General features: G+C 44.3%; 62 protein-coding genes and 1 tRNA gene (1 of these 63 running past the window's edge). 52 read left to right on the forward strand and 11 right to left on the reverse strand.

Features of this window, described 5'->3' with window-relative positions; all coding sequences use genetic code 11:
• Positions 1-216: 216 nt before the first annotated feature.
• Positions 217-4536 carry a hypothetical protein gene (locus OH456_RS12515; protein WP_270033565.1) on the forward strand — a complete coding sequence of 1440 codons (4320 nt, stop codon included), beginning with the start codon at positions 217-219 and terminating at the stop codon, positions 4534-4536.
• Between the two features lie 204 nt (positions 4537-4740).
• Here OH456_RS12515 and OH456_RS12520 read toward each other — a convergent pair whose 3' ends face one another.
• Together OH456_RS12520 and OH456_RS12525 are read right to left on the reverse strand one after the other, a co-directional pair.
• Positions 4741-5559: a hypothetical protein gene (locus tag OH456_RS12520; RefSeq protein WP_270033566.1), complete on the reverse strand. Its 819-nt coding sequence runs from the start codon at positions 5557-5559 to the stop codon at positions 4741-4743.
• Between the two features lie 177 nt (positions 5560-5736).
• Entirely contained in the window at positions 5737-6264 is a 528-nt protein-coding gene (locus OH456_RS12525) for a hypothetical protein (RefSeq protein WP_270033567.1), read from the reverse strand.
• Between the two features lie 356 nt (positions 6265-6620).
• Between OH456_RS12525 and OH456_RS12530 the strand changes: the two genes are divergently transcribed.
• Positions 6621-7085: a low molecular weight protein-tyrosine-phosphatase gene (locus OH456_RS12530; protein WP_270033568.1), complete on the forward strand. Its 465-nt coding sequence runs from the start codon at positions 6621-6623 to the stop codon at positions 7083-7085.
• 51 nt (positions 7086-7136) lie between these two features.
• Here the strand turns inward: OH456_RS12530 and ansA are convergent, their stop codons facing one another.
• Positions 7137-8150: an asparaginase gene (gene ansA, locus OH456_RS12535; protein WP_031493949.1), complete on the reverse strand. Its 1014-nt coding sequence runs from the start codon at positions 8148-8150 to the stop codon at positions 7137-7139.
• Between the two features lie 113 nt (positions 8151-8263).
• Positions 8264-10117 (reverse strand): signal peptide peptidase SppA, encoded by a 1854-nt coding sequence (gene sppA, locus OH456_RS12540; protein ID WP_006070051.1) that lies wholly within the window; start codon positions 10115-10117, stop codon positions 8264-8266.
• A gap of 297 nt (positions 10118-10414) precedes the next feature.
• Here sppA and OH456_RS12545 point away from each other — a divergent pair, with 297 nt between their 5' ends.
• From OH456_RS12545 to OH456_RS12555, 3 genes are all read left to right on the forward strand, one after another.
• Positions 10415-12418, forward strand: a complete 2004-nt coding sequence (locus tag OH456_RS12545; RefSeq protein ID WP_236111321.1) for an NADPH-dependent 2,4-dienoyl-CoA reductase — start codon at positions 10415-10417, stop codon at positions 12416-12418.
• A gap of 91 nt (positions 12419-12509) precedes the next feature.
• Entirely contained in the window at positions 12510-13058 is a 549-nt protein-coding gene (locus OH456_RS12550; protein ID WP_006070053.1) for an NAD(P)H nitroreductase, read from the forward strand.
• A gap of 100 nt (positions 13059-13158) precedes the next feature.
• The gene (locus OH456_RS12555; protein WP_270033569.1) at positions 13159-15111 is read left to right on the forward strand and encodes a DNA topoisomerase III; all 1953 of its coding nucleotides are present in this window, start codon (positions 13159-13161) and stop codon (positions 15109-15111) included.
• A gap of 18 nt (positions 15112-15129) precedes the next feature.
• Here OH456_RS12555 and OH456_RS12560 read toward each other — a convergent pair whose 3' ends face one another.
• Positions 15130-15816 carry an SDR family oxidoreductase gene (locus OH456_RS12560; protein ID WP_124940061.1) on the reverse strand — a complete coding sequence of 229 codons (687 nt, stop codon included), beginning with the start codon at positions 15814-15816 and terminating at the stop codon, positions 15130-15132.
• 54 nt (positions 15817-15870) lie between these two features.
• Between OH456_RS12560 and OH456_RS12565 the strand changes: the two genes are divergently transcribed.
• From OH456_RS12565 to OH456_RS12575, 3 genes are read left to right on the forward strand one after another with little or no spacing between them, the layout of a single operon-like run.
• Positions 15871-16800, forward strand: a complete 930-nt coding sequence (locus OH456_RS12565) for a histone deacetylase family protein (RefSeq protein WP_270033570.1) — start codon at positions 15871-15873, stop codon at positions 16798-16800.
• Positions 16797-17285 (forward strand): NUDIX domain-containing protein, encoded by a 489-nt coding sequence (locus tag OH456_RS12570; protein WP_270033571.1) that lies wholly within the window; start codon positions 16797-16799, stop codon positions 17283-17285. The genes OH456_RS12565 and OH456_RS12570 overlap by 4 nt, the downstream gene beginning before the upstream one ends.
• Positions 17286-17339: 54 nt before the next feature.
• A complete protein-coding gene (locus OH456_RS12575; protein ID WP_006070058.1) occupies positions 17340-17528 on the forward strand; it encodes a DUF2986 domain-containing protein in 189 nt (62 codons plus the stop codon).
• 375 nt (positions 17529-17903) lie between these two features.
• On the opposite strand, the gene OH456_RS12580 is transcribed toward OH456_RS12575, so the two are convergent.
• Positions 17904-17994: transfer RNA gene (locus OH456_RS12580), tRNA-Ser, on the reverse strand.
• A 338-nt stretch (positions 17995-18332) separates the two neighbouring features.
• Positions 18333-18899, reverse strand: coding sequence for a glycoside hydrolase family 108 protein (locus tag OH456_RS12585; protein WP_270033572.1), 567 nt, complete (start codon positions 18897-18899; stop codon positions 18333-18335).
• Between the two features lie 617 nt (positions 18900-19516).
• On the opposite strand from OH456_RS12585, the gene OH456_RS12590 reads away from it, so the two are divergent.
• The gene (locus OH456_RS12590; protein WP_270033573.1) at positions 19517-20563 is read left to right on the forward strand and encodes a tyrosine-type recombinase/integrase; all 1047 of its coding nucleotides are present in this window, start codon (positions 19517-19519) and stop codon (positions 20561-20563) included.
• Positions 20560-20805 (forward strand): co-chaperone GroES, encoded by a 246-nt coding sequence (locus OH456_RS12595; protein ID WP_270033575.1) that lies wholly within the window; start codon positions 20560-20562, stop codon positions 20803-20805. The genes OH456_RS12590 and OH456_RS12595 overlap by 4 nt, the downstream gene beginning before the upstream one ends.
• Here the strand turns inward: OH456_RS12595 and OH456_RS12600 are convergent.
• A complete protein-coding gene (locus tag OH456_RS12600; protein WP_270033577.1) occupies positions 20785-21684 on the reverse strand; it encodes a hypothetical protein in 900 nt (299 codons plus the stop codon). The genes OH456_RS12595 and OH456_RS12600 overlap by 21 nt on opposite strands.
• Before the next feature lie 350 nt (positions 21685-22034).
• Between OH456_RS12600 and OH456_RS12605 the strand changes: the two genes are divergently transcribed.
• From OH456_RS12605 to OH456_RS12630, 6 genes are all read left to right on the forward strand, one after another.
• The gene (locus tag OH456_RS12605) at positions 22035-22730 is read left to right on the forward strand and encodes a hypothetical protein (RefSeq protein WP_270033578.1); all 696 of its coding nucleotides are present in this window, start codon (positions 22035-22037) and stop codon (positions 22728-22730) included.
• The gene (locus OH456_RS12610; RefSeq protein ID WP_270033579.1) at positions 22727-23686 is read left to right on the forward strand and encodes a hypothetical protein; all 960 of its coding nucleotides are present in this window, start codon (positions 22727-22729) and stop codon (positions 23684-23686) included. The genes OH456_RS12605 and OH456_RS12610 overlap by 4 nt, the downstream gene beginning before the upstream one ends.
• Entirely contained in the window at positions 23686-25284 is a 1599-nt protein-coding gene (locus OH456_RS12615; RefSeq protein ID WP_270033580.1) for a hypothetical protein, read from the forward strand. Before OH456_RS12610 ends, OH456_RS12615 begins: the two co-directional genes overlap by 1 nt.
• Positions 25281-26663 (forward strand): hypothetical protein, encoded by a 1383-nt coding sequence (locus OH456_RS12620; protein ID WP_270033581.1) that lies wholly within the window; start codon positions 25281-25283, stop codon positions 26661-26663. Before OH456_RS12615 ends, OH456_RS12620 begins: the two co-directional genes overlap by 4 nt.
• A 5-nt stretch (positions 26664-26668) precedes the next feature.
• Complete coding sequence (locus OH456_RS12625) at positions 26669-27757, forward strand: hypothetical protein (protein ID WP_270033582.1); 1089 nt, start codon at positions 26669-26671, stop codon at positions 27755-27757.
• A 94-nt stretch (positions 27758-27851) separates the two neighbouring features.
• Positions 27852-28046 (forward strand): hypothetical protein, encoded by a 195-nt coding sequence (locus OH456_RS12630; RefSeq protein ID WP_270033583.1) that lies wholly within the window; start codon positions 27852-27854, stop codon positions 28044-28046.
• A 29-nt stretch (positions 28047-28075) separates the two neighbouring features.
• Here the strand turns inward: OH456_RS12630 and OH456_RS12635 are convergent, their stop codons facing one another.
• A complete protein-coding gene (locus OH456_RS12635; protein WP_270033584.1) occupies positions 28076-29422 on the reverse strand; it encodes a DUF4041 domain-containing protein in 1347 nt (448 codons plus the stop codon).
• Between the two features lie 212 nt (positions 29423-29634).
• Here OH456_RS12635 and OH456_RS12640 point away from each other — a divergent pair, with 212 nt between their 5' ends.
• From OH456_RS12640 to OH456_RS12750, 23 genes are all read left to right on the forward strand, one after another.
• On the forward strand, positions 29635-32205 hold the full coding sequence (locus tag OH456_RS12640; RefSeq protein WP_270033585.1) for a hypothetical protein: 2571 nt from the start codon (positions 29635-29637) through the stop codon (positions 32203-32205).
• A 72-nt stretch (positions 32206-32277) separates the two neighbouring features.
• Positions 32278-32868 carry an ABC transporter ATPase gene (locus OH456_RS12645; protein WP_270033586.1) on the forward strand — a complete coding sequence of 197 codons (591 nt, stop codon included), beginning with the start codon at positions 32278-32280 and terminating at the stop codon, positions 32866-32868.
• Positions 32869-32912: 44 nt separating this feature from the next.
• Positions 32913-33515, forward strand: coding sequence for a 3TM-type holin (locus OH456_RS12650; protein ID WP_270033587.1), 603 nt, complete (start codon positions 32913-32915; stop codon positions 33513-33515).
• Entirely contained in the window at positions 33505-33807 is a 303-nt protein-coding gene (locus tag OH456_RS12655) for a chromosome partitioning protein ParA (protein ID WP_270033588.1), read from the forward strand. Before OH456_RS12650 ends, OH456_RS12655 begins: the two co-directional genes overlap by 11 nt.
• A complete protein-coding gene (locus OH456_RS12660) occupies positions 33804-34409 on the forward strand; it encodes a hypothetical protein (protein ID WP_270033589.1) in 606 nt (201 codons plus the stop codon). The genes OH456_RS12655 and OH456_RS12660 overlap by 4 nt, the downstream gene beginning before the upstream one ends.
• A complete protein-coding gene (locus tag OH456_RS12665) occupies positions 34402-34899 on the forward strand; it encodes a hypothetical protein (protein WP_270033590.1) in 498 nt (165 codons plus the stop codon). The genes OH456_RS12660 and OH456_RS12665 overlap by 8 nt, the downstream gene beginning before the upstream one ends.
• A 9-nt stretch (positions 34900-34908) precedes the next feature.
• A complete protein-coding gene (locus OH456_RS12670; protein WP_270033591.1) occupies positions 34909-35454 on the forward strand; it encodes a hypothetical protein in 546 nt (181 codons plus the stop codon).
• Complete coding sequence (locus OH456_RS12675) at positions 35447-35953, forward strand: phage baseplate assembly protein V (RefSeq protein ID WP_270033592.1); 507 nt, start codon at positions 35447-35449, stop codon at positions 35951-35953. Before OH456_RS12670 ends, OH456_RS12675 begins: the two co-directional genes overlap by 8 nt.
• A gap of 8 nt (positions 35954-35961) precedes the next feature.
• A complete protein-coding gene (locus OH456_RS12680; RefSeq protein ID WP_270033593.1) occupies positions 35962-36255 on the forward strand; it encodes a PAAR domain-containing protein in 294 nt (97 codons plus the stop codon).
• 1 nt (position 36256) lies between these two features.
• Positions 36257-36604 (forward strand): dTDP-glucose pyrophosphorylase, encoded by a 348-nt coding sequence (locus OH456_RS12685; protein ID WP_270033594.1) that lies wholly within the window; start codon positions 36257-36259, stop codon positions 36602-36604.
• A complete protein-coding gene (locus tag OH456_RS12690) occupies positions 36601-37482 on the forward strand; it encodes a baseplate assembly protein (RefSeq protein WP_270033595.1) in 882 nt (293 codons plus the stop codon). The genes OH456_RS12685 and OH456_RS12690 overlap by 4 nt, the downstream gene beginning before the upstream one ends.
• Positions 37469-38119: a phage tail protein I gene (locus tag OH456_RS12695; RefSeq protein ID WP_270033596.1), complete on the forward strand. Its 651-nt coding sequence runs from the start codon at positions 37469-37471 to the stop codon at positions 38117-38119. Before OH456_RS12690 ends, OH456_RS12695 begins: the two co-directional genes overlap by 14 nt.
• Entirely contained in the window at positions 38116-39318 is a 1203-nt protein-coding gene (locus OH456_RS12700; RefSeq protein WP_270033597.1) for a phage tail-collar fiber domain-containing protein, read from the forward strand. Before OH456_RS12695 ends, OH456_RS12700 begins: the two co-directional genes overlap by 4 nt.
• 8 nt (positions 39319-39326) lie before the next feature.
• Complete coding sequence (locus OH456_RS12705; protein WP_270033598.1) at positions 39327-39881, forward strand: hypothetical protein; 555 nt, start codon at positions 39327-39329, stop codon at positions 39879-39881.
• A gap of 82 nt (positions 39882-39963) precedes the next feature.
• Entirely contained in the window at positions 39964-41130 is a 1167-nt protein-coding gene (locus OH456_RS12710; RefSeq protein ID WP_124940036.1) for a phage tail sheath C-terminal domain-containing protein, read from the forward strand.
• A gap of 9 nt (positions 41131-41139) precedes the next feature.
• Positions 41140-41652 carry a phage major tail tube protein gene (locus tag OH456_RS12715; protein ID WP_124940035.1) on the forward strand — a complete coding sequence of 171 codons (513 nt, stop codon included), beginning with the start codon at positions 41140-41142 and terminating at the stop codon, positions 41650-41652.
• Positions 41653-41661: 9 nt separating this feature from the next.
• Positions 41662-42024, forward strand: a complete 363-nt coding sequence (locus OH456_RS12720; RefSeq protein WP_270033599.1) for a phage tail assembly protein — start codon at positions 41662-41664, stop codon at positions 42022-42024.
• An 85-nt stretch (positions 42025-42109) separates the two neighbouring features.
• Complete coding sequence (locus tag OH456_RS12725) at positions 42110-44248, forward strand: phage tail tape measure protein (RefSeq protein WP_270033600.1); 2139 nt, start codon at positions 42110-42112, stop codon at positions 44246-44248.
• 9 nt (positions 44249-44257) lie between these two features.
• Positions 44258-44650 carry a phage tail protein gene (locus OH456_RS12730; RefSeq protein WP_270033601.1) on the forward strand — a complete coding sequence of 131 codons (393 nt, stop codon included), beginning with the start codon at positions 44258-44260 and terminating at the stop codon, positions 44648-44650.
• Between the two features lie 2 nt (positions 44651-44652).
• The gene (locus tag OH456_RS12735) at positions 44653-44859 is read left to right on the forward strand and encodes a tail protein X (protein WP_270033602.1); all 207 of its coding nucleotides are present in this window, start codon (positions 44653-44655) and stop codon (positions 44857-44859) included.
• Positions 44850-45860, forward strand: coding sequence for a contractile injection system protein, VgrG/Pvc8 family (locus tag OH456_RS12740; RefSeq protein WP_270033603.1), 1011 nt, complete (start codon positions 44850-44852; stop codon positions 45858-45860). Before OH456_RS12735 ends, OH456_RS12740 begins: the two co-directional genes overlap by 10 nt.
• Before the next feature lie 52 nt (positions 45861-45912).
• Positions 45913-47262: a hypothetical protein gene (locus OH456_RS12745; RefSeq protein WP_270033604.1), complete on the forward strand. Its 1350-nt coding sequence runs from the start codon at positions 45913-45915 to the stop codon at positions 47260-47262.
• 6 nt (positions 47263-47268) lie between these two features.
• Positions 47269-48258, forward strand: a complete 990-nt coding sequence (locus OH456_RS12750; RefSeq protein ID WP_270033605.1) for a hypothetical protein — start codon at positions 47269-47271, stop codon at positions 48256-48258.
• Here the strand turns inward: OH456_RS12750 and OH456_RS12755 are convergent.
• Positions 48239-48550 carry a helix-turn-helix domain-containing protein gene (locus OH456_RS12755; protein WP_270033606.1) on the reverse strand — a complete coding sequence of 104 codons (312 nt, stop codon included), beginning with the start codon at positions 48548-48550 and terminating at the stop codon, positions 48239-48241. The genes OH456_RS12750 and OH456_RS12755 overlap by 20 nt on opposite strands.
• Before the next feature lie 251 nt (positions 48551-48801).
• Complete coding sequence (locus OH456_RS12760) at positions 48802-49620, reverse strand: helix-turn-helix domain-containing protein (protein WP_270033607.1); 819 nt, start codon at positions 49618-49620, stop codon at positions 48802-48804.
• 135 nt (positions 49621-49755) lie between these two features.
• On the opposite strand from OH456_RS12760, the gene OH456_RS12765 reads away from it, so the two are divergent.
• From OH456_RS12765 to OH456_RS12825, 13 genes are all read left to right on the forward strand, one after another.
• Positions 49756-49947: a hypothetical protein gene (locus tag OH456_RS12765; RefSeq protein WP_270033609.1), complete on the forward strand. Its 192-nt coding sequence runs from the start codon at positions 49756-49758 to the stop codon at positions 49945-49947.
• Positions 49948-50001: 54 nt separating this feature from the next.
• Positions 50002-50517, forward strand: a complete 516-nt coding sequence (locus OH456_RS12770) for a BRO-N domain-containing protein (protein ID WP_270033610.1) — start codon at positions 50002-50004, stop codon at positions 50515-50517.
• 185 nt (positions 50518-50702) lie between these two features.
• Entirely contained in the window at positions 50703-51176 is a 474-nt protein-coding gene (locus tag OH456_RS12775; RefSeq protein ID WP_270033611.1) for a phage regulatory CII family protein, read from the forward strand.
• A 28-nt stretch (positions 51177-51204) separates the two neighbouring features.
• On the forward strand, positions 51205-51906 hold the full coding sequence (locus tag OH456_RS12780) for a tyrosine-type recombinase/integrase (RefSeq protein ID WP_270033612.1): 702 nt from the start codon (positions 51205-51207) through the stop codon (positions 51904-51906).
• Complete coding sequence (locus OH456_RS12785; protein ID WP_270033613.1) at positions 51894-52109, forward strand: hypothetical protein; 216 nt, start codon at positions 51894-51896, stop codon at positions 52107-52109. Before OH456_RS12780 ends, OH456_RS12785 begins: the two co-directional genes overlap by 13 nt.
• Positions 52110-52121: 12 nt before the next feature.
• Positions 52122-52433 (forward strand): hypothetical protein, encoded by a 312-nt coding sequence (locus OH456_RS12790; RefSeq protein ID WP_270033614.1) that lies wholly within the window; start codon positions 52122-52124, stop codon positions 52431-52433.
• Positions 52426-52725 (forward strand): hypothetical protein, encoded by a 300-nt coding sequence (locus OH456_RS12795; RefSeq protein ID WP_270033615.1) that lies wholly within the window; start codon positions 52426-52428, stop codon positions 52723-52725. The genes OH456_RS12790 and OH456_RS12795 overlap by 8 nt, the downstream gene beginning before the upstream one ends.
• Positions 52709-53014: a hypothetical protein gene (locus OH456_RS12800; protein WP_270033616.1), complete on the forward strand. Its 306-nt coding sequence runs from the start codon at positions 52709-52711 to the stop codon at positions 53012-53014. Before OH456_RS12795 ends, OH456_RS12800 begins: the two co-directional genes overlap by 17 nt.
• Entirely contained in the window at positions 52980-55742 is a 2763-nt protein-coding gene (locus OH456_RS12805; RefSeq protein WP_270033617.1) for a toprim domain-containing protein, read from the forward strand. Before OH456_RS12800 ends, OH456_RS12805 begins: the two co-directional genes overlap by 35 nt.
• Before the next feature lie 19 nt (positions 55743-55761).
• Positions 55762-56007, forward strand: a complete 246-nt coding sequence (locus tag OH456_RS12810) for a hypothetical protein (protein WP_270033618.1) — start codon at positions 55762-55764, stop codon at positions 56005-56007.
• Positions 56008-56019: 12 nt separating this feature from the next.
• Positions 56020-56523, forward strand: coding sequence for a PadR family transcriptional regulator (locus OH456_RS12815; protein ID WP_270033619.1), 504 nt, complete (start codon positions 56020-56022; stop codon positions 56521-56523).
• 177 nt (positions 56524-56700) lie between these two features.
• Positions 56701-56895: a hypothetical protein gene (locus OH456_RS12820; protein WP_124940013.1), complete on the forward strand. Its 195-nt coding sequence runs from the start codon at positions 56701-56703 to the stop codon at positions 56893-56895.
• Between the two features lie 17 nt (positions 56896-56912).
• On the forward strand, positions 56913-57255 hold the start of the coding sequence (locus tag OH456_RS12825) for a tyrosine-type recombinase/integrase (protein ID WP_270033620.1). It continues 824 nt past the right edge of the window; only the first 343 of its 1167 coding nucleotides appear in the window; the start codon lies at positions 56913-56915; its stop codon lies off the right edge, out of view.

The raw sequence follows: 57255 nt of genomic DNA on the forward strand, positions 1-57255 counted from the left end.
GCCTGTGACGCTCGTCCTCACAAATTACACTAGGTGGTTTGACCTACTTTTTCTTATGTCTGTAATGTCTAGTAAGTTGAGGACTTACCAGTCTATGAACTAGCTGCTATATCCGTACATATACCCCATTGAATCAAGAGGGTAATGCTAGAAAATTACCGCGGATATGAGAATATAAAATCAGTGACACCTTCTTCATCAGGAACATTACATAGTATGACCATCCATCATGTACCGATAGAACGCCGATTCGCAAAACCCTCTGAAAAGCACCTTGTCGATCCCGACTTTTTATCCTTATGGGGCGAACATGCATCAGGTTGTCTGAGTTGGGATGATTTTAAGGACAACCGCTGCGTCGTTGTACTCGCTGATGGTAAATGTGGAAAAACTCATGAGTTTAAAAGACGAAATGAAATACTCCGGGCTAATGGGCAGGTATCGTTTTTCATACCGCTTGAGCAGCTCCAAGACAGTGAAATTCTAGATATATTGTCAGATGAAGAAGAATATGCATGGGAAGATTGGCTTGCAGCCCCTGATCAGACGGCGGTGTTCTTTTTGGATGCTGTAGATGAGCTTAAGCTTCGCCAAGGAACGCTTCGTAAGGCTTTGAGGAAAGTTAGAGATACTCTCGGCGAAGCCCTCTCGAGATCAAGATTTTTTATATCTTGTCGTCCAAGTGATTGGAATGAGGAGTTTGATGTTAAAGCTCTATCAACAATACTGCCGCCGGAAAAAATAGCCCAGACGCAGTTACAACCTAAAGACGGAGAGCAGGTTTTCTTACAGGTCATTTCACGTAAGGAATGGGCTAATAATAAATCTGAGCGGGAGATTGGTGATCAGGACTCCTCTGAAAGGATCAGAGTGGTAAGCCTTCTACCTTTTAGTCGGAGCGAAGCTCTGGAATTTGCGAAACTATACTCTCCAAGTGTCTCAGAACAGTTTGAACGCCAGTTATCAGAGAAAGAGCTTTGGCATTTATATCGTTTCCCCTACGAAATCATGTCGGCCCTCGATCAATTAGCAGACCAAGGACAATTAGGTAATTTAGAGGAGCAACTTGTTTATGGCATTAATCAAAAGCTTCGCGAAATATCAGATAAAAAGCGGAACTGTCTTAGTCAAGACAAAGCTCTCGATGGCGCAGAACGAGTAGCATTAGCTTTTTTTATGACTAAAACGAGATCAATAAAGTCGACTTCTGCTGCAAGTAAAGAAAGTGCCCTAAAGATTCAAGATGTACTGACTGATTGGACATTTGATGAATGTGCGGAGCTACTTGGTAAGCCGATCTTTGACCCAACAGGAGTTGGTTCATTCAGGTTCCACCATCGTTCTACCCAAGAGTATCTGGCTGCGTTGCGCTTGAGAAAGTTAAGGGAGTTAGGCCTCAATACAAATGACTTATTTAGCCAGTTATTTGCGCGCGTAAAAAATGAAGAAGTAGTAATTCCAAGTATGGAACCAGTGACGGCGTGGTTAGCTCTGTGGTATCCCGATATATACAACGAGGTTAAAGCACGCAGCCCTTCTTTGATGTTTCGTCAAGGAATCCCAGCTTTGCTTACCGTTGAGTGCCGTGAAGAGCTTATTCGCAAATACGTTGATATGTACTCGCAAGACAAAACGTGGCGAGGTATACGAGTTGATTTTTCCGATCTGAAGCGGTTGTCGACACCAGAGCTATCACCTGTTATTCGCGAGTTATGGGAAATAGCTTATTCAGGCCTTGATACACGGGAGTTACTTTTAGAGCTAATCTATCTCGCTCCAATGCCAACGTGTGCAGATTTGGCATTAAATGCATTATTTGATGAAGATTTGCCTATACACCAGAGAACTTACGCTGGATGGAGCGTGCTTGAATTTGGGGGACAAGAACAGAAAGAAAAAGTCGGAAAAGCTGTTCTTAAGGGGGAGTGGCCACACAAGCTAGTTCGAGGCATATTAAGCAATCTTATTCCAGATGCTATGTGTGTATTTGATTTTTTTGCAGTCGCAAAATGCCTGCCAGAGACCCCTAACAATGTACATGGATTAGGTTTCTCAATAATGAACTCAATCAAGTCTGAATCGTTGTCGGACGACCAAAAGTATTGGCTTAGAGATGAGCTTGCTCAAGCAGTATGGGATGCTCGGTGCGCTAAGAGTCGTATCTACAACGGTAACTCAAAATACAACCATTTTGTGGACGCTGTAATCCAAGCTTGCTTTTTAACTGTGCCTGCTGAGCAAGAGAGTGTTGAAAAGTGGGCTTGGTGTCTTGCAATCGCTTTTCACTTCGGCGAGCGCAGAACTAGTATTATTGCGAGACGCGAAACTGAAGCGCTCGTCAAGTTGTTGTCACAGAATGTAGAGCTTAGGGAAGCATATTATTGGGCTTGTTTATGCTTAGTAGAAGAGCTTGAGAGTCATTATAATTTCGTGTTTAGCGATTATCTTATTGACTATGAAAACATATTATCGCCATTCACTACTAACGATCTTCCGTGGTTAGAACGGGCTTTTATTGAGGGCGAATCAAAAAATAAAAAGGACGCAGCCTTTAATCAAATAATTCAGCTTGTTAAATATGAGTCTTCTTCAAGAGCAATTGAGTTCTTGTCTTCATCACTTTCTGCAGGTACTGAATATGCAGATATGTTAGAGCGAACCCTAACTCCTCCTGAACGAGAACCTGATGAATACGAACTTGAACATCGCCAAGAAATGGAAAAATTCGCTGAAGAGGAAGCTAAAAGGGTCAAAGATTGGAAGGGGTGGAGGGACGAGGTTCTTGCTAGTAAGGATTTTTGTTTAGGTGAGGATGAATATGAGAACACGACTTACAACCTGTTCAAATTTCTAGAACAGAGTAGTGAGAGTTCAACGTGGGGGGGGTGGGACTCTAATTTGATTGAAAGAGCCTTCTCCAAAAACTTTGTCGATGCCCTGAGGCCAAGGCTATCAGATTATTGGAAAGCAGCGGATGTACAACTGTTCAGTGAACGAAATAACGAAGCTAAGAACTCTTTTTCTTATCAGACCTTGATGGCTCTTACCGCTGTTAAGTGCGAGTCTGAAAGTAAGTGTTGGCCGATAGGTTTGACTGATGAGCAGGTTCGTCAGGCTGTAAGAATCTCGACTATCGAGCTCAATGAGTTTGCTAACTATCTTCATACGCTAACAGACACGTACCCCGTCATTGTTGAAGAAGTATTTACATTAGAGGCTCAGAGACAACTGGACGATTTCGCTGAGTTAGGCAAAGCTCCTCTACTTCATGATGCTCTGTATTCAGATTACTTAGTGGTAAAAATTAGCGTTATCAAAGCGATACTGACGAAACTTGATATTATCGAAGCTGGTATGAACAAAGGTTCCAATACCGACTTAAAGTATGCTTTTGAATTAGTAGCTAAGTTTGGTGCGGACACTCCTAAAGCCTTATTAGCTGAAGTAGTGAATAGCTTCCTCGATAACTCTATTGATTCCGCTGATGATCGTAATGCTTGGGTTGCAAGGTTGGCAAATCTCGACGTGGTGAAAGGCTGCGATAGGATCATCGAGTTTACAGAAAATAGATACGCTGATGGCAATTTAGACCTATTTGCTAATGTCTTTGGCGACCGCCATAGCATGCAGCAACCGACGTTTGAGCATATAGAGCCGACTCAAAGGCTAGCCGTATTGAAACCACTGGTTATTCGCACTTATGAAGTTGTTCAGCCTTCTTCTGATATAAGGAGAGAAGGCTCCTTTAGACCGGGAAGTAGGGACTACGCTGAGCACGCTCGCAGCTTCCTACTTGAAAGCTTATTTAAAGTAGAATCACTCCATACAATTGACACTTTATACGAGTTATCAGCGATGCCTTTGTTTAATGACGTGTCTTGTAGGCTAAAGCAAGCCGCTGTTGAGCTCGCGGCTAGAATTTCAGAGCCGAAGCCAATGCCTGTAGAGAGATTTAATCAATTTAATAGAGAGCGAAATTATCAACCCTATGATGACCGTTCTCTATTTATGGTTATGAATAACAGGCTAGATGATTTTGAGCATAGCCTACTCAATGATGAGGCAAGCATAGTCGATACATTGAGAAAAGTGGATAGCGAAACCGAGCTTCGTAGGTTTATTTCTAATTGCCTATATCAAGATAGCCGTGGTGCTTACTCGGTAACTCAAGAAGCGGTAGTTGCTGGCGAAAAAAGAACAGATATTCGACTTAATGTAGATCGCATCGATAGGTATGCCTCTATAGAACTCAAGCTCGATGATAATCGAAATAACTGGTCGGGTTCTGCGCTGAAAGTTGCATTAATTGATCAGTTAGTTGGACGATATCTAAATCACAAGAAATGTCATACCGGTTGCCTTCTTATATGTATGAGGGAGTCCCGCAATTGGGTAAACCCAGATACAGGTGAAAAAATGAACCTAGAGGAGACCGTATGCTGGCTTCAAAGTATCGCTGATGACATCACATTACAGCGCCCCGACCTACTAGTTTCTGTGAAGGGGATTGACTACTCCAAAATAGCGAATGAATGAGGTAGTAGTATTTCGAGCTAGCTGCGTCTGGCTAGCTCAGTTCTGCCCCAAAGCTAGTTAGATCGAATACTTATCCATACCCTGTAATTGCCTATTTTTTAATAAAAACAATCCAACCGATAGATATTTCATTGGTAACCACTTTGTATATCACGGGAGTAAATTCGATAGAAGTTTGTGTATAGCTACTATGCGAATAAGTAATCAACAATACTCTTTGTATTTTTTATCATAAACCAATTGCAAGAGGCTCATTTTATCAAAATAATATGCAAAACTATCATCTATATGGTGAAAAATTTCAGATCTCATTTTATTTGGAGAATATTTAACATTTGCTATAACTTTTGAATCTAAAATAGCACCCTCACCGTAGGTATCAATATCTTTATACAGTTCCAACATCTGATTCCATGTTCCAATGCTAGGAGTTGAATAACTTTCGTAAAGAGATATGTACAACGAGTTCTGTAAATCAAATAAAATTGCAAGGACGTCTTTGTCTAAACAATGTGCGTATTTCTCTAGCTCTATAATTAGTTCTTTGATCTTTACATTAGTGATATATAAGAAAGTATCTAAATGTGGGTGTTCCTCTAAACCAGAAAGACACCCTACTTGTTCATGTTTTGAGTCGAAACTAAGGATATGATGCAAGCTAGTGTAACGACTTCTTTCATAAAGCTGTCTAAAGCTAATATCGTTCTTATTTGGTAAGTATTCAAATGCATCCTCACAGTATCCTTTGAAGCCTACAATATCGGGCTTTATATGTGGGGTAAGCATGTATTCGGTGTAATAAATACGGAAAACTGTTAAAAGTCTATTGAGTTTTGGTGCCGCTATTTTTGCTTTATTTCTTTCTTCTTTGTAAATAAAGAACAGTGACACTATGACAGAGCTAATAACACCTGTAACTATGGAAGGCAACAAGCTAGCAGTAAAGCCCGATAACAACTCATTGGCACCCAAAATATAGCCAATAGCTACTAGACTAAGACAAGCGAGAGCGTAAACGAACAAGGGTAAGCCTCCACATTAAATAATAGTTCATAATACTAGAAACTCGCTCACTACCAAAGCCGCTAACTCAGAAATGTCCACTTTCGAGCTAGCCCCAAAACCACAGCTAAAACCACAGCTAACTCGAAAACTCCCATCTCCCGCACTCAACGCTTAAACCGCCTCAACAACGAACCCCTACGAAAACATGTCATCATCCAATCCCGTGCTGAAGCCATCGTCAAAACTGCTATCACAACTATTATCACAGTCTGTAGTAGTGAATTCGTCAGAGCTGTAATCAGTACATGAGCTAGAATCAGTTTCAAAAGCGCTATTAGCAGTACTTGAGGAGGTATCGTCTGGGTACGTGCCTTGAGACAGACTGTCGTAGCCGTACGGATTTCCCATAGTATCCATCCCGCCAATACCTCCAACCATTGGAAGGCCTGTTGCTGGGTTAATGACGGTGTTTTCATCATCAACATAAGATTGGTTGGTAAAGTCCATCGATGCAAAATCGGTGTCGTTAGTTGGCTCATACGAATTGCTATCGACCGAGCTTTGAGTTTGGTCTTGGTAAAATACCCAGTTTGGTTCATAGTTTGACTCCTTGGTGTTAACGCCAGGCTCGATGGTGCTCCCGATAGCTTCGTAACTGCGCATTTTGGTTACCAAAAACAAACCAAAGATGACTAAAGCCAGTAAAGTAAAAATGCCGCTCATACTTCCTCCCCTTGCTTGGATTGAGATAAGTTGGAGAACACTCTGTTCCTTTCATTGCTGATGCTAACACCCGGCCAAACGCCAAGAGTCCGTTTGGTGATTACTTTTTGCTCTTAAAGATAATTAAGACTGACAATCAGTCTCGCGAACGCGTCGAAATCTATAATGTATTTACTTTTCAATTGGTTATGTGAAGTTGAGAATGTTGGGATGATTTTCACTTTCATACAGAGTGGTCGTTTTGAGGCTAAATTCGCTCCAATATCCCTCCAAAACTATTCACAAGTACCTGATTTATCGACTAAAATTTTTTGTATCTTTGACGTGAAAATTGAGCGAAATTAGGTGTTAACTCTATGAATAATAAAAAGAAACCATCGATTCTCGTTGTATGCATGGGCAATATTTGTCGCTCGCCAACGGGCGAAGCGGTATTACGCTCTAGAGCAGCGAATCAAGGGGTTGAGGTCCTTATCGATTCAGCAGGGACGATTGGCTACCATCACGGTGACGCCCCTGATAGGCGAGCGCAAGCCGCTGGTGAAGCTCGTGGTTACTCGTTTTCTGGAATAAAAGCGCGACAAGTGACAGATGAAGACTTTGAGATCTTTGACATGATTCTAGCCGCAGATAAGGATAACTTGGTCGACCTTAAACAACGTTGTCCTCAACATCTCAAGTACAAACTTTCGTTGTTTCTTAGCCATGGTTCTTCATCCTATAGTGAGATCCCAGACCCTTACTATGGAGGAGAGCAGGGCTTTGAGTTGGTGTTGGATCTCATTGAAGAAGCGGCCGATGCAGTGTTAGGCAAAGTCTAATGGCAAAAAACGCAGCTTAGCTGCGTTTTTAAAACGATCAATAGTAAGGACTTATTTACTCATTTCACCACGTAGCACTTCTAACATTTGGGCTTTAACTTCTTCGTAGCCCAAGTTTTGGCTAAGTAGGTAATGTAGCTTGGCTAGAGCCGCTTCTGGGGTCATGTCAAAACCACTGATAACTCCGGCATCGGCTAGGGCACAGCCAGTGGCATAACCGCCCATATTAACTTTACCTGCTAGACATTGGGTAAGGTTGACCACAATCACGCCACGTTCAGAGGCTTCTTTTAGGTGTGCGAGAAGCTCAGGGTTTTGTGGTGCATTACCTACACCGAAAGTAAGCAATATCATAGCGTTAACAGGTTGAAGTAGCGTGTTACGAATCACTTCATGTGAGATGCCTGGGTACATAGTAATGACCCCAATAGGCTGTGGTGTGATGTCGTGTACTTTAAACTTGCCCTCAGGCATTTTGTTCAGTTCTACACCACTACCTAACTGAATATTGATACCCGCCTCTAAAATCGGCGGCATGTTTGGAGACGTAAACGCGTTGAAGCCATCGGCGTGAGATTTGGTACTGCGGTTACCGCGCATTAGTTGATTATTGAAGAACAGTGTGACTTCGTTAATCGGATAGTTAGCCGCAATGTGCAGTGCATTCAAAAGGTTAGCTTGTCCATCAGAACGTAGCTCCGCTAAAGGAATCTGTGATCCGGTGACAATGACTGGCTTACCTAGATTTTCTAGCATAAACGATAGTGCTGATGCGGTATACGCCATCGTATCGGTGCCATGCAGAATAACGAAGCCGTCATAGTTGTCATAGTTATCACGAATATCGTCAGCAATCTGTTGCCAATCTGCAGGTGTCATGTCTGAAGAGTCAATCAACGGTTCGTATTCGTGAATAGTAAACTCTGGCATTTCAGGGCGATGGAATTCCGGCATACTAGCCAGTTGCTTTTCCATAAAACCGGCGACGGGAATATAGCCGTGATCGGACTTTTGCATGCCGATGGTGCCGCCAGTGTACGCAATATAGATGTGTTTTCTTGTCATGCCAGGGACCGCTTTATTATCAAGGGGAACAGATGCAGGCGATTATAACCAAAACAAATAAAAGAGCCACCGATTGGTGGCTCTAGATAAATGAATTTGTTAGCTCTGCATGCCTACTGGATATTACAGGTCAAGCACAGTACGTACTGGCCTTTTGGGTCGTTAAAGCTTTCCAGCAAACTGGCTTGTTGTTGCAACTGAGTCGCGACAGGCAGTAAGCTTTGTGGGACCCAAGCGGATATGTCGAGTCCAAGACTCACTTTTACCTGCTGCATAATATCTTGGACGAACTGTTGCGCTGGGCTTAGCGGTTCTTCGACCCAATAGATATCGTACTTCTCCATACCTCCGAGCTCAGCAGCGAGAGCGACAGCATCATCAAAATCGCCAATCTGGTCAACCAAGCCTCGCTCTAATGCGTCTTTACCGGTCCATACTCGACCTTGCGCGACGGAGTCGACATCCGTGACAGACATGTTGCGGTTATTCGCGACTAACGTAATGAAGCGCTTATATCCATTTTCGATGCCCATTTGGAATGCTTTTGACGCGCCTTCACTGATGCCTGTGGTTACACCAACGCCTGAGAAGGGTGATGTACCAACGCCATCGGTATTAATCCCAATATTGTTTAACCCTTTCTCGAAGGTTGTTACCACACTAAAGATACCGATTGAACCAGTGATGGTCGTTGGCTGTGCCATGATCTTATTAGCGTTCATAGAAATCCAATAACCACCGGAGGCAGCAACACTCGACATGGACACTACGACAGGCTTACCAGCATCGCGCAGCGCTTGAACCTCGTTGCGAATCACTTCTGAAGCAAATGCACTTCCACCTGGGCTGTCAACACGTAATACCACGGACTTAACGGAGTCGTTTTCACGAGCCTGTTTGAGAAGGGCTGCTGTTGTATCACCGCCGACAGTACCACGTGGTTGCTCACCATCCATGATGGTGCCGCTCGCTACGATGACGGCAACTTGGTTGTCGGGTTGCTTAGGTAGGTCGTATGGCATGGATGCCAAGTACTCGTAATAACCCACAGCGTTAAAGCCACCATCGCCGTCGCTACCAAATGCCTCGACCATAGCCTGATTGACTTGCTGTTTGGTAACAAGTTCGTCGACCAATCCTAGTTGCTTAGATAATGCGGCTAAATCGCCGTCAGCAGCTTCTAGTTCTTTAAGAAATTCATCCATGGTTGGCGTTAAAACGCTAGTTTCGATTTGACGGTTAGAGGCAACATCATCTACGTAAGCGCCCCATAGCTGTGAAACCCAGCGAGTGGCAGATTCTTTCGCTGCATCAGACATGTCATCACGAAGGAATGGCTCGACCGCGGATTTGTAAGTACCGACTCTGAATACATGAGTTGTCACATCGAGTTTTTCGAGTAACGTCTTGTAGTACATTGAGTACGCGCTGTAGCCTTTGATAAGTACCGCACCATCAGGAGCAAGGTAGACTTTGTCGGCATAGCTGGCTAGATAGTATTGACTTTGATTGTAGAAAGCACCGTAGGCATAGATAGGCTTGCCTGTCGCCTTAAACTCATTCAATGCTTTAGCAATGTAGCGAAGTTTGGTTAAACTAGTTTCCGGCATGTCTCTCAACGATAGCACTAATCCTTTTACAGAATCATCAGTCGATGCGTGGCGGATTGAATCTACTATATCAAACAGAACGTTTTCTTTTGGAAGGTCGCGCCCGAACAGTGATCCAGTGACAGAATCCATAGGATTCACATAACTGCTTTGCTCGACGATAGGCCCAGAAATGTTCAGGACTAACGCTGACTCTTTTTTGACGGTAGCTGGCGCAGGTTCGACTTGAGTGAAAGCAAAATAGATCATTGCAATCACAGCAAAGAAGAGCAGGTTAATAATAGCAAGTCTGGTAAAGTTAATGACTTTCCAGAACCCTTTGAAGATCAAACCGATAAATCGAAATACTTTTTTCATCATCTCTCCACATCACCAATTGGTGAGTGTTTTTGTCCCTAAACATCAATTACTAGTGTAGCGTTGGCGTGGCAGATTCGCTGTATGAATAATGTAATTGTACGTGCTTGTTGCCACTATCACTCAATCAAGGTTTTAAGTGAATAAAAATTAAAGACTTAACATACTAGATTAAGTTCAAATATTCAGGAAAAATTTTTAATAATGTTGAGAAAATGTAAACGCTAGTTTGATTTTTTAACCTTTACATAATATTCTGGTCAGACCACAACTATAACAACGGAAGTGAAGTCTGCTATGTACCCGAACTTACTTAAGCCTCTGGATTTAGGATTTACCCAACTACGTAATCGTGTGCTGATGGGATCGATGCACACAGGTCTTGAAGAACACAAGGAAGGACTGCATAAGCTTGCTGCATTTTATGAAGAGCGAGCCAAAGGTGGAGTGGGACTGATTGTCACTGGCGGATTTGCGCCAAACCTTCGCGGACGTCTTGCACCTTTTGCTGCTGAATTTAGTAAACCAAAACATGCTAAAGCGCATAAGGTTGTTACTGAAGCTGTTCATAAGCATGGCGGTAAAATCGCATTACAAATTCTTCACGCCGGTCGTTATGGTTACCACCCGTTTTCACAAAGTGCATCGAAAATAAAATCACCTATTTCTCCCTTTGCGCCTAGTGAAATGAGCAGCCGTCAAATCTGGAAGACTATCGACGCTTATGCAAACAGCGCATCACTGGCGCAAGAAGCAGGGTATGACGGTGTTGAAATCATGGGTTCAGAAGGTTATTTCATCAACCAGTTCATCTGCAAGCGCACCAATGTCCGCTACGATGAATGGGGTGGCAGCTATGAAAACCGTATCCGCTTGCCGTTAGAAATTGTTAAAGCAGTAAGAGCGGCTGTGGGTAAAGAATTTATTATTATTTTCCGACTCTCGATGCTGGATCTGGTCGAGCAAGGCAGTACTTTTGAAGAAGTAGTGCAGCTTGGACAGGCGCTAGAGCAGGCTGGCGTAACGATAATCAATACTGGTATCGGTTGGCACGAAGCGAAAGTACCGACGATTGCCACTCAAGTTCCTCGTGGTGCTTTCACCTGGGTAACCGAAAAAATCCGTCCTTATCTCAATGTGCCTGTTATCACGACTAACCGAATAAATACACCGGAAGAAGCCGAGCGGATACTTTCATCAGGGCACGCTGATATGGTCTCGATGGCGAGACCTTTCTTGGCCGACCCGAACTTTATCGCGAAGGCAGAGCAAGGCAAGTCACAACTAATCAATACGTGTATAGGTTGTAACCAAGCGTGCTTGGATAATGCATTCAAAGGCAAGCGCGCCACTTGTTTGGTCAACCCTCAAGCGTGTTATGAAACGGACTTAATCGTCAAGAAGGCAGTAAATAGTAAGACCATTGCCGTTGTAGGTGCTGGACCTGCCGGATTAGCGTGTGCGACCATGTTGGCGGAAAAAGGCCATTCTGTGGATCTTTTCGAGAAGAGTGACCGCATTGGTGGCCAGTTCCGTTTAGCGATGCAAATCCCAGGTAAAGAAGAATTCAGAGAAACTATCCGTTACTTTGCCAACCGTATTGAAGAGACCGGTGTCAAGCTACATCTTGACACCGAAGCGACGTCTGACCTGCTACGCGAATATGATGAAGTAGTGATGGCGTCCGGTGTTCAGCCAAGAATGCCCAAGCTTGAAGGTATCGATAACCAAGATAAAGTCATCGACTATCAAACATTGATTCGCGATAAGACACCAGTAGGTGACAACGTGGCGATCATGGGGGCAGGCGGTATTGGGGTCGATGTTGCGAGCATGATTACTGAACCTCATGGTCAGACGTTAGATGACTGGTTACACGAATGGGGCATCGACAAAACCATCGAGCATCCAGGTGGTCTATTCCCATTCCCGGAAGAAGTGACCGATACCAATGTCTGGGTAATGCAGCGTAAAGAAGGCAGAGTAGGTAAAGGCCCGGGTAAAACGACAGGCTGGATCCACAAGAAAACCCTTGAAAAGAGAGGTGTACATCTTTTAGGTGGTGTGACTTATAACAAGATTGATGATCAAGGTCTGCACATTACTGTCAAAGGTGAAGAGCAGTTGATACCCGCAGATAAAGTGGTCATCTGCGCTGGACAAGAGTCTGTAAAACCATTCGAAGAGCAGTGGCAAAGCTTTGGTGACAAATTGCATGTTATTGGTGGCGCTGACTATGCTGGTGAACTGGACGCGGTTAGAGCGATTCGCCAAGGTGTCGAATTAGCTGCCAAGCTATAAAGTACATTGAGAACAGTTCTCACTTTTGCTGTCATGACGTTAACGTTTTGTTATAATGAGCGTTATTACAACAAACAAAAAGGGAAGTGTTATGGATGCCCTAGAACTGTTACTCAATAGGCGTTCGATTGCTCGACTATCAGAACCGGCTCCTGAAGGAGAAGCGTTAGAAAATATTATTAGAGCGGGCCTACGTGCTCCGGATCATGCAGGACTTACTCCTTGGCAGTTTGTGTTGGCGCAAGGTGATGGCAGACAGAAACTGGCTGATATCTTAAGTGATGCCGCTGCTCAAGCGGGCAGTGACGAGGCGGTGATTGAAAAAGCTAAGAAAGCCCCTTTTCGTGCTCCTCTAGTCATCACCGTCATTGCGAAAGTGACACAACATGACAAGGTACCCGCAATCGAGCAGCATCTTTCTGCTGGCTGTGCAGTTCAAGCAATGCAAATGGCGGCTGTAGCTCAAGGCTTCCAAGCATTCTGGCGTTCGGGCAAATGGATGTTTGATGAACACGTTCGTCGGGCGTTTGGTGTTGAGGGTGATGATCAAATCGTTGGCTTTCTCTACGTCGGTACGCCCGGATGTACACCAATGAAAGCGCCAGAGCGTGATTTAAATAAATACGTTAAGTTTCTATAACGGAATATTTAACTGGCTATTTATACAGTTTTTCTTGATTCTTAAAGGTAAGCTTAGTTAAGCTTACCTTTATTTTTTCAGATACCAGTGACCCTTCTCTATGACTCGTCTCTTTATTGCCGAAAAACCCAGCTTAGGGCGTGCTATTGCCGCCGCTTTGCCAAACCCTCAAAAGAAAGGCGACGGATTCATCCAATGTGGGAATGGTGATGTGGTCACATGGTGTATTGGTCATCTGCTTGAGCAGGTAGAGCCTGATGCCTACGATGAGCGTTATAAAAAGTGGAATCTGAATGATCTGCCTATCGTGCCAAATCAGTGGCAACTCAGACCTCGAAAAAGTGCTTCAAAACAGCTCACTGCGGTAAAGAAACTACTAAAAACAGCGACCAGTATTGTTAACGCGGGAGACCCAGATAGGGAAGGGCAACTTCTGGTTGATGAGGTGATCGACTACTGTAAGGTTCCGAAAGCCAAGAAAGATACTGCTCAGCGTTTGTTGATTAGCGATTTAAACCTTCCGGCGGTAAAAAAAGCGCTCAATTCTATGCGCATGAATCAAGAGTTTATTCCACTTTCGGTATCGGCATTAGCACGTTCACGAGCGGATTGGCTTTATGGGATGAATATGTCTCGGGCCTATACGCTTCTCGGACAAAAGGCGGGTTATCAAGGTGTGTTATCTGTTGGGCGAGTACAAACACCCGTGTTGGGATTGGTGGTTCGTCGTGATGAAGAAATCGAGAACTTTGTTCCCAAAGACTATTACACTTTATACGCCTTGATTCCTTACCAAGATTCGCACGCGGCCTTTGACATTCGTGCCAAATGGAAACCAAGTGAAGCCTGCCAACCATGGCAAGATGAAGAAGGAAGAGTGCTGAATAAAAAGCTGGTGGAAAATGTCGCGAGTCGTATTCAAGGCCAGCCAGCAAAAGTCACTAAGTCAGAGCATAAGTCGACAAAACAGAATGCGCCTTTACCGTACTCTTTGTCTGCTTTACAGATTGATGCGGCCAAGCGTTTTAATATGAGCGCGCAACAAGTGTTGGATGTTTGTCAGGCTCTGTACGAGAAGCACAAACTGATTACCTATCCACGTTCTGATAACCGATATTTACCTAAAGATCATTTTTACCAAGCGAATGATGTCCTAAGTGCAATAAAGAACAATAGCAGAGAGCATGCTCAGGCGGTTGATGACGCGGACAGCAGTCGTAAGTCTAAAGCGTGGAACGACAGCAAAGTGGATGCACACCACGCTATTATTCCGACACCAAAGAAAACCAGCAGTGTGCTATCTGGGTTTGAAGAGAAAATCTATGGGTTGATCGCGCGTCAGTATTTAATGCAGTTTTATCCAGCCGCGGTTTACGCCGAAGCCATGTTAGAGTTCGATATTCAAGGTGGCTGTTTTATTGCTAAAGGCAAGCGCTTGCAGCAACCTGGGTGGCGAGTCTTGTTAGGGAACTCTGCTAATGAACAAGAGGATGGCGTAGATGCCGTTCCACCTTTGGAAGTCGGTACCGAACTCTTCTGTCGCGAAGGTGTGATTGCAGAGAAGAAAACCGAGCCACCAAGACATTTCACCGAGGCAACATTACTTCAGGCGATGACCGGGATCAGCCGATTCGTTGAGGATAAATCGCTGAAGAAAATCCTACGTGATACCGATGGTATTGGAACAGAAGCAACGCGTGCGGGTATTCTTGATACACTTTTTAAACGCAAGTTGCTTAATCGTCAGGGCAAGTCAGTTATTAGCACTTCTGCAGGAAGAGGTTTAATTCATGCGCTACCTGATGAATCGACCTATCCTGATATGACAGCCCACTGGGAGTTTCAGCTGCAAGGCATGGCTGAGAAAACGCAGTCCTATACGCCATTTATGGCTGAGCTCAATAACCGCCTTGAACAGCTTATGCAACAAGTGAAGTCAGGCCCTGTGCCGGATTCTCTCAAAAATTTGCCCAAAGTTGAGAGACCGGCATTTAAGAAACGACGTTTTAGTAAGGGAAAAAAAGCGCCTAGTAAGACCAAGAGCCGCAGCTAATATCGAATGACTAATGACCTACCAAGGAAGTGGTTGACCGTCGAAGTTAATAAATTGGCCTGACTGGTTGGAGTCAGCGTTTTCGATGACCTTGAACAAGCCAGATGCTGATTCTGTGGTTGAGATAAGAGCATTTGGACCGCCCATCTCGGTTTGAACCCAACCCGGATGTAATGCCAGAACGGTAATACCTTCTTGGCTTAAATCGTTACTCAAACTCTTAACTACTGAGTTCAGTGCGGCTTTTGAGGAGCGATAGATGTACCCACCACCTGATGTGTTTTCTGTCATGCTACCAACTTTAGAGGATAAGCACGCAATTTTCCTAACCGCGGAGCGTTGAATTTTGGGATACAGCGCTTCCACCAATTTAAGCGGAGCGATGGTGTTGATTTCTAACACTTTGCGCCACTCATCGATGTCTGTATTGCCGAAACCGTAGCCTTTGGGGCCATAATAGCCTGCATTATTGATTACTATATCTAGGTTGGGTAACTGTGCGAGAAGTTGCGGATAGGTTGGATAATCGGTGACGTCAAAGCAGTATGTAGACAGGTTTGACTCACTTACCTCCAGAGACAGCAGCTCCTTAGCGCTGCATGCACTGCGATAAGTGGCGTGTACTTGGTAGCCAGATTGAAGGTATCTTTTGGTAAGAGCAAGACCAATACCTCGATTTGCCCCTGTAATGAATACGGTTTTCATATGTGCTCCCTAACGATAAGATGCTCCCATTATAAATGAAATCTAGAGCGTCTGATGCACAACAACGTTGTTCCTTTGATTTATCACCCTATCTATTCTGATTTACCATTGCCAGAAGGACATCGTTATCCTATCAACAAATACCGTTTGCTGTATGAAGAGGTTGAGCGAAAGTATTTACGCTTGGCCGAATCTCCTTTTGTCATAAAAACACCTAGCCCGTTGACGGTAGAGCAAGTGCAACAGGTTCACTGTAGAGACTATGTTGAGGGTTTGGTCACAGGAAGCTTACCTGCAGCGAAGATAAGAAGAATAGGCTTTCCTTGGACAGAGCAGCTTATTCAACGAACACTGGTCTCAGCTGGTGGGACGTGTTTAGCAGCACAACAAGCGATGGAGTATGGTTTAGCGATTCACTTAAGTGGCGGTTATCATCACGCCCATTACGATTTTGGTAGTGGTTTCTGCTTGTTCAATGATCTGATTATCGCCGCGCAAAATGCAATAGAGCATGGGGTGGAGAAAGTACTGATTGTTGATAGTGATGTACATCATGGCGATGGAAGTGCGACCCTTGCCGCAGGCACTGATCAAATAGTGACTCTATCACTTCATTGCGAAAAGAACTTTCCCGCGAGAAAGCCGTTATCTGATATGGATGTGCCTTTAAGTCGAGGTGCGAGTGACAAAGAGTTCTTGGCAAGCTTCAAGCAGGTGGTTGAACTAGCAATACGACTGCATCAACCCGATCTGATTATTTATGATGCGGGTGTAGATATTCACGAGGACGATGAACTAGGCTATCTACAAGTGACCTTGGACGGAGTATGCCAGCGTGATTTATGGATGCTGGACTACTGTCGAAATAAAGGTATCCCTGTCGCTTGTGTCGTTGGTGGTGGTTATCGAACAGAGCATAGCGATTTAATTCCTATTCACATGTCACTTATCGATGCGGCATACCAGCAAAGGAGCGGCAAATGAAGCACAGAATAAGAGCGGCAGGTATCGCGTTACAAAATAATAAGATACTAATGCTTCGTGTGCGCGACCAATACTCAGGAGAATACTGGATTCCACCGGGTGGTGGCCTTGAGGATTCGGATGTGTCTTCCAAGCAAGCGTTAGTGCGAGAGTTTCGTGAAGAGACTGGGCTTGATGTGACCGTCGGGCCGTTATTGTGTGTACGGGAGTTTCATGAGACCTCATCCGATCGCTACCACGTTGAGTTGTTTTATTTAGTTGAGTCATGGAGAGGAGAGCTTTCTCTAGTTAACCTAGAGGGACTTAATGACTCTGAGTACATTCAACAAGTAGCTTGGGTTGATGTTGAAGATCTCAATCAATACAAAGTCTTTCCAGCTGACATTGTGTCTACGGTACTTCCACTGATTCAAGCCAAGCAGTTTGCGACCCATTTAGGAAGTTATGTCCAAGGAGAGAATGACAATGTGAACCACCTAGATTAACGGCAATAACCTCTGTATGATGCACGACCAACACAGAACCAATGAGTACCTGCGATGAACCGAAAGAAAAAAATCAACCAGATTCATAAAGCGCGAATGAAAAAAGCGAACGCTAAAAAGAATGGCGCAGGGAAGAATAAACCGCGTTACATATCTAAAGCCGAACGTGCGAAGATGGAAGCGGAGCAAGAAGCACAAAATAATAATGAAGTGTTAGATGCGCCTGAACAGGCAACATCATAATGTTTAGCAAGTCTGGTTGAGCAGTTTAAAACCGCTCAACCCCAACCATATCAATTACTTCAACTTCAGCTTCTTCTCAAGCACTGCGCAGTGCAAAAAGTATCACCAGAAACTCTTAAGCCAAGATTCCTTAAATAAGACGCACAATTACATGTGAGCGTTTTCAGGGAAAGGAATCGCTATGACCTTAAATCGACATACTTATTTTATTAATACAGCTTTACGCCATGACTCGGCGGTGTAGTCAGTATAAACCATCATTTCTTTACGTTTGTAGGTAAGCACACTGCGGATATTTGATACGTGTTGTTAAGTAGGTGTATAGAAACGCTAGATGCAAAAAAGCCGCTACTTAGTAGCGGCTTTTTCTGAATGTGGCGGAGAGATAGGGATTTGAACCCTAGATACGCTATTAACGTATGCCGGTTTTCAAGACCGGTGCTTTCAACCACTCAGCCATCTCTCCGTTGTTGATGCGCATAATAATAGGCATCTTACTGTTTGTAAACCCTTATTTTAACTGTTTGCTGCAATTATAAGCACTTGAATTAAAAAATAGGTCTGGGTGTCTATAAACTAAACATTTCTTTAGTAAAAAGCCCCTAGTTTTCACTAGGGGCTTGAATATGGTCGGACTGACTGGATTTGAACCAGCGACCCCCGACACCCCATGACGGTTACTTAAAAATTCTAACTAATTGAATGTATTGGCTTTGATGGTTTTTTGTCTTTGTGCATGTAGGACATTTTGATACAGCACGCTTCAATTAAATCAATGAGTTACCATAGGGTTTTGGAACCGATTTAAGCTAATCCAACTCGATTTTTCATCCAACCATAAACAAAGGTTTCGTTCTTTTCTCTAGCTTCGCTGATGTCTAAATAACGCGCCCCCTGGGATGCGTTCAGTGACTTCCAAAGTACTACTTCCCCTTCATGACCACGCTTCGATAAGAACGCTGTTAATGCTCTGATAGTGGCTGGTCCTATATGGCCATCGACCGTCAAGTCTGAATAATAGGCTTGTTTGTTGTTATACACGTTGAGCCAACGTTGCAGGAACTTAGCAGCGACACTTTGTCCCATATTTACACCAGTATCGATAACCTCTTCACCGATAATTGCGCTGATCTCATGAATCTCATCAAAACGAACGCGCTGGACGTATTCACTTAAGTACAAAGATTTCGCTATATCAGGAGTAAGGTCATTCATAAGTCCTTTGTAACCAAGGTTACGAGCTGTTTTTTCGGTAATTCCGTATGTGGTATCTCCACCCAGGTCATCTTTATTGTTTGAACGAAACCCTTCTTTTTCCATGATCTCATAGATGATTTCATAGATAGTTCTAGCTACGGGTAATTTGCACATAGTTGCCTCCTTTAATTGATATGTGCATTTTTACCTTGTTGAAAAACTTCTTAGAGGGCGTTCTGGGTGTTATCCCCCTAAGTTCTTCAGAACGCCCAACATAATGGGCGGCTTTCTTTCGATATTGCCTTCTCCCCCGCACCCCCTAAAGAAATATGGGCGCCAAGATAGAGCCTTGGGCTTGAAAAATAGGATGGCGGCTTGAGGGTGTTTGGTCAATTCTATTGTCATGCATACTTAATCAAAACCTGTGAATATGTGGGGTGAGTTCTCCATCCCTTATTCAGCCTTGATTTGTAATAAAAACTCACCCACAAGTTGCACTGTTTTTTCCATGAGTTTGTACGTTTTCTCCATGAGTTGCGTTTTTTCTCAAATTTGGTGCGTTCTTCTTTCTTTTCTTTCTTTATTTAATAAAAAGAGAGAGATAGAGAACAAGAAAGAAGGAAATGAGCGCAAATTGGTATCCATGAGTTAATTTTGGTGTGTATTTTTTATCCCATAGGTTTTTTTAGTCTCCATGGTTTTTTCCATGGATAATTCAAAGCCCTCCACATTGCTTAAAGCCTTATAGATACTGGTTTTATTGAGTTCTCAACCAGCAAGCCCATAACTCCATGGATTTATCTGCCCCTGACCAAGAAATGAAACAAAATATTGCTGAACCTGATCTGGTTGATCTGTTTCTTACATGGAAGCAGGAAAACGAAAACTGCAGCACTAGAACTATTAGCAAGTATCGTGGCCTACTAAAGCAATTTGGTGAGTACATAGATAACGATTTTGGTGCTGCTGAGCTGAAAACGTTGGAACAGTTCTCTGGCGGGTGGCTACATCGAGCTGGTTACTCGGCCGCATCCAGGAAAGTGGCAGTTGCCGCTTTACGAGGCTTTTATTCTTTCCTCGCTAAGCGACATCTCATCGATAAAAATCCGGCAGTTGAATTGGTTTACCCGAAGATTGGACGAAAGCTACCTAGATTTATGGGGCTGAAGAGTGCTGAAACGCTTTTGCTACAGCCTGATTTAGATTCTCTATCGGGTTTGAGAGATAGCGCGATGCTTGCTTTACTCATTGGATGTGGTTTCAGGGTCGCGGGTCTTTGCGGATTAAACGAATCACAATTGATTTGGTATCAATATGGAGAAGTTGAGCGTTTGGCCATTAAAACGTTGGAAAAAGGAGAAAGAGAGAGAGTGGTTCCTGTTCCTTTAGAGGCGATGCTGCTGGTCCAAGCATACATGGGACATCCTGACCTTAAAGATATTGATCGTGTGCTTGAGAACGGAGACTCGGTGTTGTTTGTTAACCTCAGGAATAGACATGTTCCTGAATGGGAGCATAGAGGAGAACTACGTCGATTGTCTTGTCGGGCCGTTGATAGGATGATTAAGAGATATGCTATTGCTGCCGGAGTTCCTGAAGACCAGGCACACGCTCACGCAATGCGCCATTTATTTGGTACTGAATTGGCTGAGTCCGACTCTTCAACCCTACAAATTCAGGCTTTGATGGGGCATGCAGACCCGAAAACCTCCGAAATATATACTCACATATCAATGCGCAAGATGACTCATGTTCTCGATAAAGGAAACCCCTTGAGTAAAATGGACACTCCGGTTACGGCACTATTGCAAGAGATGAAAAAAGGTAAACGACTGTGAAGCTTAAGCCGCTACATGACTGGGTCGTTATTGAACGGGACAAGCCCGTTGAAGGTTTGCTTTGGGTCCCAGGTACGCCTGTTAATCGAGGTACTGTTACTGCTATCGGACCAAAAGTTATAGAGATTAGTGTTGGCCATGAGGTTCAATTCAACCCTTATACTGGCCTAGAGATTAACGCTCATGGCCAGACTTGGTTATTTATCAATGAAAGAGAAATATCATTCATTTTCGAGGGGTGAAAGTTGTTTCTCCAACCCGTTAATAAAAGCGTCTCGTTGTATACAGTTTTTCAAAATAGTTATCTGAATTATTTTATAAAGTGACCAGCAGTCGCTTTCAAGTGACTTCAAAGTTGATTCTTTGCCTTCCTTGAATAAGTCACATCTCAGTCGGAACAAACGATAAACCTCATCATTTAACAGCTCAGACTGCAACTCTTCTTTGAAGAATTTCTCTCTTTTCTTTCCATTATTTGCGTTGCTTTGAAAGGAGTTAATAATAGCTTCAAAAGCTAACCACATTAGCACAAAGCGTTCTGGAGGAAATGTGAGTGAAAGTGCTTTATCTATCAGAAGAGCAGCTTCTTTAGGAATGTCTATAATCTTTGCAGTTTGAATAGGTGGCTCATCAAATAAGTTTAAACCTTGAGAGTCAAAATAGGACGCAAATCCTGTTTCAGAATGGCTTATAGGCAAGTCTTCATCATTTGAAAATTCTCGGGTAAAAAGCAGCTCTCTAGCAATAGGGACTCCAAATATAAGCCTTAGAGCACTCGTTACTTGATGTACTTGCTGTTTTTGTTCCTCTGATACTTGTTTATTGGTATAGCAAAAAGTTAGTTTAAGGTTATTGCTTTGTGCTGGAATGTTGATATTGCGATTGGTACTACAGCATTGACCAGATTTATCGTAGTAGGTAATCCACTTCAATTTAGTTGTGTCATCAGTTTCTGGAATTACGATTGACACATCTACATTGTTTATTCCGTTGTTAGTAAGAAAATCTCTAATTCTCCCCAGTTCTTTTTGTTGGAGTGATGAGCTCCAGATGGTTTCTTGAAAGTAGTGAAATCCGGATTCAGACCATTCTTTCAAAATCTTATCTTTGAACTTATCCATATAATTTCCTTGTGTGCCGTGCGCTATACGCATCAGAGTTTATATATCGAAAGACTGTATAGTATCAAAACAGATTCCAGATTTTTGAGAGTGCTTGCAAGGTTCCCTTCGTGCACTTTAATGTCTTAGAACTTATATAACCCGTCTTTAACTTTATTTCTAAACTCAGTTATACTGGATGTTGACGGACGATTGTGGGAGCTATGAGAACTCACCTTCGAAACGACCAAACCCGTCAATGTGATATCTATCACTAGCTGCACATACTAACAGAATGCGCAGCTCATCAGCTTACTGTGGTGCTCGAGCCTTTGTGTTTACTGGAACCAGTTTTCATAAAGGATTAGAGAATGCGCAGCTTAATTTCAAAATATCTACATGTACTCAGTGATCATCAGGTAACTGACCAAGGGGTGGGGGCTCGGCATAGAGAAACGCACACCCTCAGAGAGGGGGGACGGTACCTAGATAACTACACCAAATTAGAACTTTCATTAAGCGCTCATGAACTTGAAGCTGCGTTTGAGTGTTTGGAACTTCCTGAGCATTGGTCTGAGATTCAACGAGAAGTTGGGGCTTTAAAGTTCTTGGAGTTGTGGCGGGGGTTGGAGTCTTTACGAACTGGACATCGATTGCGAATAAACGTTGCACGAATGTCTGAGAAACACAATAAGATGAGTGCCGAAGAGTTTGAGCATTGGCTTGATGCTCAACGTCTATCTAAACCCTGGTTTGAGATTTATTACGCATCAAGTTCTGAGCAATATCGTTATATATGGCAAACACTGTATAACGCCGCCTATACCCCTCAAAGAAAAACACTTCGTATTTATGTTCCAAGTTTTAGTTTTTGGAACAACCACCTTAAGCGAATGCTAATGTTTAATCTTCTTCATGCCGGTGTACCTAAAGACAAAATTTCTCATCATTTGTTGATATGGACAGGCCAGACAGCTTCCCAAACGCGGATCAACTTAGCCGTTAAATTGCTCAACGAACATGGTCCCTCCTTTTTGCGCGAAAAAACGTGCGAAATACAGCTATGAATGAGCACAAACAACCTAAAGCCATGGTCACATTTAAGTGCAGCTCTTGTAACTACACTTTCAGGAGCGAACCTTCTCGTGTTGAAGATGAGCCCACTCGCGCTCACCCATTTCGTTATTATGCGATTTGTGATGGATGCCAAAAAGAAGTTCAGCAAGTTCCATGGGAGGTTGGTCAGTTCTGCGCCGTTCTCTCAGCAACAGGCCCTAAAACTCCCGAAGGTAAAGCTAAGTCCTCTGCAAATCTGCAGGCAGTTAGCGATAGAGGTATTAGTCGCTTCAATGCTTTAAAACATGGCGCAAACGCAAAAACTGCTTTGTTTTTCCCAGCTCGACCAGGTAAGTACCCTCAATGTGCGACTTGTGATGTCGACCATGCTTACTGCGCGACTCAGCCTGCTTGTATAAAGCGAACTGAATTAATGATGCAGCATTTGATCGCATTTCAGTCGAATGACCCCAGTAAGCTCACTGAAATGCACGCCATTAACCAAGCGAACATGGCAGCAATATTTCAGGACATGATGCAAACCATAGTCTCTGATGGTGTTGCGCTGAGGAACCCTGTTTATGACTTCGATAAAGATGGCGGTTTCCATATTGGTCAGTACAAAAATGAGCAAGGAAACCTTGAGACGATTGAAGAAGTAAAAGCGCACCCATTGTTGAAGCCAATGCTTGAGATGTTGAGCAAAAACAACCTGTCGATGTCGGATCTAAACATGACTCCTAAAGTTCAGGTTGATCAAGGTTTAGAGATGGGACGAACTCTAGAAAATGAAGATGAAAGAGAGTCTGCCCTTGAGTATCAACGTCAGATGAAAGAACAGATGTCAGGTTTACGAGAGATGATAGCCAACTCCCGTAAGCGAATTCGAAATGACGAAATTTTGATAGAACACAATCAGGAACATATGGCGGAAGACGCTGATTATATCGATGGAGAAGTCGAATAATGGCTGAGCGTATATCTGCAAAAGAGCGGGTTGAAATTCAAAGCCGAGCCGAGCGGGAGATTCAGCGTTACGCAGGTAACCATGGGATGTGGCATAAGCACGTTCATAATGTTGAGCTAGATCCAATGCAACTGCTCAAAATGGAGGAGATGGACCAAAATCTCAATACTGTCGATAACAGCTGTCGCCGAACGGGTAAAACCGCCGTAAAAGAAATGTACTTACTCGAGCATAATGCCATTCATTGCGACCAAGAAGGCGGTATCGTTGCCCCGCGAGAAGCGCAGTCTCTCGTCAACCTTAGTTATCACCTTGATGCGATTCGCCGCTCTGACATCTTGAGTGGCTATGTAGCTTACAAGCAAGGTCGAAAACAGCTGGCTGATACCTATTACGAGTTTGCCAATCGTTCAAAAGCTCGAGCTTACGGCATCATGGCCAACGTTGATGGTGGTGATTTAACTTGGGCATCCTTAGAGGAAGTAGATGACCTCGACTCGGATCGATTGTATGGACGTTTCCTGCTAATGATGGGTTCAAGCAGGCGACTTGGGGCGAGCAAATCAGCAATCAATAATCCCCAAATTCGAATTACAGGTGTGTTTAAAGGTGCCGATGTGCTTAGCGGGATGATTGATTCCGGCGAGTACCATTGTTTGCCAACTGTGGACTGTTATTTAGGAATAGAACTTGGGATTCTCAATGAAGATTTCATCATGTCGATGCGAAAGCAGCTCCCAGAAGATGAATATATTCGTCAGCTACTGTGTATTAACGTAGCAGCCAAGAACCTTATTTGGGAAAAGTACATCCGTTATGCAATTCAAGTTGGCGCCAAGATTGGATTAGAACCCTCTGAACCAGACCCATTCACTTTTTACAAAAAACGCGGCGTGCTCGCATTTGGATATGACCACACTGGTCACGGTGAAAACCTAGCCTCCTCTCGTTCCTCGCTAGTTGTCGAAGAACAAGTAGGTAACTTTTCTATAGTCATCTTCGCTAAAACTTGGCACCCAAGTACAGACGAGAGCGTTATTAGAAAAGATATCGTGGGATTTTGGCGTTATTTCAGACCCGACTATGCAATAGGCGATGCTTTTGGAATAGGGTTAATAACGCAGGTTAACGATGATCTATTTGCTAAGGGTTTAACGCAAATAGACCGTCGTGCAATTGGTGATGGTGAAAGTACGGCTTCCACCTGGCCTGAATGGGCTTTTTCACCATTACGATTTGAAGGCATGGCCAAACACCAAATGGCGCAATCACTTCGAAGCGCCTATCACAATCGTCAAATGGTGTTGCCTTATGTTGACGATAGGGAAGCCGACCCTGCCGTAGAGGACTACGTCAACTTACCTAGGCAAATCAAAAATATCAAACCGTCCCCGGTGAAAGCGGGGAGTTATAGCAGTTATCAAATGGTGAAAAAGTCGATTGGAGATGACCTTTTTGATGCGCATATGGCAAGTCATTGGGCTCTAGTTACACAAGGAGCAGCACCCGTGCCAAGTATTATCACCATCAACCATAAAACCCGCGATCAACTCTTGGGCGCACCAAGTAGCTTAGATTTATTAAGGAACTTAACATGAGCCGAATTAAAAACGCATGGCTAGCAATTAGAGGTAGACCTCTTCCTTCTGCGCCTAATACCTCAGGGAATCACCAGGGTGAGAAAACCTCAGAGAAAGGTCATATTGCGGATCCTGAACGCTCGGTACAGTATTTGTATGAACAAATGCAGATAGACCCTAACCTTAGAGCTTCAATTGTTATGCTCCGTCATATGGACCGTATCGACCCTAGGGTAAAAAAAATCCATCGTCGCATTGCTAGGGATGCGACTAAAGGTGGACTGAAACTGCACTGGATAGGCAAAGAAAGCGCCAGAGTAAACAAGCTTTGGCAGCAGTTTATGTTAAGACTGCAACTTAACAATCGCAGCAAACTAATGAGCGATGCTTCGGGCTTGGCCAAAGAAGGAAATTTACCATTGCAGTGGGTGGTGAACGAACTCAGCCAGGTAACTAGTTCTATCCGCATGCCAACAGAAACGATCATACCTATCGTTGACCAGTCGGGTCGGTTCAAAAACGTGAAACACGCATTCCGTCAGGTGGACCCGCTCACTTATCAGGAGTTGTGTACATTCCCGCTATGGCAACTTACTGTTAGTCGATTAGACCCTGACAACTATGATGACATGGGATGCATGGGGAGACCCTATCTTGATGCGTCACGAAGCATCTGGCAAAAGCTTATTATGACGGAAGAAGATCTTGTCATTAGGCGTCGTACTCGAGCTCCGCAGAAATTAGCTCACTCTCTCGATGGCGCCGATCAAAAAGCACTGGATGAATATAGAGAGCGTGTCGAAGGACAATCGGGAGAAATTGCGACAGATTTTTATGGGAATAAGCTGACAGTGAGTGCGGTTGGTGGTGATGCTAACATGGAGCAAATAGCGGATATCACTTTATTGGTCGATGCTTTCTTTTCTGGAGCTCCTGCACCAAAAGGGCTATTTGGTTACGTTGATGGTTTAGCCCGGGATGTACTGGAGGATTTAAAACGCGACTACTACGAAGAAATCGACGCCCTGCAAGACGCCTTGGCTTATGCCTATGAAGACGGTTTTAAGTTGCAGCTGTTACTGGCCGGATTAAACCCCGATTCTTTCCAGTTCCAAATTCAGTTTGTGGAACGCATGACAGACAGTAAGAACCAACGCGCAGACCTGGCATTGAAATATCAGGCGCTTGGTATGCCACGTAAACTTGCTTGGGAATCTGCTGGAGTAGACGTGCAACGTGCCGAAGCGATGCGAGAAGAAGAAGCTAACAGCAAAGACCCATATCCTGAGCATAACGAGCTGGACGACGAAGACGACGAAAAGCAAAAGCCGAAAGTCAGCATTACCCCAAACAATCAGCCTAAAGGCGAAAGCGCCACCTCTATCAGCAACGGGTAAATGAAATGGCCGATAACCAACGGACTCAAATTAAGGCAACGATTCGTCGTGCTATGAAATCTGCACAAAGCGCGACGAATGAGCTTGATTCTCAGGCTATGAAAGAGCTGACAGCATTGTATCGTTCTGCGCTGGCAGAAATTCAGCAACTAGTCACTAATTCTACCAATGAAATTGGGGCAGTTCGTCTTTCCCAGTTGCAAGTGCTAACTAGGCAAATTGAAGAGATTCTTAACCAAATCAATCAAACTCAATCGCATATGATTGAGGGATATATTGTTGAAGCAGCCAAGAACGGTGGCAATACGTTCTCTACCAGTATTCCTGTTGAGAGGGTATCGCAGTCCATTGACTCTGCGGTGTTAGCGGTGCGAACGATGAAACAAAAAGATGGTTTACAACTTAGTGATCGCCTATGGCGCGTACACCGAAATGCAAAAGAGCAGCTAATTCAAGCGGTAGAACGTGCGGTCATTTTGGGTAACTCCGCAGCTGATGCCGCGCAAGAGTTCCAACAAAGGGCGGAAGCGGTACCACTCAATATCACACAACAAATGAATATGGCGAGCGGGTCTGCGATAAACAAAAAATTGAAAGATGCACTGATCGATGATCAAGGCGCTCCATACCATCAAATTAAGCGAGTAATGCGCACTGAAATAAACCGTGCTCATGGAGTGGCGTTCCAGAACTCGGCATTTGAAGATGAGTTTGTTGTTGGTACCAAGTTCAAACTTAGCCCCAATCATCCGAAAAGAGATATCTGCGATATGCACGCCAAAGCAAATTTATATGGGTTAGGAGAAGGGGTTTATCCTCAGGGTAAAAGTCCATGGCCAGCGCATCCCAATACACTTAGCTATGAACAAGTGGTGTTTGTTGATGAGGTATCAGATGAGGATAGAGCCGGGCAAACCAATCACTTAGATTGGCTTAAGAGCCAAAGTAAAGAGTTACAGAAAGCAGTACTCGGTCACGATAAGAAAGTTTCGGCTCTTCGCCAAGGGCATTTAACTAAGGGGATGATTGCAACTCCATGGAAACACCTGGAGCCTGCACTAAAGCGTAAAGGGGTTGATACTGCAAGCCTGTGAATAACTTGCCCCCTGTTTTCCACGTATAAATCGATATAATGGCTACGTCAGTGATATTAAAAGGCAAAATGCCAATAGCCCGGAGCCAACAACAATGAATACTGCTACCGCTTATCAGTCACAAGCTAACACCCAAAACCAGAAAGTCAGTGAGGTTACCTGCATCTGTGGTCATCGAATCTGTGATAGTGAAGGAATTATCCGTTCACGTTGTGTTAAATTAATCGAAGGTGAGGCATTGTGTCGCTGCAAGCGCTGGGTGAAAGTGCCAGTTGTAAAAAAAGCCTGAACTATCAGGCTTTTTCTTGAAGATGGAATTTAGGCGAATTCCATATCTGGAAACTCGTCCATTTTTTTTGAATGTGTTTCTTGATGCTCTCGTGTTTTGCGAATGGCTTGAGACTCCCGATACTCCTGAGCTTCAGCTGTCTCATAAAATTCTGCTTCAGGATCCACTTTGATTACTTCCTCTCTGATATCATCGAGAGTAACTGCAAAAAACTCTTTTCTATTGTTAACAAGATTTAGGCGTTGTACATCAAATTTGCGGTGTAGCTCATTTTCTAGTGCAGGTGCATTTTCAGAATAGATCATAGCGTGAACATCGAAAGTAAATGGTACGCTTGCATCCCCTAACTCTTTCACTCGGTCTAGTGGCTCTAGGCGACGAGTCATACCAATTTTATATACGTTCTCACCAAATGAGCCTATGTTTGAAATTACATATACATGACCAGCTTTAGTTTGTTCTGCCATAGATTTAGCCCGCTCATTTTTTGAGTGAGCTTCTTCAAGCTCTGCAGCTAGTTTCGCTATTTGTTCATTTAACTTGTCTAATTTTTGACCGCTAGCTTTTTGAGCATCAGCCTTGGCTTTATCAAGCATTTTTTTGAACTGTTCTTCTTCTTTTTGAGCTTTTAGCATCTCTTTTTCGAGCTTAGCTTCTTCCCTCATTTGTCGTCTAATTTCAGCCTGTTCTTCTTTCTCGGCCTGCTTTTTCAACTGATATTCATGAGTAGCTTTTAGTTCAAACAACTTGTACTCAAGGTAGGTAGGTGAAATGTGAATATCATTCGTTTCGTTTAACTTATTGATTGCTTCAAAAGCCTTTTCGATTCTAGCAATCATGTTATTTACGTTGTTCCACTTAACGTTTGCTATTGCAGCATCACACTCATTATTGAAAGCCCTAGCCGTTAATCTTATTCCGCGGTTAATCATTTTCTTACCCTCGGATTTACTTTCCCCGACAGTCCAATTGGTATTGCAGTAGATCGCTTCTTTGTCTTTAATCATCTGCTTCTGGGTGTTTTTTATATGCTTTATTTCGTCTTTGAATTTTTCGGAAGTGTCAAAATCAAACATAGGTTTGTAAAAACCTTGCTCGACCATGTCTAGTTCATCTTCGTAGATTGCAAGTTCGGCTGTGAGGTGTTCGTAAAGAGTTCTTTTGCTTTTGTATGATTCGACTAATTCTTTTGTCTCATTCTGAATTTGTTCTTTTTCTTGGAGTACTGCATCTCTTTCTTTATCTGCATCGATTACATCTTTGAACCGAGTTTCAAATGCTTGATTCTGCCCTTGGAGCTGTTTAGCTTTTCGATATAGCAGAAATAAAGCAATGAGTAGAACGCCAATTATTATAGCTAGCTTAGTGGTTTCCATAGTTCATCCAATTCCAATTTAGTATCAATGCAATAATACACATATTGGGTTTGATGGGAAAATTTAGCATTTCCAAAAATGCGCTATAAACTGACAACTTTGTGATTGTATCCCCTCCAAACGGTTACTACGTTATTCCACACTGCCTGTAATTGGCGACCGAGCCCCTGATTTATCAGGGGCTTTTTTCGTTTATAGGCAAAGGAAATCTCATGTTTAAATCTCACCTAGCAGCTAGTGTTGTACTGGCGCTCTCCTCTTCAACACCTCAAGGTGTGATTCACCTGCTTTCTGATGCCGTAAAGGTGGATACCTCTAATAAACGTAGCATCGTCACCATTACCCGAACCGGCACATTTTATGATCCGCGCTATGGCGAGTTTGAACTGACCCAGCAGATGTTTGATTCCATGGTCAAGAACTTCAATGAAGGAGTGTTTGGTCAGGAGATTAATATTGATATCGCCCATAAACCTGAAGATGGGGCTGGGGCGGTGGTAAGACGCCTGTTTACCGACCGCGGTCGTTTACGAGCAGAGGTGGAGTGGTACGAACTCGGCATTAATAAGGTCACTAAAGATGGCTTTAAATACTTATCTGCTGAAATTCATCCTAACTATGTCAGCAATGAGGCCGGACAAGATGGCCAATACCAACAGTTTGGTCCAACGCTACTTGGAGCAGGTCTAGTCACCAGACCGTGCATCAAGAACTTAGACAAAATCGAACTCAGTGAAGCCAGCCTTCATGATTGCCCAACTTATCTTTCCGAGTCTTTAGCTAATAAATTTTCCGAGGAACGTCAAACCATGTGGAAACAACTTATTGCGCTGTTTGAAAAGCAGCTAAAAGGTTTAAAACTGACAGCAGAGCAACACACTGCAATGGTCAAACTTCTAACCGATTCTCTAAATGGTGTCAGTGAAGAAGAGAAAGCTAAATCGTTAAGTGACCAGGTACTTGATACAGCTAAGTTGCTGTCAGCATCTGGCACTACTGACACTCCTGTTATCAACTTAAATGGCGGCTCACTGACTGAAGAAGACGTAGTTCGTATTCTTGGTGAGCAAGCGACTAAAACGGCAACGGCACAAGCCGAGCAACAACAAAAGCTTGAAGCGAGAGTGAAAATCTTCACTGATGCGATCGATAACGCCGAAGGGCTGAGCGACGACATCAAAAAAGAGCTGAAAGAAGCCAAAGACCTTATCACCACTGAGATGACCGAAGAGCAAGTAACCAAACTTGCTGAAAACCAAATCAGCCACGGCAATCAGAAGATGGTATCAGTGCAACTGGGTGAGATGGGCTTTGGCCATGTCGCGGGCTCTGTGACACAAACGCCAGACCAACAGCGCGAAAGTCTACAACTGCAATCACAAATTCACTCTGCTCTGCGTAACACCAATACCTATTCCTTAGGCCAACTCAACCTAACGGAAGAAAAAGAATTGCCAGTCTTTGCTCGCCAGGTCCTAGCGGAGTTTGATCGCCTTCACCACCGCCAAATTCATGCAGAGCGTTTAGCGCTGACAGGTCAGGGTGGGGCAAACGTCATTTCAGATACTGAGTTACCAGTATCGGTTCAACGTGAAGTGATTCGTGAAGCACTGTCTGATCTCAATGTCCTTCAGCTGGTGCAAACGCTAACCGACTTTAGCGCCTCAGCAACCACTAATATTCCGTATGAGAACCGTGATGTGTCGGCGATCATGGGTGATGGTATTGTGTTTGAGCACAACACCATTCCAAAAGTGAAAAACTCGCAGCGTATGGACTTGGCTTATGTTCTGCCAATGAAAGTGGCGTTTGAAGTTTCGAACGAGCTCATGCATTTTTCCAAGTCTTCTACCATTAACTGGGACGCTTGGGGGCGTAATGTTGCTACGGCTAGCCGCATCATTAAAGAGCTGGTTGCTCGTCGCATCGTCAACACCATGCAGCGCGTAGCCGATTCACACCTAGCGGCAAAGGCGAATAATGAAGAAATCGCTGCACAGTTGCAGAGCGCGTACATCATCAAAACGGCTCAATTCCCAATTGTGGCGCCGCATCAACAATACGACTTGCAAGGCAATACTGTTGGTGCGCCAGAGAACCCACTTACGCTAACAATTGATGGTCAACAGGTTCAGCCGTTCGACGGCTCTGGTAAGCAAACGGCAGGCACTTATTACGTGGTTCAGTCGTACAACCTAGGTAAGTTGGTTCTCGTTGATGAGGTTGGCGAATTGAAGCCAGTAACAGCTACCAATGCTTCAATTACCTATAGCTACGCAACCAACATTGTCAAAGTAGATAGTGATATTCCAGATGGTATGACACCAGAGAAGCACTACAACAAGCTGCTGCAGGCAATTGGCCGTCGTAAAGCGATTATGAAAGATGACCGCTTTGTTACTCCAGACTTCCTACTGATGTCGAACACTCTGAACGATACCTGTACCAACGCAGAAACGTTTGTTGCCTCTATGAAGCGCAGTGGTACCGACACCACATCTCAAGGTGATCTGGAAATGGTCAAGTCATTGCCAGCGTTCTCAACCAATGCACCGGCAACACACCTGGGTGATGAACGTATCATCATGGGACAGAAAGGCGCATTGACCTACACCGTGGTTAAGCCATTCACCCTTAGCGAAATGCAAGAAGCGCGTGATGCAAATGGCCAGCTCAAAGGTGGCAAAGAAGCCTATGGTGAAGAGTACAACGCAATTCACTGTCCTAAACCAATTCGTAACCGCTTTACCAGCGTACTGTTCTATTCAGCCACTGGCCGATAGTGCGAGCCCTTGCCCCCTTACTTTGAATTGAGTCATGGGGGCTTTTTTCCTAACTTAAGAAGGTGAATTATCATGCCTGTCATGACTGCGTTTACAAACAACGAAAAACAAACCGTCAACATTGGTGGCCGCTCTGTTCAACCTGGTGAGACGCGTGAAGTCGATGCTCGCTTTGTTTCGGCAGCACCGGAAACCAACCGTCAAATCATAGTTCTGTACATCAACTTTGGCATTACGCCGAAATATTTTGGTTCAACGGTCGTGCAGCCAAATACTGCAGCACGCTTACCAATCATTCATTTTGAAAATCCAAACAAAGCCGATGCTGGTGCCTTTCAAGATGCCGTGTTCTCTGAGTTGCTAGAAAAAAGCATCGAAGACATCAAGCCTTTCTTCTCCTCGTTCGAAGACGACGAACTTGAACGTTTAGCCGAGCTGGAACAATTAGACGGCAAACGCAAAACACTGCTCAAAGAGATCACTGACACGCTCGCAGCGCGTAAAGAAGAACGCGAATTTGACCCGCAGAAGTATGCGCAGTCTTTGGAAGGTAAAGACGAAAGCGAACTGCAAGTTGAGCTTTTGGCCGCTGGTGACAACGAGTTAAAACTGAAAGCGATTCAAGATGCGCTAGCTAAGTTAAAAGCTATTGCTGAACAATAAGTTAATGGTTGGTACTTGATGACGGTACCAACTAAGGAGCCACTATGTGGGATAAAGTTAAGTCCATGATCGCAAGTGCAGCGCCATTGGTAGGTGGGTTAATTGGTGGACCTGTAGGCGGCAGTGTTGGGGCGCTTGTAGCGCATACGCTGGGTGTTGAAAATACACCAGATGCGATTGAGGCCGAGCTTAAAAGCAACCCAGATGCATTGTTGAAAATTAAGCAGATGGAAAGTGATGAGCGTATTCACTTGCGTGAACTTGCCTACCAACATGCCGAACTAGAAAGTGCTGAACGAAAACTGGCTCTCACTGAGCAACACAAACTCATGAAAGCGGAACTGGATAGCGAAGATTCATACGTTCGTCGTTGGCGTCCGACTTTTGGGTATGCCGTTTGTCTAGCATGGTCTTCTTTGTTTTTTGGTATCGCATTGTTAATGCTCATTCATCCCGAGCATACGGAAGCAGCGTTTACAGGGGCGGCAAAATTAACTGGCTTATTCTCTGTTGCTTTGACTGTACTTGGCTTAAATATCCATAAGCGCTCCCAGGATAAACAAGTTTCTTCGGGTGTAATGCCTGTGCCTGCAGGCGTTTTAGGTAGTGTCGCCTCTAAACTACGTGGAGGGGCAGATGTCCGGTAGCCCTGTCTCTCAAACAGAGTTTCACGCATTTCGTAGTGAGATGCGTGAATGCATGCAGCAACAAACTGAGCTTATGAGGCAAATGGTTGAACTACAGACCAAACACAACAATTTAGAAAGCACTGTTCGCCGGATACAAAAGGTATCTGACGAAACGCTTAGACGCCTTATTCCTTTGGAGCAGGCAATTTCTGGGGCCTCAGTGAAGTCTCAATATAACCGTGATCTTATCTGGGTCATTTTGTTGTTTGTTGTCGGGATAGCTTCTTGGAAAGTAAGAGGTGGAATGTGAACGTAACTGAATTAACAACCAAGTTACAGAAGGCATTGAAAGATAGCGCAGAACTGCTTGAAGGTCTCGAACTGCAAATCATAGAGATCGCTCTGGCTGACTTAAGCCGTTATCGTCCCCAAATTAAAATAGCCACTTTTACTCTTATGACCAATCAACTGCTATACAAAGCACCGGTTGGTTTGATTCGTGTTCGCAACGTGCTCTATGGACAAAGCCAACGAGCAAAACAGCCTTGGGAAGTTGGTTATCCACGCAATTTACCTAGGCTGTCGGTTGTTGATGATGACAGTGATACGAAGTGGATTCAGCTCTCACATTTCCCTGCTGACTCTGTTGTTATGAGCTGTGGGCGAGACTTCTCTTACACCTACTATGCTTGTCGGAAAATAGTGAACGAAACGATAAACATCGATGTGCAAGACGAACCTTTGTTGTTGCTCCGTTGTATGGCAGAAGCAGTGAAATACATAGCTATTCATCAACTCAGCAAAACGGTTTCTGTACGAAATAGTATTGGTGGTGAAGCGAAAAACGGAACGCCAGCTGCAGTCCATGAGCAACTGATGACGCTTTTCGAAAGGCAAGTAAACAATGCGTGAGTTAAGTGTTGAACTTCATACGTCCGCATTGGACGAAGCATTCAGAACTGCTCCAGATGTGTTGAACAAGCATTTAAAGGCAGGAATTAGCACAGCGGGTTCATTGGTCTCTCGAGCAGCAAGAGAAGAGGCACCGAAAGCCGAATCTACATTAACTCATTCTATACGCTCTAATCAGGTTGGAGAGTTGCAGAGAATGGTAACCAGTTCTTTGCGGTACAACGCTTTTGTTGTTAACAAGACTGGCCCTCAAGGCATACCACCGATTCAGTCAGTTTTGGATTGGGTGAGAGTTAAAAGGATTCAACCAAATAATCCCAAACATGATCAGCGAGACCTGGCCTTTATGATTGCGCGTTCAATCGCTAGAAACGGCACTGCTGCTAATGATTTTTACGATCGTGCTGCAGAACAAACTCATGATAAGGTAGCGCAGATTTTACAGCGCTCTGTCGCCGCTGGAATGAAAGCTGCGGGCTTTAAAATGTAGGAGCTTAGTATGACTCAACCTACCCCTAGTGACATCATGAATAGTATTGAGGCTGCATTTAAAAAACACAGCCCTGAACGAACAGTTACTCGTAATTGGCAAGAGCGTGCTGCATACCAAAATGAAGAATTGCGTCCAGGGGTTTTGACCCTGGTATACACCGGCGAAAGTCCTCTAGGTGATGTCTACAACACACGCATGAACTTTATGGCTATTGGTCGTATTTATTGTGGCCAACAATCGAAAGGCATTGACGTCGAGAACGCTGAGCTCGTGTTTCTAAAAGACTGGCGTTTGTTTTGTTCCTCGTCTGCCGCAGGCAACATCTCCATTCAGAAGGTGATCATCTCTCAGCAGCAAGAGGTTCCAGACGGCTGGTTTATCTGTGAATGCGTGGCTGGTCCTTATGATTTCGGTGGTGAGGTTGATTGGTTGCCTGAAGGACCTTCTGAAGTGCCCACTGAAATTCATGTCAGCCTTCCGCCAAATATTGGTGAAGCGCATAAAGATGATTATTTAGTTATCTCTGATTTGGATGGCGAAAACAATGAGTGAGTTTACTCAAGCGCAATTGGTGCGGTTAATTTCACAGATGATCCAAATTGGTACCATTGTTGAGGTTAAGGGCAAACCGCTTCGCTATAAAGTACAGTTCACTTCTGACTTAACAACTAATTGGATTCCATCGGATGTTGGTCATGCCGGTGCGGTGAAGGATTTTGCTCCTCATCAAGAGGGTGAACTCGTGCTGGTTGTTAAGGAATTCAATACTCAAGGTGGTGTCATTGTTGCGAGTCTCAATCAGATGAGTCGTGACCAACCGAAAGATGACCTTAATCTTTTTTTCCGAGAGTTTCCCGACGGGACATGGTTGGAATACGACATGCTCGACAGCCGCTTTTCCGCAAAGTTTGCAGGAGATGTGCAAGTTCATATTACAGGTAACGCCATGGTTCATACTGATGGAAACTTATCAGTGATGAGTGGTGGAACGATGGATTTCACGGCAGGCGGTAATATGTCTTTTACTGCGCCTCGAATTGATTGGAACTAAGAAGAAACATGTCAGCAGTAGCAAGAGTAGGGGATCAATGTACAGGACACGGATGTTGGCCTCCGAGACCGTCCGTAGGAGGAAGCCCTGATGTTTTTTGTAATGGGATTGCAGTGCATCGGCAGGGGGACGGATGGGCTCCTCACACTTATCCATCTATCCCAGAAACACATGCAAGTGTTCTCGCAAATGGAAGTAGCTCAGTCTTTGTTAATGGTAAAGCTTTGGGGCGTATAGGTGATCCTGTTGCATGTGGTTCTTCTGTAGCTACTGGTTCAGCTGACGTGTTTGCAGGTGGTTAGTATGGCAACAGGTATACATGAGAAAACAGGCAAGATTATTGAGGGTGTTGAAGAACTGACGCAACGTATTCAACGCTGCTTCAAAACTCGTAGAGGATCTTTGCCGCTAGATAGACCGTATGGCTCCAACTTACCAAGTAGGGTGGACAAGAAAATCACACCAGAGCTAGAGATCGACATCTATGCCGATGTTGCGGATGCTTTGTCTCACCCTCCAAACGGATTCAATGACGAGTTAAAACTGGTGAAATCGTGGTTAGTGCATGGAGAAAATCAAGTGACTTTATCGATGGAAATTGAGCTGTTATTTGATGGTTCTGTGGTTGAAATCTCAGGGTTGAGTTTATGAGCCAAATAGAGATTTCGCAGTTACCACCTCCTGAAGTGGTTAAGTTGCTCGATGCGCGTTTTATTCGTGATCGGATGTTAAAGCGTTATGCAGAGCTATCTCAGGTCTCGGTGCCGAAAGTGGGCGATCCTATTTACAATGCTTTTTCTTCCATGTCTGAAGAAGTCACCCGCGCTAGACAAGAATTCCAAGATATCTCTCTAGAGAACATGGTTGCTTATGCGACCGGAACCAATTTGCAACGTCTCGCAGATTGGCGACCAGTTGAAAAGTTTGAGAACGAAACAGAAGAAGAGTTTCGTCGTCGGGTTCAGATGGCACCTGAAGGGTTTTCTACGGCGGGGCCTGACGGTGCTTATATCTTTCATGCGCTTGCCGCAGATGAAGATGTACTTGATGCTAAAGTTCACAGCCCTGACGGTTTTAAAGTGGTGTTGTACATCTTAGGTAGAACAGGCAATGGCGTCGCATCTGAGGCACTCTGCCAGAAAGTTTTCGAGTATGTCAGCACTAAAACTAAACGTCCGCTTAATGATGAGTTGTCGGTACTTTCAGCAACCATTAAAGAATACAGTATTGAAGTGGAACTAGATCTGCCGAATGGTCCTGGTGAAAGTGAAACTCTAGCAGTGGCTAGCAATCGTTTGAGAAGCTTGGCTGATGAGACGCATCGATTAGCTCGTAATGTTTCTTTGTCATTAGTTGATGCCGCTGCTCACGTACAAAAAGACGACAGCGAGAATACAGTGAGCTTTCAGCCAGTTGAAGACGTGGATATTGTCTCTCCTTTAGCCAAGATCGTATGCGGGATATCAGAGGCGCCATATTGCACCGGAATAGTGGTTCGTCAAAAAGGGGTTCCCGTTGAGTCAGCCTGAGTTCGTTAGCAAATTACCACCTTCTGCATCTCCGCTAGAACGGGTTATGGAACAAATTTTCTTTGAAGAAATCGCTCTCATTGAGCGTGATATCAAAGATTATTTGGATCCATACAAATGTCGATCGGACTTGCTGCCATATCTGGCTTGGGAGATGAGCGTTGATGATTGGGATGAAAGCTGGGACGAAAAAACAAAGCGTGATGTCATTGCTGCAGCAATCGAGATTCATATTTACAAAGGAACTCGATACGCACTGGATAAGAGTATTGAGTCGATTCGTCAAGATGGTCTAAGTGTCACAGAGTGGTTTGAAGATAAAGTAAAACTTCGCCCCGGTTTTTTCCGAGTTAATTTACAGGCACGTAATTCAGACATCGATGAGAACACGGTTCCCCAGATATTCAAAGCGGTCAACAACGCGCAGAATACGCGCTCTCACCTTGAGAGCATTTCAATCACAAGCCAGGTCAATAATCCTGTGAAAAATAGCATACTCAGCCGAATGGGTATGATAGTTCGCAGCGGCCCTTGGCGAACAGAGAATATTACGAGCTCAGTGAATAGCAACAATGTGTGCTTTATGCGACTAGGTATGATTATTCGCTCTGGAGCATTACCTTTGGAGATAACATGAGTATTCCAGAATCTGAACTCAGTTACGGTTCCATTCTTACTCTTACAGGTGAGAATGCCGAGATTAACGGTAAGCTGAATAATAAACCGATCAATTTCACTCATATTGCGATCGGTGATGCGAATGATGTTTATGTTCAGCCTTCAAGAACACAAACCACGCTTGTTAATGAGATAACTCGCATACCAGTCACTGGTATGGAGATGATTACCCCATCAGAGCCAGATGGTGTCCCTCAGCTAAAAGTGTGGGCCAAGATTCCAGATGACATTGTAGATATTGCAGTCCGTGAATTTGCTGCGGTCGCGACTTTTGATGGTAATTCTTACTTACACGCGGTTGGCAACTCTGTTCGTATCCCGATTTTGTCCGGCAGTAACAATGGCGGAGAAGTCAATGATATCTTTGTCGAGATGACATTTGCGGTTACATCGTTGGAGCCTATTCTGATGATTGACCCAGCGATTGTTACCGCTACTCGAAAATACGTGGATGAACAACTGTCAGGTTTAATATCGAATAGTCAGTTTCAAGCGTATGACGCTAATCGGATATATAAAACTGGTGAAACGTGTACGACAGAATCGAATGGTGAAGTTAAAGTTTGGCAAATGTATGCAGGCCCTAACCTGACCTGTAAAGGAAAAGACCCTACCGACCCAATAAACCGACATGAGCAATGGCCTAATGCGCCAGAGCCTTGGTGGTGGGTGCCATACACGGGTAACACACCTGGTCAAATGTCAGGTTGGCTATCAGATACTATCCCCGAAGAAGCCGTTCTTGAGAACGAAGTGGATTTGAACGCAAAAATGTATTGGCGTTTGGCTGCTCGTTGGCCTGAATTGGTTTCTGGTGTTGGTGATGCAGCAATCATCAATACGCGTGACATTCTTGGTCGTTATGTGCGTACTGCCGATGGTGCTAGTTACCAACTGAACCAAACGCATGGTGATGCAATTCGAAATATTACAGGTCTATTCTCAGGAGGAAATAACTTCACATATGCAGGTTCTGAGGGGAACGGAGCAATTCGAATTATAAATAAACTTGTTCAAGGTGAATCTCTATCGCGAGCTTACTTGAGTGAAACATATTCGGTTTACCGAGGAATTGATTTTGATGCTAATCGTGTTGTTCCAACCGCAAGCCAAAACCAACCCGTAACAACCATTGAAAACAAAATTGTCTTTGTCTAGGAGTAAGTATGTCAGATAAACATTATTGGCTTTGGGATAAAGAAACAAAGGTGGTTGACCACAACGCGATTAAAGCACAGTGTCGCGCAGGTCAATACCACATTCCACGCAGTGCATTAAAGGTTGAGCCCAAGCCTAAGAAAGATGGCTTTAAGGTCATTGTCGTGCTGGATAACAATTTACCAATTGGCACTGAGTATGTTGAAGAGCATGTTGGAAAGATGATCTTTGATGAATCAGATTGTACCAAGTTTAAGCCAGTAGAGAAGTTAGGGGTTATTCCTGATGGTTGGACATCTGTTGAACCCCAAACTCCATTCGATGAGTGGTTTGACGGTTCTTGGGTAACAAACAAAAGCAACAAGTACATAGCCGAGTACAACCAAATCGACGACAAGCGCCGCACTTTGTATTCGCAAATGTGTGACCCATTAAAAATGGAAGCTATGGATTTAATGGACGAAGGGAAAGAAGCTGAGGCGCTTCAGTTGAAACATCAAGCCCTTGCCGCTAAACAGAAGATTAAAGCAGAAAATCCGTGGCCAACACCGCCAGAAAACTAGCCCCTGTTTTTCTCGCTCTAAACCCATAAAATGATTTAAACGATGCCGCTGAAGGTGAGTTCTATCAACAAAGGAACACACCATGTCATCACAATTTAAACATGGCATCTTTGGAAATACTGACAACAGTGGCGTTCGTCCAATGCAAATGGCGGACACATCCTTTGCTGTGGTTGTTGGTACTGCCCCTGATGCTGATCCTGCAACCTACCCATATAAAAAACCAGTATTGATTGCTGGCAACGTCCACAAACTCGCCAAGCTTGATATGGTCGGAGATGCCAAAGGGACACTATTCGACGCATTGACCGCGGTTTATGATCAAAAGCGCTGTGCTATCTGTGTTATTCGAGTGGAAGAAGGAGCCGATGAGGCGGCAACTATCGCCAATATCATTGGTGGCGTAGATCCAGTAACCGGTGAGAAGTCGGGTATTGAAGCCATTTTGGATGTTCAGGCGGTAACAGGGAAACGCCCTCGTTTACTTTCTGTGCCTGGTTATTTAAGCAACCAATCGGTGCTGACCAAACTGCTACCGATTGCAACGCGTCTACGTTGTAAGGTATTTGGAGAGTGCCCGGGTACTACTTACGAAGAAGCTGTTGCCTATCGCCAGCTATGGGGTGATAAGCGATTAGAACTTTTCTGGCCACGCATGAAAAATGCGCATGGTCGTCTTGTTCCAATGAGTGCCTTCATGCTTGGTTTGGAGATTCAGAAAGACCAAGATCCAAATGATGGATACAGCGCTTCAATATCTAACCGAAAAGTTAACGGTACGTTAGGAACTGAAATTCCTATCGATTATGTAGATGGTGATACCAACTGCATGGCGCACCTGCTGAACGAGAACCAAATTACTACGGTTATCCTTGATGATGGTTACCGCAGCTGGGGCAACTTAAGCTGCAGTGATGACCCAAAATGGCAGTTCAACTCTCATGTCCGCGTCAATGACATGATTCTGGACATGATCACCTCAAGCCTGAAATGGGCGCGTGACCGTAAGATTCTCGCCACATTTGTTGAAGATGTAACGGATTCAATTCAGAACGGCTTAAATGCCGAAGTTCGTGCTGGTCACTTATATGGCGGTGGCGCTTGGGCTGACCCGGATTTGAACCCACCGGAATCAATCATTGCGGGTAACTTTTATGTCGATTACGACTTTACCCCTCCTGGTATCGCACAAAACATTACTGTGACGAGCCACTTCGTTAATGATTACGCTGACGTAATCTTTGAGTAAGGAACAATCATGGAACGTAGACCTCCAAAAGTTCTCGCGGATTATGTCTGGTACCAAGATGGCCGCGGAATGTTGGGCTTGGTGCCCAAAGTAAAATTACCGCCACTTAATCAAGTGGTCGAAGAGTACATTGCCGGCGGAATGGTTGGCGCGATTAAACTCGATATGGGTGTTGTCGAGACTGAAGATCTTGAAGTGACCATTGCTGAGCCAAACGCTGAGACCATTAAATTGTTTGGCCTCACAAATGGACAAGAGAAACAGTTTGTCTTTCGTTCTGCGCTGCAAAGCTCAATGGGTGTTGAGAAATTTGTCGTTAAAGTGACTGGCCGTGTTATTGGTCTAGATATGGGTGAGCTCGAGCGTAAAAAAGTCGCAGAAATGCCATGTAAGATCACATGGACGACATACAGCATCGAGCAAGGTGGGTCAGAACTGGTTTACATCGACTTGCTATCAGGCATCAACCGCGTGGGCGGTGTGAACTTGCGTGAAGGCATCAACTCAGCGTTAGGTATTTAAGGAATAAGCATGTATCAACCGATTAAAATTTCATTACAGGTACCTAAAGAACTTGATGGGTCACCACAAGCGATTTTAACAATGCGACCTCCTGAGACGAATGATGTCATCTTGGCTCAGAAGCAAAGTCGAATTATTGCCGAAGGTAACTTGTTAGACGACAACGCTGAACATGAAGCGCACTTGTTTGCCAACCTGACTAACACCACTCGTGAGTTTATCGGTAGCTTGGCGCAGTACGACTATCTTCAATTGCAAAAGGCGTATGACTGTTTTTTGTTACCGATCCCGCAGTTTGTCGCCAAGTCTGCCTTGCTATTTCCAAGTTCTGTGGAGGCATCTCCCTCGAAGAGCTCAGACGACTCAGCATAGCGGAGCTGTTTGAATGGCTAGAGGGGTGTCAGAACCTCAGCCAGTTGAACGAAGAAAGTGATAATTCATAAGACAGAGAACCGATATGGCTAATGATAAGGCATCTGTCGGGATTGGTGTAGAAGCTCGGGTTGACAGGTCTGTCTCTCGAGCTTTTGACGATCTAGAGCGGCAGAATCAGCGACTGGGTAAAAGTTCTCAGCGTTTAAAAAACGAAACAAGTCGATTAGGTAGAGAGAACCAGCGAGCTGGCAGCGCGACCAGTCGTATGGGGCAACGCTTGGCTAATGTTCGTAAGAACGTTCGTAAGTACACCCAAGATATGGGTGCTGCTATTAAGAAAACCGATCTAATGCGTCGTAGTGTCGATAAGGTTGGTGAAGGTATTGATAGCCTGGGTAACCAATGGACTGCGTTAGCAACCGGTGCTGCAGGGGCTGGCTCTGCCGTTGCTGTTATGGGGCTAGAAGAACGTTATGAACGATTAGGGATTCAGGCGGGAAAGTCAAAAGTTGAAATGGCGTCTCTGCGCAAAGAGATGTTCGCTACTTCCCAGCAATCAGATATTCGTGTTGATCAGGGTGAAATGCTCTCAGCAGTTGAAAAGATTGTAGAGAAAACCGGTGATCTTAAGTTTGCTCAAGAGAACATGGCCAACATTGGTCGAGTAATGCAGGCGACTGGTGCCGCGGGTATCGATGTTGGTGAAATGTTTGCGGATATGTCGCAAAAATTTGGCCTTAAAAACAGTGAAGATGTGCTGTCTGCGATCGACACTTTAGTCGTGCAAGGTAAAGCCGGGGCATTCACATTACAAAACCTTGCTGCAGAAGGTGCGTCAGTTTCAGCAGCATACGCAGCAATGGGACGTACCGGCCCTAAAGCAGTACAAGAAATGGGGGCGATGCTGCAGATATCTCGAATGGGTTCTGGCTCAGCAGCTGAAGCGGCGAGCGCGATGGAATCTGTTTTAGCCGACATTACATCCAATTATGAAGATATAGAAAAGCTGGGTATTCAGGTATTCGACCAAGAAGCGCTTGCTCGAGGCGAAAAGAAGTTTCGGGATTTACCCTCAATCGTCAGTGAAATCATGGCTGCAACAAATTCAGACATCACTCAATACAGTCAATTGTTTGGTGATGAGGCTATGCGTTTTATGAAAGTGCTCTCGAGTGAAGATGGTAAAAAAGCATTCGGTAGTTTTCTCAATATTGAAGGCGATGGTACCGCCGTTCTTCAAGATTCTGCTCGAGCAGCTCAAACCGCTAATGCTGCGATGATGAGTTTAAAAACAGCTTGGATGAGTTTTGCTGACGAAAAGCTAGCAGAGCCAATAGCAGAACTGGCTGATGCAATTAACAGCTTAGACCCAGACACACTAGCAAACGTACTTACTGGTGCTACTGCATTAGCTGGTACATTGGGTGCAGTTTGGGCTGGTCGAAAAGCTTACACCATGGGTAAAGGGGTGATGGACTTCGTTCGAGGCCCCAAAAGCAGTGGTGGAGGTGCAGGTTTACCCGGGTTGCCTACTGGCGATGTGTCTAAGGTTTACGTGACAAATATGCCAGTCGATGGATTCGGTGGTGATGTAGGGTCCAGGAGAAAGCGTAGACGTGGAAAAGCTCGCTCTCGTTCCATGCCTGGACGGGCTTTGTTGTCTGCTAGCAAGTTGGGTGGATTGACTCGTCGATTACCTTATGTCGGTGCGGCTCTCGGTGCTTTGAGCCTTGGTTCAACCATGATGGATGATTCGTTATCAGGTAAAGAAAAATCGACTCAAATTGGCGGTACAGTTGGCAACATGGGTGGTGCGATGGCTGGAGCAGCTGCAGGAGCGGCTATAGGTTCTGTTGTGCCTGTTATTGGTACCGCAATAGGCGGTTTAGCCGGTGCGTTACTTGGTGGAATGGGCGGTGAAGCATTGGGTGGCTGGGTCGGTGGTTTCTTTGGTTCAGATACTCCTAAACCTGGTGATAGTGTTAAGAAATCCAGTCAGCAAACCGCTGCTCAGAATACTCAAATTGCCAGTACAGTTAAACAAGTCAGCCAGTCGACCAATCAGGTGGCGCCGCCTCAGGTCAACTTTAATCCTGTTTTCCATGTTCAAGGCAATGCCAGTGATGAGCAACTGAATAAGCTCGAAAAGATGGTGCTTCGTGTTGCGAAACAGATGGAAAAAATGAAGCTAGGTGGGCGCAACGTTAGCTTTGCAGATTAAGGAAATAGAATGGTAGATGTAATGATGGCGTTAGGTGACTATCGGTTCAGTATCGATACCGCTGCGCTACAAAGCATTCGAGAAGTCCACGCTTGGCGATGGGCGGATCATAATCTTACCGGGCGTAAGCCACGTTCGCAGTTTATTGGTGGGGAGTTATCGACCCTTCGTTTTCAAGGCACTATCTATCCGCATTTTCGAGGGGGGCTAGGGCAGACCGACAAAATGAAAGCAGAAGGTGATAAAGGGAAGCCGCTGCGCCTGATTGACGGTCTTGGCTATGACCTCGCCTTATGGACTATTCGCTCTTTGGAAGTCGATAAAACCAATCTTTTTACCAAAGGCGTAGCGCGTAAAATTGAGTTCACCATAGAGATTAAAGAGTATCCAGACGAGGTGTAGCCATGACGACTTACATATCAAAAGATGGTGATCAGATTGATGATATTGCCCACCGATACTACAACGGTTTACCCGGTGCCTATGAAGCGGTACTCAAAGCTAATCGGGGGCTTTCTGCTTTGCCGCACCCACTTAAAGCAGGGGTAAAAATACACCTGCCTGAACTTGAAACGCCTGCAGATGAAGAAGAGATAAGTCTATGGGATTAGCGCCATTTAAGACCGTGGTAAACGGCAAAGACATTACGCCAATCATCAGGGAATTCTTTGTGACTTTGACGATCAATGATGAAGCAGGGCTTGAAAGTGACAACTTTGAGTTAGTCTTAGCTGATGATGGTAAGGTCGCGTTTCCTAAAGCTGATGCGAACATGCAAATCTATACGGGTAAAGATATAGAGCACTTAGTGTTTAGAGGCAGTTTTACGGTGAATTCAGTAAAGCTCAGGAACCCGGATAAGCAAATAGTGATCTCTGGTGATGCGGCAAACCTAGGGGGAAGCTTTAAAACACAGCGGGATTTTACTTGGCAAAGTACCAATCTAAAAAGCTTGGTTGAGACCATCGCTAGCCAAAACGATTTTACCCCTGCAGTGAGCGGCAAGTATGCAAATATTACGATTGGTCACTATGTACAAGCGGGGCAAAGTGATGCTGACTTAGTTACGGAGCTGGCGAAAGAACATGGTGCAACCATGAAAATCGCAGATAAAAAATTGGTGTTCTTTGAGCGAGGCGATAACCAAAGCGTTAGCGGGAAAACCTTGCCTCCTGTCCCCGTCCATATCACCGATGAAACAGAAGCAGAGATAGAGTTAAAAGGCTCTGGCAACGTCAAAGCGGTAGAGGCGTTCTGGCAAACGGTGGAGCAAGGGCAAAAGCAGATGGTCAGAGTCGGAGAAGAAACGGGTAAGGTTAAGAAACTGAGTAAAATATTCCCTAGCGAAGAGGCAGCTCGAGCAGCTGCTGAAGCGGTTCTTTATCAAGTGCAACGCAGCGACTATGTGTTGACCTTAGATGACTTCCCATTCATTCCCGGGGTCCAAGCTGAGCGCAATATTTTAGTCTCTGGCCATGCGCGAAAGGAGTTTAATACCGAGTGGATGTGCAGCAAAGTGTCTGAAGTGTTGGGAACGGATGGGCATACACTTAGTGGTGAGTTTGTTATTCCAAAAGGTGAAGAATCTACTATTCCTCGTTTAAGCAATTGACTGCTTATAAAGACTCATGGAAACTACGGATAATATTATTTGGAGTTTCAAATTGACAAGTACAAACCTTAAATCAAATACCACGTTTATTGGTGAGTTAGAAACAACCATCGGCTCACTAGCCGTATTTCGCTATCGTGTAAAAGGGATGATAGAGATGGAACGGTACGTTGGAGATAGAAGTGCTAGTGAAATTAACCCTTCAGACTATATCCGAAAGTTAGTTAGTACCACGAGTTATCTACTTAAAGATGTAATAGATGGCGTAGAACCAGAAGAGAGAGCGTCTAATCTAGCAGTACAAGAACTATCGTTAGATGATTTAGACGGTTTTAGTTCACTGTTTCTTGAACATCATAATTACCTTGAAAAAGAGCGTTGTTATGTCACCAATAATGAAAATGGCAAAAAGATTCTATCTTTTGAATGGGGCGAACGTGTTGAGCATCGTTTAGAAGGTGAGCGAGAGTTTGAGTATCTTCATAGGCTTTTAGTTCTTGAGCAGAAAAGCTTTAAGGAGCAAGGTGAAAAGAACCTAGCACAGGCTGGTATATCGTCAACTTTGAGAAAACAACTCGAGTATACTACACGCTTTAATTCGGTTCTCGATCAACAACTTAAGGCTATGGCACCACTTACTGCAGCCAGCGATGCATTTCCCAAAGGTCTGGCAGGTTACGATAACTCTTTATCAAAAATCGCTAGGGCGACGGATAACATAACAAAGCCAATATCAAGCCTTTTAAAGCAGCAAAAAGCCTTTGATGCAATGATTAAACCTCTCAAAGGTATAGATCTGGATGGCGCCTCGAGCCTCTCGTTTGCACTGAAACAAGTAAAATTCCCTGAAGATATTGTTTCGCCAACAAACAAACTTCAACCACCAGTGAATATTACTAAGCAACTGCAGAAAAAAAATATACAAGAAGAACAACGCCAAAACAGAGCGTTAGAATTATCTGAGCAAGCGGTCGAACACTCAAATCAACAACTAAAAGTCATGAATGTCATGGCAGAGCAGATCACTAACTTAAACCAGAATCAATCAGTCGCCGCGGAAGACAGTGCAAAGTCTAGCGTAAACTCTGAGAAAATTGCCCGTAGAGGTTTAGCTATTAGCTGGGCAGTGTTGGTACTAACTGTTTGTGGTCTTGGTATTACAGCATTCTCCACTTACATGTCTTATATCGATTCAAAAGTAGATAGTGATGCTGTGCAAGAGAATATGGTTTTGCGAGCTGAAATTGAGTCTAAAAGCGAAGAAATTAACAATTTAAGGGCTCAAAGCCAGAAGGTTACTGAGCTAGAGGAGAAACTAATAGAAGTCCAGTCTCAACTTAACCAGAAAAGTGAACCCAAAATAACAAGTAGAGAAAATGATGTTAAAGAGAGTGGGAAATAGATAACTATGAAAAACTTCCTTTCCGCGGTTTACACCGAAATGTCTGCTCGGCTTAAGACCCCACTTCTTGGGACATTTGCTTTGTGTTGGCTGCTCTACAACCATGACCATGTAGCAAAGCTGATTTTTTCAGACAACGCACAACGGTTAGTTTTGGTAGAAGAAACGCCATTCTATTGGATGAGTGATTTAGTAATACCGGTAGTATTGTCGCTGGTTTATATATTCGCTATCCCTTTTGCTCAGTGGTTAGTTGACTTAGCTAAGTACAAGCTTATTGAAAAAAGAAGAGTTGCGACTCAGCATAGTCAGCTCCTTGAAAAATACAGTGGGCAGATGAAAGTAGCTCAGCGGCAGAGTAAGGCTAGCCTTGAATATTGGCAGGAGTACTATCGAAATAATGCCGAAAATGCTGGGAAGCAAATACTCGAGTTGAAGCAGCGGATATCTGCTGAGAGGAATGTAGTTAATCAGATGGAAAATAAGCTGCGAGAAGCAGAAAGAAACTACGATAACTTATTTAATAATAACCAGACTCTTGGTTACGAAAGGGACACTCTAAATAAGACAATTGCAGATATTGAAGGCAATAAAGCTCAATTGGTTAATAGGTTTAACCAAGGAATTCAGGAAGCCATAGCTCTTTCGTATAAAAACGAGCGTGTTGAATTAGATCGTAGTTACTTCCATAGGTTGAAAAGTGAAATAATAGAAAGCATCTCGGAGCAAACAGATAAATACATTACTTCTGTTGGAGAGGAAACAGCAGAAGCCGAAAACATTACTCGTTTAGCGTCTGATATTGTGAAATTGGTTTCAAAGATGATAGACGCCATTGAGGAGCAAGGCTCTAGCGAAACTAAACTACGCAAACAGCTTCATTTAAAACTTCTTACCCTAGCGCCGAAGGAAGTTTCAACTGTTGAATTAATTGAAACTGAATCTGTCGAGGATACTTTAGGTGTCTTAGAAGGCGCTACAACATCACCCTCATAATCTCTAACATTGCTTCCTTCTGCTCATCTGTTAGCTCTGAAAACAGGGCTAACAGCTCCCTCTCTTTCTCAGTGGGCAAAATCGGCCTCATTGGTGGTTGCCCAGCTAAATACCAGGCTACAGTAATTTCCAAATAATCACACAAGCGTTCAACTTCACGGAGTGTGCGAGGTTGACGTGTCGTTGTTTCCCAGGACTTAATCGTGTGTGGCGACTTATGCATGAATTTCGCTACCTGATTACGTGAAAATCCCGCTGCTTTCCTTGCCTGTTTTAATCTTTGGTTTTTCATTTGCCGAGCATCATACAGGTTATTTCTCACTACTTGATGTAGGGAGACGTACTGTCTCTGATAATTAGGTCAATGGGTACAGATTCGCTATGTGACGGATGGCACAGCAACTTATGTTGCAAAAACCGATAAGCTGTATCTAAAACAAGAAAAAATAATTTCGGAATGAATATGGCTAGGAAAATCAATAATAAAACGCCAGAGCAACAGATGTTGGCTCTGGCGTTCTTCAAACTTGAGTTCAGTAAAACTCAGTCAATCAGCACATCAAATGCAGCTTCAACAGCGGCTGAAAAAGTTTGCTCGGGTATTGTTCCTGGTAATTCAAAGCGGCTTAACTGTTTGTACACCGCAGCAATAATACGCGCCCTTTGTTCAGTTGTGAGTTTGGCCTGTAGCTCTGCTTCCTTCTCATCAACTAAGCGAATAACGGTTCGCATGATGGATAAATTAACCGATGATTCATCTGAGTTTGCATTTGTAAAGTCAATGTCACTGATATGTGAGCCTACTTTGTGCGGATTCAGTAAAGGTTCTAAACCGCCAAGCAGCTCATATGTACCAATTTTACCCGCCATCAAATCTTTACGTTCGTTGTCCGTCATAAAGGGAACAAATACCGCACCACCATCTGAATTATGGTCGTTGAGCACGTTTGCCAATACATCATCACCTGGGCCAACCAATACATGGATGATGTTGTAATCAACAAATTTGCCTTTGAATTCATAGGCGCCCGGTTGAGTGAGAACGAGGCAAGCGGTATCGACGTGCGAACAAACATAAACAACCCATGGTTCATCATGGAGCATGGCGCAAACGTAATCAGACAGTGCATCTGCGGTTTGGAAGTATTCAACGATATAAGGTGAGCCTTCGCCAGTGAGCAGCCAGTTTAGGTTTACATTCTCAGCGCGGCGGATTGCGTTTAGAAACTCTGGGCCAGGGATGCGTCCGCCAGAGAATATATGAGAAATAGATGCTCCGGTGAAACCTAAACTCTTACCCCATGGTGTTTGTTTTCGATCTTTAAGAACAAAATTTAGACGTTCCTCAAAAGAAAGATCCATTTTTTTACCTTCCTCGGCTTGAATAGTTCTATAAATGGATCTAATATCAATCTCGAAAGTTAACATAGATAACTATTTGGACTTAAGGATTGCTATTAGCTTCAAAAAGAGAGCTTATCATAATAGGAGAAATAAGTGACCAAATCAAAAAATCCAAATGCGGATCTAGTCGCTACGCGTGATTTAGATTTAAGGCGAAGAGTCGAGCGTTTAGCAACGTTAGATGAGCGTAAACCGGCACAAATGACCCGTATTTTGTTAAGGCGTGCCATTGAGCAGAAAGAGGAGGAACTAGGTTTACCGCCAATTGATGAGCAGGCGGCTTAGGTAGTGACGCTGAGAGCGTCAATTGATTTGTTTAATTTAATCGAGGAATTGAAAATGGGTGAAGTAATTAAGGCATTTGAAAAAGTACTGACGTTTGATTTTGGCGAGCGTGAATTTCGTACTTCGATAACGAGTAATGGTGAACCATTATTTTGTGGAAAAGATGTATGTGAGCTATTGGATATTTCAAAGTATCGTGATGCAACTGCGCGTTTAGATGAGGACCAACGATGTCCAGTATTAGTGGACACCGTTGGTGGGTCTCAGACCATGACATTTATTACTGAAGGAGGCTTGTATGAACTCATCTTAAGAAGCCGGAAACCCGAAGCAAAGGTATTCCGCAAATGGATAACCGATGAAGTACTTCCACAAATCAGAAGAACTGGTAGTTATACACAGACTCCCCAGACAACCGCTCGTTCACGTTCCCAATATATTGAATTAGTGAAATTGATATCTAAGTCGAAAACAGAATTTGAACGTCAGCAACTAAAACCAGCACTGGAGCAAGTATCGAGAGAGCTTGGATATAAAAATCCGGATTATGATTTGTTGAAGGCTGAATAAAGAAAAACCCTTACGGGACGGCAATCCAGTAAGGGCCTGAAGTCTGCAATACACAGCCTACCAGTAGGGACTTAGAGCGAGGCGGCAACCTCTATGCTCACGGCTCCAACACCATTTCATCCTTACGGTAGATTGTAGCGCAGGCTTCTAAGAATTGGAAACGTATCAATTTTTTAGGAGGTCACATGACCGATCTATCTATTGCGGTACCACGCTACCCGCAAGTGGTGCACGCTTTACATCAAATGCTAAAAGCATTTGGTAATGTTTCGCAAGTTGAACAGCACTTAAATAAAAGACCAGGTGTTCTGTTTAACGAAATCAACCCTAATCAAACTAGCCACAAACTAGGCTTGTTTGACACCCTCCAAACTATGCAGCTTACCGGAGACGTTGGCCCGTTACGTGCCATGGCCAGCGAGCTGAATTACTCCGTTTATTTCCTTGGTGATTACCGTTCTGTTTCTGACGTCGAGCTACTGAACTGCTACAGCGCATTACACGCAGAGATTGGCGACATGAACCGTGCTATTTCAGATGCGCTAGAAGATGGTGACATCGAGCAGTACGAATTTGAGCGCATAGAACGCGAGTTGCAAGAAGTGTTTGCCGCGGCTCTTGAGTTGTTAGAGCGCTTGCGCTCGCTAGTCAAAGCTTAATTAACGGCGAAGCCAAAGGAGGTAGGCCATGAACTCTCTATCAATTAATAAGGGCATGTCATCCAGTCAATATTTTCTGCATTACTTCACTGAGCAAGAAGAGAAGAAACTGTTCAAAACGGTAAAGCAGACATATGGAGTCTATGCCAAGCGTGATTACTATTGGATGCTGCTAATGCGTGAAACCGCGGTTCGATTAGGCGTGTTAGCTGGGCCAGATGCAAATAAAGCCGTGCGCCACAACTTTCCTATGTTGGGGTTAACCGTTGGCGATGCAGAAGCCAGTCTTGAACAAGGCTATCTCGTTTATCAATTTGCTAATGCCAAGCTGCAAAAGAAACATCCGATTGCACTGAATAAGTCAGCCATCCATGCATTAAAGCAACTGCTAAAAATTCATCAAGACATGAGTGCCGGTATTGAGTGGGATACCCCTAGATTAGAGCGTCCTCTTTTTTTAAGCCGTAATCGTCAGGCAATGAGTCGCCGTAGTTTTCAAGCTCGATTTACTCAATGGTGTCGTTTAGCAGAGGTACCAGAGGGAACCCCACACTGGCTGCGCCATAGCTGGGCTAAACGATTCTTAGAGCGCACAACATCACCAGATGCTCTTCGCCGTGTTCAAGCCGTACTTGGTCACTCAAATCTGTCTACGACAGCTATTTACACAACACCTGATCGTGAATCGATGGTTTCCGCAATGCAGGAGGCAAGCACATGTTTTCGATAGGCCAACAGAATTTAAAGCATATCTCTGTCGATGAAGTGATTCGTGGCAACGTGATCAGTATCGACGGTAGCCCGAGAACTGCAGCGATTGTCGAGTCGTGTGAGGAGCAAGGGCCAAATGTTGTTGTGAAGCTGATTGGAGAGTCTCCCGTGTTAGTTAGTAAAGATCGTCGTGTTTCGGTGTTTTCTCATTCATCTCAATAAGGAAGTTTAGGTATGGAAACAGTGCAAAGTACTGAAGAAATGGTACTGCAGATGCGCAGAAATGCATTAGCCGCCGCGATGCGCAATATCAATCTTCATGTATTTAAAGGTAGGGCGAGCACAATGCGAATGGCGGAATACGTAGCAGAACGCTTAAACGTGAGGCCTACCGATATTCGCTTGTGGCTGACAAGTGGAGGGGTTCCTGAGCAACACGCTGAACAGCTTCTTGAAGTGCTTAACGAGAATTCCGTTTGGCGTCGTCATCAAATCCTACCTTCCAAACGTTTAGCTACAAACTACATGGAGGCAGCGTATGCCTGAAGCGCTAATGGCTACGAGACTTAGTGCACCTCAGCGAGCGTGTCTATTTAAGCTTGAGCAGCAAATGGTTCGTCAAAAGGGGTTTATTAATCGTGAAGCTTTTGTTGATGAGCAGGATTCGGTGTTTAAAGAGTGGCAACTGGCGGGGCACATAGAGCTTGATGAGCAAGAGATTCATCACCTTGATCAAGAAGAGGTGATGAATTTACAACTCACACACAGTTGCCATATGAGTCATGATCTATGGATAACCGCGGCATGTTTAAGGCGGCTTTATGCCTATGATCTGTAAACCCTATAAAGGCTGGACTTGCCCTCTCTGGTTTTCCGAGCCGGTTTTAACTCGCAGTGCTATGCCATCGGTAACTCTGAGTGAACTCGCTCCAGATAAGAAAAAGGCCGTGTGGGGCCGCATTCAACAAGAGTATCCACTGATGGCAGACCTGCTGAAGTCTCAAGAGTTTCAGCAGGTAAAGCAGAATTTAGAACGTCTTTTTGGCCCTGTATCCGTTGGGGTAGAACTACATAGAATTGGAGGCACGCTGTATGGCGTCCGCAGAACAACTAAAACAGATCATTGATTTACATGAGTTGGCTGACCGTTTGGGAATGGAACGACCAGACCCAACTGGTAACTATCGAGCACCAGATAGACCTGACAAGCACCCAAGTGTCAGCATTTTTAATGCGGGTAAAGCTGGCTATGAGATGTGGAAAGATCACACCTCTGGTGAAAAGGGCTCATGTATTGACCTCGTTATTTATTGTGGTCAGGCAACTGATACCAGTGAGGCAATGAAGTGGCTACATGAGGAATTCAATATTCCAACAGATGAAGTTGCGTCGCAGCCAAACAAGCCACAAAGCCAGCTAGCGTGGGTGGCTGACAAGCAGTTATCAATGGCATCTGATGCAAGGGCTTACCTTATTGACGAACGCGGCATTCCTGCTGAAGTGGTTGATATGTTGCAAAAGCGCGGTGCATTCGGCTATAGCGACTGGACAAACCCTAGCAAGAACGCAGGCGAACTTGGGTACGGCGGACCGGCTATTACGTTCCCAAGTCGATGCTTGTTTACCAATGAGATCATGGGTATCGACATACGATTTTTTGACCCGGCTCTAAACGGTGACAACAAGACTAAAGCTATGGGCGAAAAGCGTGGGTATCCATACATTCCAGACAAGGTTGCTTTGAAGCGTGCCAAAACTGTGATTGTGGTTGAATCAGCCATTAACGCGATTTCGGCTATCGCGGGATTTGATCCAAAGGGTAAAGGTAAATCTCTGACAACCGCTGTTGCTACTCGTGGCCTTGCTGTTGATGAAATTGACTGGAGATTCTTAGCAGGTAAACGTGTGATTTGTTGTTTCGACAATGATGAACCCATCGCTGAAGGACCTAGAAAAGGACATAGACCTGGACCAGAGGCCGCTTGGGTTGTTCACGAGAAATGCACCGCTTTAAATATTCCTTGTTTCCTTGTTGATCAAAAAAATGGCAAGTGGGAAGGGTTGAATGATTTGAACGACTTTCTCAAGAAACACGGCACTTTTTTAACCAAGTGTACGCTAGAAAACAACTTGGAACAGTGGTTGGTCGCAGGTCAGGAAGGTGAGTTTGAGAATGCTCAATTTAAGCGTTTGCCACTTCCACATCACGACCAAAGTCTTTATTGGCTGTTTAGAGTAAAGCCTGACTTCACGAGCTATTTAAAAATCGTAACGAATCAAGAGGGTGAACAAAAGATACCGCAAGATGTTTGTTCTTTTCGCATCGCTGGCTTATCGAAAGTAACTATTTCATCGGCTAACTCCGCAATGACGGGGGAGCCAGATTTACAGCCGACAAAAGTCTATTCGTCAACAATACAAACACCAGACTCACCCACAGAGTTGACACGCTTCGTAATGAAGCGTGAGCAGCTATACAACGTAGACGTATGGCGTAGAGTTGGTGGCGGGATTTTCAACCCAGGTAAGTTTACCCGAATGATCTCTATCCTCGAGCGTGCGACTCATATTGGTGAGCGCAGCGCAGTGAATTTCGTTGGCTTAGCTTGGCATAACGGGCAAGCGATTTTAAATGAAGGCCCTGACTCGTTCTTTACTGACCCAACACAGCAGTGCCCTTATCACAACCTTCAGTTCCCATCAGGAACACCAGAACAAGGTCTTAGAGTATTAGAGGCTTATCATGCCACTTTTAAAAATAATGCCGCTCTGATGCTCTTGGTTTGGGGGCTTGGCTGTCATATCAAAACATTTTTGGGCTTTTGGCCTCACTACATGCTGAATGCTGGAAAGGGAGCTGGTAAGTCAACACTGGTTAAATCGCTAGAGCGTACTTTAGCGTTCACGATGTTCTCCGGCCAAAGCTTGAAAACAGAGTTCCGTTTGCTGACATCAATCTCACATACCTCTCATCCAGTCGGTTGGGAAGAGTTATCTGCGCAAGGGCAAGGTGTGATTGATAAAGCGGTTGCAATGCTTCAAGAAAGCTATCAATACACCATTACTCGCCGCGGTACTGACATGACTGAGTTTCTGAGTATTGCGCCTGTTCTGCTAGCTGGTGAAGATGTGCCTGTGCAGTCTTTGCTTGGAAAACTTGTACGTTCCGATTTGACAGGGCGCAAGGGTGACATGATTCCTGATGACTTGCCTCGTTTCCCAGTTAAAAACTGGATTCTATATCTGACATCGTACTCTCGACCTCAAATGAAACGCGCTTATCGAGAGTGTGTGGATTACTTATCCAAACGTTGCATGGCCAAGCCAGATGATAACGGTGCCAACCGTATGCGTGACAATTACGCCTGTTTAATGCTGGCTTGGCGTCTATTGTGCGAGTTTACGGGCGTTGCGATTAACTACGGTCATTTTGTGCAGGACTTAGTGACGGAGATGAACGCGCACATTCGAGAAACTGAGGCTGAACGTGAGCCATGGGTTTGGATCCTAGAGCTAATTCTTGGCGAGATGGATGCGGGACATTTCCGCCATCCGTACGCATTCGATTGGATTGAGGGTGAGCTATGTTTGCTGGTTCGCACTAGCCATATTATGCAGCACATCAGCCAAAGTCCTGCGCTTAAAGCAAAATTCGACAGTTTGCCAGTTAAGTCTGATCGCATTCTCAAAAAGCAACTGAAGGAAGCAAAAGTGGTTCTGAAAGATGGCCACGAAAAATCAATTAATGGTAAGCGTGTCGCTAACTTTGTCGCTCTGGGAGTCGAGAATTTGCGTGAATTTGGCTTGTTCCCAGCTGTTCCAGACGATGTTCGTGAGAAAGAAACTAACCAATAAGCCACTAAAGGAGAACAATATGGCTAGAACCAAACCCTTAAATCACATCGCCCAGATGATAGTTGAAGTCTATGAAGAAGCGGGACTTGATAAGCCTTATATCAATGGAAAAAAGCATGATATGAGCAGTCATGAAAATAAATACGAGACGTTGGCCAGCGCCATTAATCTCGATGCTGGCAATCGTAAGCGCCTAGCCACAAAGCTAGGTATTAGTTCATTGCACTTGGATGTGACAGTGAAAGTATTGAATCATCATTGTTAAAGAGGGAACACAATGCGTCTATCAAACTTACAACTCATCATGATGGCTGAAGTGAACCAGCAGCAATCAACGGGCTACGATTTAACTAAACTACTTCTAGAGAAAGGTTGGAAGGCATCACATCAACAAATCTATCGTGATATGGCCAAGTTAGAGAGGTTGGGCTTGGTCTCTTTGGAACTTGTACCGCAATCTGGCAAACCAGATAAGAAGTTGTACTTACTAACGCCAGCTGGCCAAGAGCAGCTGACTAATGCCTTAGATACTGAACCTTCAGTTTCACGCATTCAAGATGAAGCCCTAGTTCATTTGTTCCTTGCTAATACTTATTACTTCGAACAGTTAGAGTGCCAATTAAGAGAGCGTCTTAAAACTTTACGTGAACAAGTGGGGAAAGATAATCCTTTGTCAGCATTAGCGCTCACAAGAGAGCTTCTACATTTGGAAATTGAGTGTGATTGGGCAGTTCTTGTATTACGAGGACTTGCACCTCAGGAGGGTGAAAAAGCAGCATAGACGGCAAAACTATGCTTATGGCTCCAACAAACTCATGGGGTTCCATGGTTTACCCCATGAGTTATTGGCCTCTGTAACCGGCAAGTTATGGAAGCCACTTTCTTATAGATCAGAAAGTTAACCATCTATTCCATAGGTTCACAGGTTTTTTAGAGTTCCTGTGCGTGAGGATCTTTTATGTTAGTAAAACTCAGCCTTTGGCGAAAACTACGTTTTCCTCAAGGCGGGGCTCCTGATGTACGCATCTGTCGTAGGGAAATCGATTTAGGTACGTTGCCAGGTAAGCGAATAGGACGTTCATACTACGTAGATTTAGAAAAAGAAAAGAGTTCTAGTGGTGATCCGTTTTTGGATGAGCTGCTTTCTCATTAGTTAGTATAGAGGTGACCGTGCCACGTCCAAGAAGTAAAAAGTATAGAGACCTTCCAGAAGGTCTCTATTTTAAAGGTAAGAAAGGCTATGTATTTCGGCGTATTGATAATAGCTGCAAATCCCTTGGCCATGATAAGAGTCGAGCAATCGCTTTAGCGCGAAGATACAACGCTACTTATAGAGTTGACCCTGAAATTTCTCATCCAGTAAACCTCGACCTGATCAAGCCACATCGTCGCAAATCAATAGAGAGGCTTTCTTCTTTTTTTTCTCGAGTATCTGAGCGCTACGCTGCAGAGGAAAAACCGAGCAAAGATACGTTGGCTATGTTTGATAGTCGTTTGGCCAAGTTGAATACCT

Source organism: Vibrio sp. La 4.2.2, assembly GCF_027586995.1.
Taxonomy (GTDB): Bacteria; Pseudomonadota; Gammaproteobacteria; order Enterobacterales; family Vibrionaceae; genus Vibrio; species Vibrio mediterranei.

Bases quoted from the DNA above. Each gene is read 5' to 3' on its own strand.
- OH456_RS12715 (WP_124940035.1), top strand. From the start codon at position 41,140: ATGGAACGTAGACCTCCAAAAGTTCTCGCGGATTATGTCTGGTACCAA.
- OH456_RS12805 (WP_270033617.1), top strand. From the start codon at position 52,980: ATGGCGTCCGCAGAACAACTAAAACAGATCATTGATTTACATGAGTTG.
- OH456_RS12530 (WP_270033568.1), top strand. From the start codon at position 6,621: ATGAATAATAAAAAGAAACCATCGATTCTCGTTGTATGCATGGGCAAT.
- OH456_RS12690 (WP_270033595.1), top strand. From the start codon at position 36,601: ATGAGCCAAATAGAGATTTCGCAGTTACCACCTCCTGAAGTGGTTAAG.
- OH456_RS12655 (WP_270033588.1), top strand. From the start codon at position 33,505: ATGTCCGGTAGCCCTGTCTCTCAAACAGAGTTTCACGCATTTCGTAGT.
- OH456_RS12750 (WP_270033605.1), top strand. From the start codon at position 47,269: ATGAAAAACTTCCTTTCCGCGGTTTACACCGAAATGTCTGCTCGGCTT.
- OH456_RS12760 (WP_270033607.1), bottom strand. From the start codon at position 49,620: ATGGATCTTTCTTTTGAGGAACGTCTAAATTTTGTTCTTAAAGATCGA.
- OH456_RS12575 (WP_006070058.1), top strand. From the start codon at position 17,340: ATGAACCGAAAGAAAAAAATCAACCAGATTCATAAAGCGCGAATGAAA.
- OH456_RS12670 (WP_270033591.1), top strand. From the start codon at position 34,909: ATGACTCAACCTACCCCTAGTGACATCATGAATAGTATTGAGGCTGCA.
- OH456_RS12710 (WP_124940036.1), top strand. From the start codon at position 39,964: ATGTCATCACAATTTAAACATGGCATCTTTGGAAATACTGACAACAGT.
- OH456_RS12615 (WP_270033580.1), top strand. From the start codon at position 23,686: ATGGCTGAGCGTATATCTGCAAAAGAGCGGGTTGAAATTCAAAGCCGA.
- OH456_RS12735 (WP_270033602.1), top strand. From the start codon at position 44,653: ATGACGACTTACATATCAAAAGATGGTGATCAGATTGATGATATTGCC.
- OH456_RS12795 (WP_270033615.1), top strand. From the start codon at position 52,426: ATGCCTGAAGCGCTAATGGCTACGAGACTTAGTGCACCTCAGCGAGCG.
- OH456_RS12605 (WP_270033578.1), top strand. From the start codon at position 22,035: ATGCGCAGCTTAATTTCAAAATATCTACATGTACTCAGTGATCATCAG.
- OH456_RS12800 (WP_270033616.1), top strand. From the start codon at position 52,709: ATGCCTATGATCTGTAAACCCTATAAAGGCTGGACTTGCCCTCTCTGG.
- sppA (WP_006070051.1), bottom strand. From the start codon at position 10,117: ATGAAAAAAGTATTTCGATTTATCGGTTTGATCTTCAAAGGGTTCTGG.
- OH456_RS12790 (WP_270033614.1), top strand. From the start codon at position 52,122: ATGGAAACAGTGCAAAGTACTGAAGAAATGGTACTGCAGATGCGCAGA.
- OH456_RS12565 (WP_270033570.1), top strand. From the start codon at position 15,871: ATGCACAACAACGTTGTTCCTTTGATTTATCACCCTATCTATTCTGAT.
- OH456_RS12680 (WP_270033593.1), top strand. From the start codon at position 35,962: ATGTCAGCAGTAGCAAGAGTAGGGGATCAATGTACAGGACACGGATGT.
- OH456_RS12590 (WP_270033573.1), top strand. From the start codon at position 19,517: ATGGATTTATCTGCCCCTGACCAAGAAATGAAACAAAATATTGCTGAA.
- OH456_RS12650 (WP_270033587.1), top strand. From the start codon at position 32,913: ATGTGGGATAAAGTTAAGTCCATGATCGCAAGTGCAGCGCCATTGGTA.
- OH456_RS12610 (WP_270033579.1), top strand. From the start codon at position 22,727: ATGAATGAGCACAAACAACCTAAAGCCATGGTCACATTTAAGTGCAGC.
- OH456_RS12685 (WP_270033594.1), top strand. From the start codon at position 36,257: ATGGCAACAGGTATACATGAGAAAACAGGCAAGATTATTGAGGGTGTT.
- OH456_RS12585 (WP_270033572.1), bottom strand. From the start codon at position 18,899: ATGTGCAAATTACCCGTAGCTAGAACTATCTATGAAATCATCTATGAG.
- OH456_RS12620 (WP_270033581.1), top strand. From the start codon at position 25,281: ATGAGCCGAATTAAAAACGCATGGCTAGCAATTAGAGGTAGACCTCTT.
- OH456_RS12725 (WP_270033600.1), top strand. From the start codon at position 42,110: ATGGCTAATGATAAGGCATCTGTCGGGATTGGTGTAGAAGCTCGGGTT.
- OH456_RS12635 (WP_270033584.1), bottom strand. From the start codon at position 29,422: ATGGAAACCACTAAGCTAGCTATAATAATTGGCGTTCTACTCATTGCT.
- OH456_RS12675 (WP_270033592.1), top strand. From the start codon at position 35,447: ATGAGTGAGTTTACTCAAGCGCAATTGGTGCGGTTAATTTCACAGATG.
- OH456_RS12815 (WP_270033619.1), top strand. From the start codon at position 56,020: ATGCGTCTATCAAACTTACAACTCATCATGATGGCTGAAGTGAACCAG.
- OH456_RS12720 (WP_270033599.1), top strand. From the start codon at position 41,662: ATGTATCAACCGATTAAAATTTCATTACAGGTACCTAAAGAACTTGAT.
- OH456_RS12775 (WP_270033611.1), top strand. From the start codon at position 50,703: ATGACCGATCTATCTATTGCGGTACCACGCTACCCGCAAGTGGTGCAC.
- OH456_RS12600 (WP_270033577.1), bottom strand. From the start codon at position 21,684: ATGGATAAGTTCAAAGATAAGATTTTGAAAGAATGGTCTGAATCCGGA.
- OH456_RS12665 (WP_270033590.1), top strand. From the start codon at position 34,402: ATGCGTGAGTTAAGTGTTGAACTTCATACGTCCGCATTGGACGAAGCA.
- OH456_RS12630 (WP_270033583.1), top strand. From the start codon at position 27,852: ATGAATACTGCTACCGCTTATCAGTCACAAGCTAACACCCAAAACCAG.
- OH456_RS12570 (WP_270033571.1), top strand. From the start codon at position 16,797: ATGAAGCACAGAATAAGAGCGGCAGGTATCGCGTTACAAAATAATAAG.
- OH456_RS12700 (WP_270033597.1), top strand. From the start codon at position 38,116: ATGAGTATTCCAGAATCTGAACTCAGTTACGGTTCCATTCTTACTCTT.
- OH456_RS12525 (WP_270033567.1), bottom strand. From the start codon at position 6,264: ATGAGCGGCATTTTTACTTTACTGGCTTTAGTCATCTTTGGTTTGTTT.
- OH456_RS12640 (WP_270033585.1), top strand. From the start codon at position 29,635: ATGTTTAAATCTCACCTAGCAGCTAGTGTTGTACTGGCGCTCTCCTCT.
- OH456_RS12785 (WP_270033613.1), top strand. From the start codon at position 51,894: ATGTTTTCGATAGGCCAACAGAATTTAAAGCATATCTCTGTCGATGAA.
- OH456_RS12730 (WP_270033601.1), top strand. From the start codon at position 44,258: ATGGTAGATGTAATGATGGCGTTAGGTGACTATCGGTTCAGTATCGAT.
- OH456_RS12545 (WP_236111321.1), top strand. From the start codon at position 10,415: ATGTACCCGAACTTACTTAAGCCTCTGGATTTAGGATTTACCCAACTA.
- OH456_RS12770 (WP_270033610.1), top strand. From the start codon at position 50,002: ATGGGTGAAGTAATTAAGGCATTTGAAAAAGTACTGACGTTTGATTTT.
- OH456_RS12740 (WP_270033603.1), top strand. From the start codon at position 44,850: ATGGGATTAGCGCCATTTAAGACCGTGGTAAACGGCAAAGACATTACG.
- OH456_RS12810 (WP_270033618.1), top strand. From the start codon at position 55,762: ATGGCTAGAACCAAACCCTTAAATCACATCGCCCAGATGATAGTTGAA.
- OH456_RS12515 (WP_270033565.1), top strand. From the start codon at position 217: ATGACCATCCATCATGTACCGATAGAACGCCGATTCGCAAAACCCTCT.
- OH456_RS12625 (WP_270033582.1), top strand. From the start codon at position 26,669: ATGGCCGATAACCAACGGACTCAAATTAAGGCAACGATTCGTCGTGCT.
- OH456_RS12755 (WP_270033606.1), bottom strand. From the start codon at position 48,550: ATGAAAAACCAAAGATTAAAACAGGCAAGGAAAGCAGCGGGATTTTCA.
- OH456_RS12820 (WP_124940013.1), top strand. From the start codon at position 56,701: ATGTTAGTAAAACTCAGCCTTTGGCGAAAACTACGTTTTCCTCAAGGC.
- OH456_RS12645 (WP_270033586.1), top strand. From the start codon at position 32,278: ATGCCTGTCATGACTGCGTTTACAAACAACGAAAAACAAACCGTCAAC.
- OH456_RS12555 (WP_270033569.1), top strand. From the start codon at position 13,159: ATGACTCGTCTCTTTATTGCCGAAAAACCCAGCTTAGGGCGTGCTATT.
- OH456_RS12780 (WP_270033612.1), top strand. From the start codon at position 51,205: ATGAACTCTCTATCAATTAATAAGGGCATGTCATCCAGTCAATATTTT.
- OH456_RS12705 (WP_270033598.1), top strand. From the start codon at position 39,327: ATGTCAGATAAACATTATTGGCTTTGGGATAAAGAAACAAAGGTGGTT.
- OH456_RS12550 (WP_006070053.1), top strand. From the start codon at position 12,510: ATGGATGCCCTAGAACTGTTACTCAATAGGCGTTCGATTGCTCGACTA.
- OH456_RS12560 (WP_124940061.1), bottom strand. From the start codon at position 15,816: ATGAAAACCGTATTCATTACAGGGGCAAATCGAGGTATTGGTCTTGCT.
- ansA (WP_031493949.1), bottom strand. From the start codon at position 8,150: ATGACAAGAAAACACATCTATATTGCGTACACTGGCGGCACCATCGGC.